The organism is Desemzia sp. FAM 23989 (assembly GCF_045528345.1).
Lineage (GTDB): Bacteria > Bacillota > Bacilli > Lactobacillales > Carnobacteriaceae > Desemzia.
The window spans coordinates 1-49,972 of sequence record NZ_JBGQQT010000020.1 but is presented as its reverse complement, the minus strand read 5'-3'; the positions used below and the strand labels follow the sequence as shown (position 1 = coordinate 49,972).

The following is a 49,972-nucleotide window of genomic DNA, read 5'->3' as shown; positions in this document are numbered from 1 at the left end:
AAAAGACCAGTTTTGATGCCTACAATGAAGCTTCTGTGTTGGTTCAAGCTGTCCGCCGTTTCTACGATCGAAACGGACGTTATCCTGAGCGGGTTCTTGCCGACAAGATCTATCGAAATCGAGAAAACAGGTCTTACTGCAAAATACGAGGCATTCGCCTAGCCGGACCATCACTTGGTCGTCCAAAGAAAGACCAAACCAGAGACAAAGAAATCGAATATCGCGATAATGCAGATCGTGTAGAAGTTGAGCGCGGCTTCAGTTTACTGAAGCGTTGTTTCGGTATGGAAAATATCCGCACCAAACTCCGCGAAACTACCTTGACTACGATTGCCTTATCCGTCATTGCGATGAATGTAGATAACATTAATCGCAATCGCTTGCGCTCTTTTTTTGGACAACCGAAAAATCGGAAAAAAAGCTGTTTAGTTCTATTGAACTTTTCTCCATTTCAAATTAGCCCAATTGTTCAGTAGGCATTATGTATGTAGTAATAATTTTGAACTTAATATTCGAATAAATGATAGAATAGAAATATAGAATGGGACAGAAAGGAGAATTGATGTGAATAAGAAGAACTTATCGGAACAAGACATATGCTTACGATACATAACGCCTGCTCTTGAAGAAGCAGGATGGGACAAAATGAAACAAATTAGGACAGAATACACCTTTACAGACGGAACGGTTATCGTTCGGGGAAACGTGACGACACGTGGAGAAAGAAAGCGTGCGAACTACTTTTTATCTTACAAACCCAACATTCCTCTTGCTATTGTTGAAGCGAAAGATAATAAACATCGTTTAGGAGATGGTATGCAGCAAGCGATGGACTATGCGGAAAGGCTGGACATTCCATTCGCCTACAGTTCGAATGGAGATGGATTCATCGAACACGACTTCACAACTGGGATGGAAACCGAGATTCGCTTGGACGAATTTCCGTCACCAGAACGTCTTTGGCAACGTTATAAAAAGTATAAAGGGATAGACACTCCTGAAAAAGAACAAATCGTTTCAGAACCGTTCTACTATATGACGGGGTACAATGCTCCACGTTACTACCAACGGGTAGCTGTTAACCGTGTCGTGGAAGCTGTTGCTCAAGGGAGGAACCGGATGTTGTTGCTGATGGCCACCGGAACTGGAAAAACCTATACCGCATTTCAGACTATCTGGAGGTTGTGGCAAAGTGGGAAAGTGAAACGGGTGCTGTATTTGGCAGACAGGAATATCCTTATTGACCAAACCATGATTAATGACTTCCGACCATTTGAAGGAGCCATTACCAAAGTACAGAATCGTCATTTAGATAGTTCTTATGAAATTTACATGGCACTGTACCAACAGTTGGTTGGAGAAAATGGTGATAGAATCTTTGAAGAGTTCCAACCAGACTTCTTTGATTTAATTATTATTGATGAAGCACATAGAGGGTCAGCAAAAGAAGACAGTCAATGGAGACAAATTCTGGACTACTTCCAATCCGCGATTCAAATCGGGATGACGGCTACCCCAAAAGAAACAAAAGAAGTAAGTAACATCGATTATTTTGGTGAACCTATTTATACTTATAGTTTGAAACAAGGAATACGAGATGGCTTCTTGGCTCCTTACAAGGTTCTTCGAGTAGGAATGAATGTTGACCTGGAGGGTTATCGTCCTACAAAAGGAATGACTGATATAAACGGTGAAATCGTAGAGGACAGAGAATACAATACGAAAGACTTTGACCGGAGCTTAGTGATTGATGAACGGACGAAGGAAGTCGCCAAACGAATTACGGAATTTTTGAAGACAAATGACCGATTTATGAAAACCATCATTTTCTGCGTAGATATTGACCATGCAAACCGGATGCGATTAGCCTTGATTCAGCAAAATGCGGACATTGTGAAAGAACACCCCAATTACATTATGAAAATAACTGGAGACGATAAGGAAGGGAAAGCCCAACTGTCTAACTTTATTGCTGTGAATTCTCCCTTTCCCACAATTGCCGTGACGAGCGAATTGCTCTCAACAGGTGTGGATGCCAAGATGTGTAAACTCATTGTGGTAGATAAGGAAATTCAGTCCCAAATCATGTTCAAACAAATATTAGGACGTGGAACGCGTATTCGGGAAGAAGATGGGAAAATGTATTTCACCTTCATGGATTTCCGAAATGTTTCCCGTATGTTTGCTGACCCCGAGTTTGACGGAGACCCAGTACAAATTAAAATTGTTGATGCAGGTGAAATTATCCCCCCAGACTCAGAAGATGAGACCAGTGAGGGTGAAGACACTGGAGTAGTTTACGGGCTGGGAGGTGCAGATATTCCGAATGGCGAAGAAGATGAACTCGAAGAACATCAACAAAAGTACCACATCAATGGTGTACTGGTTACAATTTTGAATGAACGAGTTCAGTATGTGGATGTAAACGGGAAACTCATTACAGAATCAATTCGTGATTATTCAAAGAAACACATTCTGGAGCATTACGAAACAATGGATACTTTTATCAAGCGATGGAATTCAGAAAATAAAAAACAAGCCATCATCGAAGAATTAAAAGAAGAAGGCGTGTTGTTGGATGCGTTGCAGGATGAAGTTGGAGTAGACCTTGACCCGTTTGACCTTATTTTACACATTGCTTATGATAAGAAACCATTGACTCGTTCTGAACGTGCGAATAATGTCAAAAAACAAGGGTATCTTTATCAGTATTCTGAAGTAGCCCAAAAGGTTCTTCAAGCATTGCTGGATAAGTATACAGATGCAGAAATCGTAGATTTTAATGATACTAAAATTTTGGAGCTGCAACCCTTCACTGAAATAGGGACGCCCATAAAATTAGTAAGAGCTTTTGGAAATAAGAAGAAATTTATGGCAGCAGTAAAAGATTTAGAAAAAATGTTGTATGCTTGATTGAATACTCATCAAAAAATAGGTATAATATTCATGAAATGACATGGATATTATACTTATTTTTGAATGAGGAGAAGTGATATGGATACACGATTAGCTTTACTGATAGATTATGTGCAAGTGAAAGGCTTTCCCAAAAGTACTGCACCGTTGTTGCATGAATTATTGAAGGTGACGAGCAGAGACGGAAAAATTGTGGTAAATGCTGCATTGAAGCGTGAAATCAGTGGAAAGATTCAGATTACCGTTGGAAGTATCGATAACCTGATATCTAAAATGAGTGAAGAGAGATTATTGCTTCGAATTGACAGAGGGATGTATGAACCGGTTAGCGAGCTCAAAAGCCTGTTTCAAGAATCAGATGTTTTGGAGATGACTATCATCTATTCTGATGATGAGAAGCAGATAACGATACAAGGAGGAAAAGGGAAATGGGTTTAGGGAATTTTATCAAGAGTATCCAAAATATCATGAGGAAGGACAAAGGTGTAGGAACCAACGATGTATTAATATTAGAACAATTGGTTTGGCTCTTGTTCCTGTATATATACGATTATAAAGAAGAAGAATGGGAACTCCACGAAGATAACTTCCAATCCATTATTCCAGAAGAGCTACGGTGGCGAAATTGGGCAGTTGACGAGAAAGATGGCAATGTTCTAACAGGCGATGCACTCTTATCTTTTATCGATTTACAACTATTGCCAACATTGAAAACACTTGAAATTGATGAAACAATCGAGAAGAGAAAAGCCATTGTGAAGAGTATCTTTGAAGACTCGAATAACTACATGAAAAACGGGACCTACTTGCGTCAATTGGTGAATCTCATCAATCAAATGAACTTTGATGAAATAGAGGAACGTCATGCCTTTAATGACATATATGAGGAACTTTTACGTGGCTTGCAAACTGCTGGGAACAATGGACAATATTTTACCCCACGGGCACTAACTGAGTTTACTGCAGAGATGATAGATATTAAAATCGGTGATACAGTTGCGGATTATGCCGCTGGAACCGGTGGTTTCTTAACCAGTGCCTATAAAATTTTAGAAAAACAAGCGAAGACAGTGGAAGACTATAAAATCATTAACGAAAGTATTTTCGGAGCAGAAAAATTCCATCTTCCTTTTTTGTTGGGCGTGACAAATTTAATGTTGCACGGAATTAATACTCCTAACCTGGAACATAAAAACTCGTTTTCTGAAAACGTACTGGAGTATAGAGAACAGGATAAAGTTTCTGTTATCTTGATGAATCCGCCGTTTGGCTCTAAATCAGAGGATAGCAGTATCCAAATGAATTTCCCAAAAGAATTCCAAACCTCAGAAACGGCTGACTTGTTCATGGCTTTAATAATGTATCGTTTAAAGAAGGACGGACGTTGTGGAGTGATTTTGCCAGATGGATTCATGTATGGGGACGGCGTGAAGCAAAGATTGAAAGAAAAGTTATTCAATGAATATAACCTGCACACAATTGTACGATTGCCAGGCTCCGTTTTTGCACCATATACAACCATTGCAACAAATATCCTGTTTTTTGAAAATAATCAAACAGGAACAAAAGAAACTTGGTACTATGAATTGCCGTTGCCAGATAGTTACAAAGCTTTTTCAAAAACAAAACCTTTACTTTCCAATCATTTCGATACCGTAAGAACATGGTGGGACAATAGGGAAGAGTCAGAGTATAGTTGGAAAGTAAGTAAAGAAGATATTATCAAAAGAAATTATGATTTAGACATGAAGAATCCAAATAAGCCCATAGAAAAAATATATAACCCAGGGGAATTGTTAGAAAAATATGATGAAGTAAATAAAAAAATATCAAAACTTCAAGATGCGCTACTTGAAGAGTTAGGAAAATTCTTATAGGAGGTGAATAATTTGAATATTTACCAAGAACATTTTAAAACAATATTTAGCACGAAAAAAAATATCCGAGCTTTAAAAAATGAGGTACTGAATTTAGCAATTCAGGGAAAGTTAGTAGAACAACGCACTGAGGATAAACCAGCCAGTGAATTAATTGAAATGATTCAACTTGAAAAGGAACAATTAATAAGGGATAAAAAAATAAAAAAAGAAACGTTATCCCGTAATATAGTAAGAAAAGAAATGCCATTTATAATTCCAAAAAAATGGGAATGGGTAAGGTTAGGCGATGTTGCGGTAATAAAAGGCGGAAAAAGAATCCCCAAAGGGTATCATTATTTTGAAGAGAAGACAGAACACGTGTACTTGCGTGTAACAGACATGAAAAAAGGAACTATCGATTTAAAAGGATTGAAATACATTGACGATGAAGTCTTTGAAAAAATAAAGAATTACACTATAAGTAAAGAAGAACTTTATATTACCGTTGCTGGAACTATTGGTGATATAGGGACAATACCAGAGGAAGTCCACAACATGAGCCTAACCGAAAATGCAAATAAAATCATGCCTATCAAAATTAATAAATTTTTCCTAAAATATTTCTTAGAATCTGGATTTGTGCAAAATCAGATGAAAGAAAAAACAACTCAGATGGCGCAACCAAAACTTTCTATTAGGAACATACAGGACATCATTTTCCCTATTGCATCTTTAGAAGAACAAGAAAAAATTGTGTGCAAAATTGATACATTGATGTCTGAAATCGACCAACTCGAATTATTACTTGATAAAAAAAATAGTTTGGAAAAAGCTATTCCGAAAGCCGTTGTTTCCGCAATAGCTAAATGTAAAGATGAAGATGAGCTAAGAACTAATCTGGTAAGGGTTATTAACCATTTTTCTGAAATTTATCACACCCCTGATTCCTTGCAAGAATTGCGTGATGTGATTATCCAGTTGGGAATACAAGGGAAATTACTCACTCAAGCCCCCGATGATGAGCCAGCAATTCATTTCTTATCACATATCCAAAAAGAGAAAGAACAATTGTTTAAAAAAAAGCAAAACAAAAATGAAAAAAGGTTGTCTGAACTTGAAGAAGTTGAAATACCTTGGATAATTCCAGATAAATGGGAATGGGAAATGCTTGGAAATGTTTTAACCTTGGTCTCTGGTAGAGACCTTAAACCGGCAGAATACAACAATCAGGAAAAAGGGGTTCCTTATCTTACTGGAGCAAGTAACTTTAGCAAGGGTAATTTGATTATCAATAGATGGACGGAAAAACCAAAAGTAATATCTCAAGCTGGAGATTTATTGATAACTGTAAAGGGTACTATTGGGGATATGGCTTTTCAAGATATAAAAGAAGCACATATTGCTCGGCAAATTATGGCTTTGAGAAATGATTATTATGTAGATATGAATTATGTGCATTACTTTTTACAATCATATGTACACCTTTTACAAGAAAATGCAAAAAGTATCATTCCAGGTATTTCTCGGGATGACTTATTAAAAGCGCCCATTCCTATTCCACCTATAGAGGAACAGCCTCGCATTGTAGCAAAAATCAACTCGTTAATGGTATTGATAGACCAGCTGGAAATTGAAATGGGGAAAAAAGAAGTATTGGTTGAAAATATGGCAACCATACAAGGAGCTGCAAAGGAATTACAAAGTGTTTGAATGATTAGTTTGTTTGATTGATATCTAAAACATCAATCAACTCTATTGTATCAACGTATTAAGTTGAACAGAATTTCTAATAACTGCAATGAAAGTAGTAATGAGGCTATATTAAAAAATCGGGAAGAAGTCATTTTAACTTTTTTAAATGTCAAAAAAAAAGAAATTATGGATAAGTTCTAACCTTTTAATGGTAAAGAAATAGAAGTAAGTTAAAAGATGCCATCATTAAAAAGAAAGGGAATGACTGAGATAACGTCCAATGCTGCTCACTTAATAATAGGACTGAGTGATATATTGTTAGGTCCGTTTCATTTATTTCGGTTATTCCAATGACTCATCTCCGTTCTATTAAGTATGATAATAATATTCATTATCAATAACAATATTATGTCTCTTTATGAGCTCAATATGATATAATAATAAAGCCACCTCTTGAAAAATGGTTCTTAACCGCAACCGGCTAAAGTGAGAGTGGCGGTTATTTTTTTGTGTTGGCAGCTGACCTTTTAAGGTTGGCTGCTTTTTATTTATTTTTGTTTTTTGGGGAGATAATTTTTGGAGAAACAGGTGGAATTTTCAAAAAATTGATATCTCTTTATCCTTTCTGGATTATAATAAGAAGAATAGCAGAAATCATCAAGGACCAAACACCTTCGCTATCAAATAGAAAGACGTTGCTGAAATAATTGCTCATTTAATAGTTATGAGAAAAATAAAAAAGGAGATTCCATTATGAATATGAAGCTTGTCATTGGATTAGTAATATTTGCTGCAATATTTTTGATATGGAAATTTTTTTTCAAAAAGAAAGAGGATAATCTTTCTGCGTACGTGACAGCATCAGGCGCAACTTTGATTTTTCAATCTTTTCCGGATTGGTCGGATACTTTATTTCAAACTTTGGTTAATAAAAATTATAGTAACGGAACAAATTATACCTCTCTAATTATTGGTATTTGTCTATTGCTTTTGGGAATTTACTTACAGTTTGAATTTAGAAAGAAAATTTACATATTAAATTTCTTTGGAAATGACAAGAAAAGAATTAGAGATAAAAAAGTACTGAAGAAATTAAAATATTCTGATTTGATTGTTAGAGAGCGAGAATTGGATGTTGTAAGAATACTCGGTACAGGAAATAATATGAATGAGCAAAAGGCAAAATATATTTGTGAGGAAATAAAAGAGAAGACTGAGACTTTTATTTATGAGAGTAGTGAATCCAAACGAGGTTTTACTGGAATGGCCTCTATTCCTCTGATTTGTCTGGCAGGAACTTATTTTGCGAGTAACGAAGTCGATGTTTATTTTGAATATGACCGATATAATAAAGTATATAACAAGTTGGAGAGTCGTAAATTTTCCAGACCTTTATATCCCAAAATAAATGTTAACAAGTCATACGCATCGAAATCTGAATTTGAAGAAGTTATTATTACGGTTTCGACAACGGCTGAAATAAACAAAAAAGATTTGGTTCAATTTGGGAAAATACCTGTCGTTGAAATTAAAGTAAATTCTGCAAAAGATAATACAATCAGCACATACAATCAACTTATGAAATATGCACTTGAAATATCGGAGGAAATTGAAAGAGTGAAACAACAAAATGGAGTTAATACAATTCATCTTGTAATGGCAACTCAAAGTTGTTTGGTATTGGAAATTGGGAGACACATTGCAATGAATAGGAATAGAATCCCAACAGTAATTGTGTATCATTACAATGCAGCGAATAAAATACGCTATCCATTCGGCATAATTGTAACAGAGCAAAATAAGGGAAAGCTCATTATGTCTAAAGAAAGGAGCTTTTAATGTACGATTTAAATAAAGAATTCAATACTTTTTACGATGAGCATGTCATCTTGGAACATGAGGCGATTAAGAGTCTGCATACCAAGAAAAACCTAAATATCGAGCGTTTGGAAAACGGGTTAGCTGAGTATAATGAAGAGAAAGGGACTAAATACAAGTTGGCAGAGCATATCGTGCAAGGAAGTGTAGCTATGTCAACTGTGACGCAGAACGAAAAAAATGAATATGATATTGATGTTGCTATAGTGTTTGATTCAGATAATCTTCCAGATGGGGACACAAGAGCTACCAAAAATATGGTATTAAATGCGTTAGAAAAGAAAACTTATTTATTCAAGCAAGCACCAGAATTTAAAACAAATTGCATTCGAGTTGTTTATTCAGAAGGGTATCACATAGATTTTGCGGTGTATAGAAGAACGAAAACTTTTAATGATGACTACTCTTATGAGCATGCAGGCAGTCAGTGGAGAAAAAGAAACCCAAAAGTTATTACCAATTGGTTCGCCGAGCAAGATGACGATAAGGATAATAATCTACGGAAGATAACCCGACTTATAAAGATGTTTAGCACATCTCGGAAACATTGGAATATGCCTGGAGGATTAATACTTTCAGTTTTATGCAACGAACAATATTCCAACAGCGAACGGTTAGATGAAATGTTTTACAAAACTATTGTAAACATACGTGACCGTTTGCAGAACTACACAGCTGTATATAACCCAACTGATATTGCTCAATCGTTGTTGTTAATAAAAGAAGATGACTCGAAGATGAGAAATCTAATGACCCGATTGAGTGACTACATATCCAAGCTGGATGTGCTTTTTGAAAGTGATTGTAGTCGTGATGAAGCTCTTTCAGTTTGGAGCGATTTTTTTAATCATGATTTTTGGAAAGAACAGTTAACAGAAGGAACTTCAGCAAGAGTGCTTACTGAAGATTATTCAGCCCCTGATGAAGCATATATTCAGAATGTTTTTCAGGTATCAAACGATAAGTTTGTCCGAATTGACTGCGAAGTCACGGATAATCTTCATAGAACAAAATCTTTAAGAGCGATGTTGGCAAACAATGAAACTATAGATGTAGGTAGTTCATTGAGATATTTTCTTACAGCAACAAAAGTAAGCACGCCTTATGATGTTTGGTGGAAGGTTAAAAACAGAGGGGAAGAAGCCAAGCGTAAAAATTGCTTACGGGGAGAGATAGCACCTGATGAAGATGGAGCAAAAGGAGTTAGAAAAGAAACCGCATCATTTATAGGAAATCATTATGTAGAATGCTATCTAATTAAAAACGGTGTTTGTGTTGCAACTTCAAGAATAGACGTTCCAATTAGATAAAGACCATTTAGTGTTCTTGGAATTGCACCTAAGAGAAATTTCCTTAATCGTTAACTTAACTTTTACAATAAAATAAGATGTTTATGTACAAAAAACACTTATATTTCTCATTAATTTGGTGATTTATAAGTGTTTTTTTATTTATTTATATTTATGCATGATATATTGACTATTGTCGATTTTTATACGTTTAGTTTGTATAATTTATTAAAAAGTAGTATATTTTATCGGTTGGGACTCTTGTTGAAATTGAGGCAGATGTTGCTACGAGATAGACGATATTTGGAGGTAATATAATTGACGGAAAATATATTTGAAAGACAAAAAAGAAAGAAGCATTTAGAGATTTTTTCTGCCATAAAATTAAAAAATAAAAGTATTGAAGATTATGAAGTGATTTTTGATTATACTTTAAATGTGCCACCTAAAATAATTTCTGTTGTCGCTAAAGATATAATAGACGACTGGTCGTGTAGTGATATACTCTTTTATATTGAATCAGATATTAGAGATGAAAGAATCTTATACTATAGACAAGCTTATATGAATGGAATGTCTTATACAGAGAGGAATTGGTTTATGTTTTATCATGCTACTTTTCCAATAAATGATGAATTATACGATATAACTCTTAACGCATTAGCAAACAAAGTACCTTTTGAAGTTGTCAGACGATTTTTGGTTGACCCAATATATGACCTTTATTATGAAAAGAATAATCAATTATTAAAAATATTTATGAGAAGAGAATTTACAATAGCTGAATCTTTGTATTTAACTTATATTTCCATAAAGTATAATGAAAAAATCAAAAATGAATGTGAGATATTAATTAAGAAGAAGTATGATATAAATATAATTGAGGAAGAAATTAAAGGAAAATATCCACGAGAAAATTATTGAAATTACTTTAGTTTCATTAAGTGAGGTCAGTAATAAACCTTAAATTATAAAACATGGTCGAAATTATTTCTTTAATTTTAAATTATAGTTGATAAAAATATTTATCGGAGTTTATAAACCTATATAACTCAAGATGGTCATAATTGCAGGCCAATAAAAATAGCAGAACATCTTCATTTATCTTAATGAAGATGTTCTGCTAATAATATAAATGTTTTTCTCAGCGTGGTCAAAATTCCTTAAAGTATTTATTTTGTATTATTCAGTCACAAATAAAAGTAAGAAGCGTTTGGTTATATTGTGACTGAACTCGTGACTGAAAGAATCCAATCATGTACCGCTTCATCCAATTCGTATTTGATAAAAAGCATTGATATATGCTTTTTACAAGTACATACAATCCTATACAACTCAGAAGACCAAAAACCAGGTCTTAAGAAAGCTCGTAAAGCTTCTCAATTCTCAAAACGTTAAGATCACAATTTGTATTATCAAAAGAGAATTGCTTATATGCAGTTCTCTTTTTTTTGTGCGTGAAAATTGGCGGTCTCAATTTGCTGCAGCCGTAAGAACGCAGTGATGTACGGATGTAGTATAAGGCGAATGGAAAGAGCGTTGCTCAAAATGTTAATATATCTTTATATATCAACATTTCAAGGCGCTTTCCAATTTTTGGAGAGTGTCTTTTTTTAGTGCGCCCGGCATGGGTGATAAATTAGCAACTGCTTTTTTTAAAACAAAATATAACTGTAATGATTGAAAATGAAAGAATCAACTCTCAGTATTAATACTGAGAGCTGATTCTTTTTTTAGACTAGAGAAATTTTTTGTTTGCTAATCATTAAAGCATTTTTTCTTTATTGAATATATAAGAAGCCAACAAATCGTATATATCACAATACCAATGATAATTTTCACAAAATTGTTATCAGTTGAAAAGGCATGACTGCTGAAAAATATTGAGACTAAAATAATAAATTTCAGTAAGCTCTCTTCCCAGGAAGTCTTTAAGTATTTTTTATTATTCATCAGTTTATCCCACACATATCAAAGTTTTATAATCTATATTGTATCTCTGAACTATATTTTTTTAATTAGAACAAATATTTATCATTAATTAGGACTATAATAAACTGTTTTTTGACCTAAAAGTTTTGTTCTGCTGCTATTTGAAAATTGTTTTATAATGACTCTTTCACCCTTTATAGTTGGAACAGGAGTAGAGTAGTCAAAAATTCTATACACCTCTTCAGAATTATAAACATATGTAAGGGTCATAGAATAAGCTAATGCTGCAACATCGATTAAATAAGCTGATATCTTAGCATATACGTTAGGAATATAGTCAATGACGCGCGAAATTGCTAATGCGATTGCACCAATAGATAATCCTTTGACGTAAGTACTTGTTTTAAAGGTTTTTAAGTATTCCCAGTTACTATTCATAAAAGGAGTAATATGATTATCGATTGATAATTCTTCGGTATTTTGTACAACTTCTTCCAATTCAATATTCTGAGTAAATTCTTCCCCATAAAAAGATCCTTCTTAGTAAAGAGAACACCACTTTACAAAAAAATTAGTCACTAGGTTTCTGTCTAACCCACCGGTTAAAAGCAGCTAAAAGTGGGAATGAATTTATCCTATCTTCGAGCGGAAGGACGAAGTTGTAGAAAAATAGTTCCTTAAGCTATGGATTGTGAATCCCTTTTGGTATAATGGGTTCATAACAAACAACTCCCTTTTTTGTTGGTTTTTTTGTCAAATCAATCATACAAAAAAGTCAGGGTTGTTTGTATTTTTATGTCCTCCATTACTTAAAAAGTTGTAAAGTGGTGTAATTAGCTACTTAAACGATAAAAATATGTTATAGGTTAAGAAAAAAGCTATTTATAACTTTCAACACACTATTTTATATAAAATCATGTATTGAGAATTTTATTAGTTTAAGGTTCTTTTTTTGTTTCAAAAGGGGAAACCCTAATAGAATCAGGAATACTCTCGTACATTACCCTACTCATATGATAGGATTCCAAATAAGTAATAATGAGAAGAACATACACCAGTATCAGATAGGTATGTTCTTCTCATAGTGAGACCATGCTGTCCATATTGTCACAGTCTTTTCCTTCTTATCAATTGTAAACACAACTCTATGCTGTCCATTGATTCTCATTGAATGGATTTTCTTGTGTTTTGGCTGAAGAACTTCATTTCTCCTGACCTGCTCAAAAGGATTCTTTCTTAGTATTTCAACTATTTCATCATAGTCACCTTTTAGACCAGCTTTTTCTAATAATGGAATGTGCTTCTTTTTGACTTCTTTATATTGTCTTATTTTCCAATCTGTCATTAAATTTCCTCGAAGTCGTCTTCAGTTGAATTTTCCATTGCATCTAACACATAACTCAATGTGCCAGTTCTTTCCAAGTACAATTCTTCTTGCATTTTATCATATTCTCTTTTAGAGAGTAAGACTACACCATCATTTGAACCATTCTTCGCATTTAAAGTGATTTCTAAAGTTGCGTTTTCAGTTGATATCTTGTTTAAAGTGTTGAACATGTCTTTTCTGAAGTTTGTTGGTGTGATTATATCCATCTTTTCTCAACTCCTTTTTCTCTATATGTACATTATAGTGTACATATAGAGAAAAATCAACTAATACTCTTAAATAAGTATCGACTTTGATACTATTAGTATAGTCGGTTAATAGGTATCAAATAGTGTTCTAATACTTACTCTCCCAATGGTTGCAGCTACTTTATAGAGTGAGAAATGAATACTTATTATTACTCTTGTTAGATACTTGGGGTAAGACTCGGTGCACTGTATGCTTTCTAGAGAGTATCATCAATCAGCCGCTGCTTTTTTTGAAATATTGTATTCTAAACTAGAACAGCCAAAAAATCAAACTAATTGCTAGAATAACTTGGAAGCAGCCAATCAGTAAGCCATATAACATGGTACGAGGCCCTTCTTTCAAGATATCAGAGAACTTGACCTGAAGACCAATTGCAGCTAAAGCGGTAATCTCAAATTGATTACTGATGACTTCGGAACTATGGATCATAAAGGAAGGTAAGGGTAGAAAACTTCTAAGCAAGAACAAAATGAAAAATCCTGCAATAAACCAGGGAATAGTCATTAGGCTTGCATTTTTTTCCAAATCAGCAGATATTGGATCAACTGCTGATTTAGAAAATAGCGGTTCTTCCTCTTTAGTGTTTAATTTACTGAAAGATAAGGCTACTCCGATGATAAGGAGGACTCTCATAAGTTTGAATACTATAGACAGATTAGTAACGTCCATACTTACCAATTTAGCTGAAGCAACGACTTGCCCTATGGATTGGACCGTTCCTCCAATCAAGGCTGATGTTTGAACGACTTCGTTGTGGTACAGAACAGAAGCGAGAATAGGCAGTAAGACCATCAATATGGTTCCTGTTACATTAACTATAGTGATGGACATGGCTTTATCTTTCTTGTCGGCATCAATCACCGGAGAGACAGTTCCAATAGCAGAAGAACCGCAGACTGCATTACCGGCACCCATCAGTAAAGACATTTTTTTATTGAACTTCATAGTTCGACCGACCCAATAAGCGAATAAAATCGTCAAAACCATTTGAAAAATAACGTAAATAAATCCAGTAAAACCAACTTGCTTGATGATTTGAAAATCTAAAATCATTCCATTTAACACGATCGACCATTCTAAGAGAGATTTTTCAGAAAACTTAGTTCCTCTTTTAAAATAAGGCTTGTTTAAAAAAGTATTTCCTAACAAAATTCCTAAAAAAATTGCGATCAGTGCTGCTCCTAGATTTGGCAGAAGGGCAGATAAATACTGGCTGATTAATGATATCAAAACACTGATTAGTAGCCCGGGCAAGATAGGATAGCTTTTTTTGAATTTTGCGAGCATGTTAAACCTCCTCCAAATATTTATGGTATTATGATATACCGAAGATTGTATAAAATAAAATAATCATTTATTATATAATTATAAGAAATTGTTATTGAGGAGTGGCATTAGATGTTAGATTACCGGTACCAAACATTCCTTACTTTGACAGAAGAAATGAATTACACGACCACAGCTAAAAGATTGCACATTACCCAGCCGGCTGTCACCCAGCATATTCAGTCTTTGCAACAGGAGTTAGGGGTTGAACTGATTCATTATGAAAAGAGACAATTATCATTAACCGCTAAAGGAAAACAGCTGCAAAAGGATCTTTATTTGCTCCAAAGAGAGATCGTTAAGGTGCAAGAGCAACTAACTTCTACTGTAGAGCACACTACCCTTTCATTTGGGGCTTCCTTGACGATTGGGGAATACATGATGCCTGGACTAATTGAGTCGTATTTGAACCAATATCCAGCGCACGATATCTCGATGGTAACGGACAATACCCAACATTTGATCGAATTGATGGAACATGGGAAAATTGATTTTGCGGTCGTAGAAGGAGAATTCAATCAGTCTGTATTTGAATTCCAGAAAATCGCTGAAGAACCGTTTATCGCTGTCTGTTCAGAAAAAAGTTCTTTATGGAAACAAGAACAGAGCATTAACGACTTATTTACTACACCTCTTCTAGTCCGTGAAGAAGGATCGGGATCACGCCTGATTTTCGAAACAGCTATAAAAAGCAAAGGGATCCACTTAGACAGCTTTTCGAAAGTTATGATGATTGGGAGCATTGGTGCAACTAAAAAATTAGTCGAAAAAAATTTAGGGATCAGTTTTATTTATCAGATGGCTGTTGAAGAGGAACTCAATAAAGGAATATTGAAAAAGATACCTTTAAGCGATTTTAATGTAATTCATTCATTTCATTTCATTTATCTAAAAAGAATTCAAGTGAGAGGGATGGAGACGATGAAGAACTTTTTAAAAGTCGCGGAATCAAACTAGACAGGCCTAATGTACAAGGCATGTTAAGTTTAACCGCTTTTTTGATTCTAAGCAGCAGAGTTGAAAAAATTCAGGTCTCAACAACTCTATGATCAAAGAGCATGAAATTAATCCAATAGGAATTGGGAGTGATGTAGATGTCAAAGGCTATATACATTATTCCTTTAATTCTGATTTAGGAAGCAAACACTTGTGAAAGAACTAGATTTGTATAAAAATGGCTTTCCAGAATCGCGGTAATTAAATTAATTGCTATAATTAAGCTTAGATATCTAAAGAATCCACCGTTTTTCTTCATTTCTTTGGTATAATGATTAAGATGATTTTTTATGAGAAGAGTAAGGTAAATAGAGTCAACTCGTAAAAGAAAAAGTATGCCGAAAAGAATACATAGGCTTACAGCAGAAAAGCCTGTGTATTTCTTTTTGTGTATTGCAGTAAATAGTTACACGGGGTGGTTTGTTGTAAGAGAGTAAGGAAAAGTATTTGTTATTAAGAAAATTATTTAGTTAAAAAAAGAAAAGAGGACATAGAATTGAACGAAAAAATATACGATAAGAACAGCATCAAAAAAATCAAAGGGTTAATGATTGGTCTTTTAGTCATTATCTTATTGGTAGGTGGATTTTTAGTGTTTTTTGAAAAAATCGAAAATGGTTATGTAGGGGTTCGTTATTCAATGAACGGCGGAGTGAGAGATCAAACGCTAAGCCAAGGGGTTAAATTTGTCGGATTGGATAAAGTAACTCAGTATCCTATTCGCTTACAGACGGTTAAAGCAGAGAAGTTGAATTTGGCTACGGAAGATGGAAAAGCTACCCATGTATCGATTACATATGCTTACAAAGTCGATTCGAAAAAAGTTTCCGATGTGTTTAAAGAATTTGGGAGCATCAGCGTAGAAGATATTGAAGCTAACTGGTTGAAGGCACAATTGCTGAAATCATCGCGTAGTGTCGTTGCTAGATATAGCTTGTTGGATGTAACGGGATCAAAATCAACAGAAGTTCAGCAATCGATTTTAGAAGATTTCACTAAAGCAGTTGAACCTAAAGGATTCTTGGTAGAAGACGTTGCTTTTGGAGTTCCAGATGTTGATGCGGAAACGCAAAAATCCATTGATGAGATCATCAAAGCGGGTCAAGAAAAAGAAAAAGCTCTCTTGGAAGCCGATACAGCCAAAACAAAAGCAGACAGTTTAGCTTACCAAAAAGTAAAAGCAGCAGAAGCAGAGGCGGAAGCCAATAAAAAATTATCTGAATCCATTTCTGAAGAATTGATCAAGTTAAAAGAAGTAGAAGCACGTTTAGAACATGGTTGGGTTGAAGTACAAACGGGTCAGGCAATTGTTGATACTAACGAGTAGGTGATAAAAATGATTTTCTTCTTAGGTAAACTTATTTTTGCAGCGATAGTGGTCATTTTAATAGGAAACTTATTGTCTTTGCTGTTTAAAAAAGATCCTAAACAGGAAGATGATGATTTGAATTTTTAAGGACTTGTTGCAAAAAGGGAAAAGGGATTCTTGTTTCACAACACAAGCTCTCTTTTTTTCCTTTCTTTTTTCTGCCACAGCTTTTATTACTTTATATTTCTTATCTTCATTCATCGTTAGTATTATCCTTTTCATGATTTTATTTTATCATTTTGGGACATTTTATGCTTCGACCTACTTAGGACATTATCACGTTCGAACGATAAATTCTAAAATAATAAAAATGTTTAGCTTGCCATCGATTTTCTTTTCAAGTATACTGAATTAACAAAATTAAATAGTTATTTAATCCGGAGAGCCTTTTAAAGGAGGCTGAGAGTGCTAGAAGCAGATTCGTGAACCTGATCAACTTTATTGTTGCGTAGGAAGATTATAATTTTTACTATACTCTTTTTCTGGATTATTAACTGGAAAAGGAGTTTTTATTTTGTCAAAAAAAGAATATGTCTCATACGGCAGTTGCGCAGTAGGTGTTCCTGGTTCAAAAGAAGGAATTGCGGGAATTAGATTCAACTTAGCCCCGATGTCTGATAACTTTGTCGACATTATCCTCTCTTCACTTGAAAATGTAGACACTTCTATGGTGTGGAGTGAAACTGATCCCACTTCAACGGTTTACCGTGGTAGAGAATCGGCTGTATTTGACGGCGTTCGAGCGGTATTTTCTCAAGCATATCATGATGATGTACATATGAGTCTTCATATGACTATCTCGAAAGGTTGCCCGGGAGATCACGATGCAGACTACACACTTGATTATGATGATAGACGTATCAATGACCGCAACAGCCGCAAAAGATCCTTCCCAGTTGTTGGTAAATTTTCGCTGTATCCAATGGGCACTGATAACTATATGTCACTTATTGAAGAAGTGGTTAACAATGGGATTGACCGAGGTGTTTATGCTGGAAGTGGCCATTACACGACTTACTTAAAAGGTGAAGTACATGATGTCTTTGATTATTTAGAATATGTCGCAGAAAGAACAGGCAAAGATGTTAGCCATTATATTATAGAAGCCTCTTTACTCTGTAACTTACCTGAGGGGGAATCATTATGAATAAAGAGCCATTGAAATTAAGAGACTTTATTTTTATGGGATTAATCTCTGTCGCATTTGGAATTGTTTATTTAATTGCATTGTATTTAGGAGCTGCTCTAACAACTGCTCTCACTCCAGCAGGTATTGGTATTTTAGGATATGAACCTTTTTACGGGATATGGTTTATGGCACCTGTTGTTGCTCTTTACGTTCTTAGACGGCCAAGCGTGGGTATTATTACTGAAATATTTGCTGCTGTTATAGAAGTTGTTTTGGGAAATGTTTTTGGTCCCATTGTTATAGTCAGTGCCTTTATTCAAGGTTTAGGTGTTGAATTGCCTTATATGTTTACGAAATACCGTCGCTATAATATGAGAAATTCAATGGTAGGTGCCGTTTTGGCTACCATTTTCAGTTTTATCTGGACTGCATTCAGAAACGATTATGCTTCACTTGAAATTTCTATCGTTATCGCTATCTTTGTTATTCGTTTAGTAAGTTCACTTATTTTTACTGGGTTTATTGCGCATAAAATTTGTATTGCTTTGGACAATACGGGGCTATTGAAATCTTATGGTGTCAGTCATGAAAAAGGGAAATAATCATGGACTTGTTGTTGAGCAATTAGAATTCAATCTAGAAGATAGCGTACACTTTTTGGATATAAGTTTTTCAATCAATCCTGGAGAAATTGTGCTTCTAGCGGGTGCAAGCGGATCAGGAAAAAGTACACTAGCAGGTGTTCTAACAGGATATTATCCTGAAAGTGGCGGCACATTAAAATCCGGCACAATTTCTGTTTCTGGACAAGACCTATTATCTATGGACAATCAGGAATCTATGAGGTATATATCTGCATCATTTCAGAATGCCCGACTAGCATTTGCTATGGAAAATCTCTATCAAGAATTAATTTTTTGCTTAGAGAACAAAGGTTTTGATCCTTCATTAATGGATGAAATGGTTAAAGAACACGCAAAGAAAACAGGTGTTACCGAATTGCTTGAACGTTCTTTTGATGCCATGTCTGGTGGAGAATTACAGCGATCAAACTTTTCATGTTTGGAAATCATTGATCCACTCGTCTATATATTAGATGAACCATTTTCTAACTTGGATGATCAAAAAGCAAACGAACTTCAAGAAACAATTTTAGAACTAAAAAAACAAAATAAAATCATTCTAGTCATCGATCACCGTCTTGATAGGTGGCAATTCGTTGACCGAATGATGGTATTAAGTCGAGTGGGGCAACTTCTAGAGACAAATATCTCACTTAATCCACTTTCTACTAACGATCAACTCCTACTTGAACAAGAAGGGTTATTATCAGAACTAGAAAAACCTCTGCAACGAGCAGAAGTATCAAATAACTTGGAGCCTATTTTTCAAATCGAAAATATAACGATTAAACTAGGAGAATATAAAACAAAGTGGCTGAAAAAAATGTGGCATCCTTACCGCATTTTAGTAAAAAACTGCAACATGAAGATTTATCCAGGAGAATTAATTGCATTACAAGGAAAAAGTGGATCCGGTAAATCAACTATTTTTCAGACGATTCTGGGGGAATATCCTTTTGACGGGACTATGCATATGAAAGATTTAAAGTTTGATTCTAAGAATAGGAAAGATTGGCTTTCTCAAATTGGAGTTGTTTTTCAAGATCCTTCTCTTCAATTTTTAACAACTTCATGTTTTGACGAATTGAATATTGGAGTGCAAGCTGTTTATCCTGAAAAGACTGAAGAAGAAACTACAAAATTAATCACTAATCTCTTGAAGCGACATAACTTAGAAGATCAAGCTTCTACTTCACCATGGCTTTTAAGTCAGGGTCAACAACGCCGATTAGCAGTACTTTGTATGTTAATTAAAGGACAGAGACTGCTACTAGTTGATGAACCAACCTACGGTCAAGATAAACAAAATGCACTCGAAATTATGAATAATTTAAATGAACTCAGGCAAAATGGAACGTCCATCATCTTCACCAGTCACGATCATGACTTAGTAAAGCACTATGCTGACCGTGGTTATTTACTAGAAAACCAAGAGTTAATTGAGGTGTCCTATGATTGATTGCATTAACCCATTTATAAAACTAATCACTGTTTTAGTCACCAGTTTACTCTTAATGTTCTCACCAGACTGGCGCCTCAATACTTTTATAATTGTGATTGTTCTCTTACTTCTATTTACTAGTAAAAGAGTTCAATTAAGGCAAGCATTAAAAATCATTCTTCCAGCTCTTTTCTTATCATTTGCTTTCTTCATTACAGGATGGCAGTTTAGTCATACTGGCGGTACTGACATTAGTCTATCCGCGCAGTCAACACGTTTTGTTGTGGAAGATGCTACATTTTTAAATGGGCTACGATTAGGGACACGTATCTTTTCTTTCGCAGTACTTGGTTTATTAACAGCATTGACTATCTATCCAAATGAGTTAATTGCTAGTATGGTTCAGCAAGGAAAGTTATCGAACAGTCTATCTTATGGTGTTTTGGCATCTGTTTATCTAATCCCTTCAATGAGGGAAAATTATTCACAAGCAAAACTAGCTTATCAAGTTAGACAAATTAAATTGAGGAAATTTGATTATAGACCCATGATTGGACTCCTCATTCGGTCTATACGTTGGTCTGATGCATTAGCAATGGCAATGCATGCAAAAGGTTTTTCTGAAGAACGGACCCATTACATTCAAACTAAAGTGAAGTGGTATGATGTTGTTTTTCTCATTACGCTTCCACTCATGACGTTAATCGGGTTGGTATACCTCAGACTCCTATAATTTAATTAAACCTGAATAATTCATAGTTTCTCAAAAATGAGTCAAAAACCTTGTTATAACAGTTTATTTTTTTTGGTTCTATAATAAATACGGTTGATGGATAATTTTTCCACCAACCGTATTTTTTCGTATGTAATGAAAAAAGAACGTATCTCCGATATAATTTAATCGCCAAACCAAATTAAAGGAGATACGTCCATATGCAACAGTTTATCGCAAATACACTGCAATTAAAAGACAAAAATATTTATTTTGATGGAGAAACCGTTGAAGAAAAGATGTATAAAGATCGACGCTCGTTGTTTTATCATGCTCAGTTATCCTATATCCCAGAAAGATATCCTGGATGTGGGACTAAAAACGAGCACTATTCTATTGTAAAAAATGGCACTAGAACATCGCGTCTAACGTTAATGCATGTGTCTGGCCTACCGGCCTACTTAATGTTAAAGAAACAACGTTTCTTCTGTAAAAAATGCCTCTCTGCTTATACTGCTCAAACAGCTATTGTCGATCAAGACTGCTTTGTCTCTACTCGTGTCAAGCAACACATCGCCGATCAAGCAACGAAAATAAAATCTGTGAAAATGATTGCTGAAGAACATTCGGTATCTTGGAATACGGTGCATCGCGTCATCACTCAAACGGCTGAAAAACTAAAAATTCGACCGGTTTCTTCTTTGCCGGATCACCTCAATTTTGATGAATTTAAAAGTGTCAACTCGGTTAAATTTTCGATGAGTTTTATTTATTGTGATGCGCTGACCCATAGGGTTGTAGATGTTGTAGCGAATAGACAAAAAGGTGAGTTATTGCGTTATTTCCAACGGTTCTCATTACCTGTCCGAAAAAAGGTAAAGACGGTAACAATTGATATGTACGAACCTTACATCCAATTAATTCCTGCTCTCTTTCCCAATGCAGCGACTATTTTTGATCGCTTTCTTATCGTTCAGGCTTTAAACAGAAAGCTAAATAAATGCAGAGTAACCCCCATGAATGAATACCGCTATAAAGACGGCCGTCTTTATAATAAATATAAAAGATACTGGAAACTGCCTTTAAAATCTGAAACCCTGTTAACTTCTTCCAAGTATGCTAAGTTTAAACTTTTCGATTACTTAACCAATACGCAATCTATTGTGGATTACTTAATGTCGTTAAATGAAACTTTAAAAGAAACATATACTGTCGTTCAAAATTTGCGTTACGCTTTAACAAATAATCAGAGGGAACTCTTTACATATGTTCTCAACCAAGCAAAAATCAAACCCATTTCAAGAGGATTGCAACGGGTACTCAGAACGTTGAGAAAATACCTCAGACTTGTCCAGAATACGTTTCAATACCCCCATTTAACAAATGGTCCTATTGAAGGAATCAATAATAAAATTAAAGACCTAAAACGAACGGCGTTCGGTTACCGAAATTACACAACTTCCGTAATCGGATTTTATTAATGACGCGCTTATATTTACCGGAGAAAGAAAAACAGACTAAGCAAGTTGCCTAGTCTGTGTAAAATTTTCTCATCAACCCTATTTGACGAAGAACCACTAAAGCAGTTGAGCCTAAAGGATTCTTAGTAGAAGACGTGGTTTTTGGAGTTTCGGATGTTGATGCGGAAATACAAAAATCAATTGATGAGATCATCAAAGCGGGTCAAGAAAAAGAAAAAGCTCTCTTAGAAGCTGATACAGCCAAAACAAAAGCTGCAGAAGCCGAGGCGGAAGCCAATAAAAAATTATCAGAATCCATTTCTGAAGAATTGATCAAATTAAAAGAAGTAGAAGCTCGCTTGGAACATGGCTGGGTTGAAGTACAAACTGGTCAAGCCATTGTAGATACTAACGAGTAGGTGATAACATGGTTTTCTTCTTAGCGAAGTTTATTTTTGCAGCGATAGTGGTCCTTTTGATAGGCAGTTTAGTATCGTTGCTGTTTAAAAAAGAACCTAAACAGGAAGATGATGATTTAGATTTCTAACGGGACTGGTTATCAAATAATTTCATTAACTTAAGAAACCAGCACCCATGCGTCTGATTAATCGCATGGGCGCTGGTTTAACGTTATTTAATTTTAGACTTAAGGATAAGAAAATGAAGGACGACTCCGATATTAGCAGACAAATAAATCATCTGATCGCTAAAAGAGATGTCGCTGAAGAAAAAGAAAAGCAGCACCGCTACAATGTACAACAGTTGGCTGGCAAACACTTTAGATCGAGCGACACGATTCCCTTTATCATCTTCACTTTTGATGCGGGATAAAAACCAAAATGGAATCAAAGACAAACAAGGCACTACTATCATGAGCAAGTTAAAAAGGTTAGAGTAGTCTATTTGATTTAGAGATAAAGCGTCCATCAAAGTACTTTGGATGGTAAACAATATGAGAGCAAGGAAACCAGCTATCGCTGGCATTTTCGTTTTTGCTCTCGTTTGTCGGATAAAAATCATAGCTAAAACAAAGAGAAGTAAATAGATACTGTTCTCATCATTTAAAGAGAGAAAAACAGTGAGACCCAATAAGGCGAGAACATCAAAAAGTGTCAGACTTTTGCCTGTGATGCCATTTACTGCTCTCATGTGAAGCACCAGCCACAAGGCATTAAGGAAGCCGATGCTTTCAAAATCAACTAGCATCGAAAGAGACAAAACAGCCGCTAAGTAGGCGGAATAGTCATGTGCCGGATCCAATTCTCTAGAGAATACCCAGGTCAAAAAGAATCCTCCGCCTAGTGAGATTCCTAAGGAGAACTCCCCAAACATTAGCCACCCTGCCGCAACTACTACCAATGCAGCGAGTACGATTATGAGATTAGGTTTATAACGCAAATCGATTTTTCTGCCTAATGTAAACATAACAACACTCCGTATAGTGAGAAAATGTACCAAACCAACAGTTAGTAAACAATAAAAAACTAGTGGCTCTTTTCCTTACTATAACAGAATGTACTCCCAATATCCTTAATGGCAGTTACAGGGATTACATTTGAAATATAAAAAGTGTATGCTGTTTTTGAGCGACATTACTGACATTTCTTAGACAATTTATCTGTTCTGTAAATGAAAATATGTTGTCACATCGCGGTTTATCCTGTATGATTTAGGGAAGAATGTAAACCGGATATTGTGAAGTTGGGCAAAGGATATGGGAAATCATGTTGAATGTAGAATAGTACAATTTTTAGAATGAGTTAGTCATTTTCAAAAATCTCCATTCATGTAGTTGCCGCTCCTCTTATCTCACTGAGAGTATTTAGTGTTACACCAATGAGGTGGTGGGAAAATGAATTCAAAAGAAAAAATGTTAGAGTTGATCAAAAAGAAACAAGCAGGCGGCGGGAAGTCTAAGCAAACGACCGATCCAAAGAATGATATGAAAAACATGCGCAAAGGTCCGAAGATTTTTAACAAATAATTTAGTCAAAAAAAGAATAGCTGTATACTGACCCCAAAATGCTAGATTTTTGCGGTCAGTATATAAGCTGTTCTTTTTTGTGTCTAAAAATCGAATCTATTGCCATGTCAATCAATGAAGCGCTTGAAATGGTATGTTAAACAAAATCGATGTAAAGGTGTAAGTTAAATGGAATTTGACATCAGATCGTTAAGGAAAAAATTAACGAAACGAGAAAATTTGCTGTGCAAGGTATGTGTCGTGATTGGTATACCAGAAAAATCCTGCTTCAGATGAATTTTATCATTTACACAAGATATTCTCCACTCTGTATTACATAGCTGTTCAGGTTAATTTGAAATACAATCAGTAATAAACTGTTCATCATATTTGGTCATATTTTGAACAACTACAAAATTTGAAGCATTTTTTATAAAAACTTTGTTCACATTGTCTACCATTGAGTCTTTCATAATAAAAGGAGCATAATGGAATTTAAAAGATTTATCACCTGGAATTTTTTTTAGAGCAATGGCATACTGAGGTGATAATGGCAAAAAGTAATCGATACTAGTGATGTCATTTATAATAACTGGATTATCAGATAAATATAATTTTTTATCTTCAGGGACCTCATATGTTTCTATATAATGATTATTTATTATATAATTCATTAGAGTTGTTATTGCTCCAGTATTATTGTCCTCATCAAATATTTTTTCTATTTGGTTTAGATCGTTATCTTCATAAAAAGATTTAGCTAAGTGTTTAGCTTCGTGATCACCCCAAATAAGTGCATTATAAAACACTTGTTGCATTTCAAAAGGAATATCACTTTTAAAAGCAATTTGCTTAATTTTAGGCAATCTAATTAAAACTAATATCAAATGTAACATTAACCATACTGTAAAGTTTTCATATTCTCCTGACGCAGTTGCTTCTTTAAGTATTTTATTTCTATCATTACTATCTAAAATAGAAATAAACTTATTAACCCATTTAGCAAGTTCAGATTCCATGTCAGCGAATTTATTCTCAGTATGATTTCGATTAATGTAATTACCACTCTTATCTTTTGTCTCATAAAAATCTTTTTCAGAAAAAACATTGTCAATTGAAGCCTGTATTCTTTTTGGAGAGGATTGTAGCAATACCGCATCTATTTTTTCATTTTGATTTAGAAACCTCTTTAGAATATACCTTGAAATATAGTGTTGTTTCTTCGTATAGTTCATATAGTTTAGCTCCTTGATTCTGTTTGTATTAAGTAACCAATAATTATATTACATTAAAATGAACTACTACTTCTTGTTATAAAGTCAATTCAGACTTTCTTGAACTGTTCTGCATGGGAAACTATACGAGACTTTATATTGTAAATCATAGTGAATAACTACAATTCAAGTATTAATTGAAAAATTAACATTAAAAGATTATCTTAAATAAAAGATAGTTTCACATTTTCCCACTAACCTAGACTTACTCCTGGCCAGCCTCCAAATACCGATAAAGATTCACATCAATCGGTTCTAAAAACTTTAAAAACATTTCTACCACTTTCTTCTTTTCGCCGTTTTGTAGAGGTTTTTCTAATTCAATGATGGAATCTTGTACAGGTTTTACTTCTCCGAGGTAATAAAATTCTGTTCCTTCGTTATCTGATTTTTTCGCAAATACACGAATGTGCCATTTTTCAGCTTCCATTAACTTTTGTACTTCAGGTGAAGACATGGTTCTGGGAGACTTCGTGAACCACTTCATCGTAGAATAATCAATCAACTCATCTTCGTAAGCCATTTGGGCACCTGAGAAGGTTTCTCCTTTTTTCAGAGTGACGAAAATAACAAATTCATCTTTGCTTGAGGTATACCCACCAACGTTTTGATCCACCATTTGTTTCTCCCAGTTCAACAAACGCAAAACATCTTTTCGTTTGTATTTTTGGTAACGCGTTAAGGGCTCGGTAGAAGAATACTCTTTTGACTTTAGCAATCCTGTTTCAAGAATGTCGGTCATTAAATGTGTAAAATAGTCGTTTTCCATCGCTTCTTTAAATGAAGGCGACAATGATACTTCAGTTTCTACTCGCTCAATAAAAGCTTGTTGTTTATATAGAGCAGCCGCTGAACCAGTGTAAAAGCTTAAATCTAGAGTGTTGAGGACAGAATGGACTGTTTCTTCATCTGCTAGAATTCCATGCTCTGTAAACAACTCTTTGATCCCTGTTAATGAGATGCTTTGTGTTGGGTCCCTCATCAATCGTTCTAACAAAACCAATTCTTGTCTTCTCTTTCCTGGCAATAATTCTCTTGATGCAATCATCAAGAATCGATTTTCTACGTCAGAAATAGTCACTTCGTTTTGTTTGATGTTGACTAGAAAATCGTAATAACTATTTTTCTTATTAGCAACTAGCAAAGGATCAATCGTATGTTGTTCTTCAAAATCTTTCAAGTACGGTACACGACCAAGGCGATTATAAAGCAGTTGGAATGATTTTTTTAACTCGTTCATACTGTCCATAGACGCTTGATTGATGGACAAGAAGATCTGTTGTTTGGCGATTTTTTCAAAGTTAATAGAAGAAACGCCTGAAATAAAATTCGTATCAAAGGTGTCTTTACGCAAATTGTTCTTATCTCTAGACACATCACCAGATAAAGCCATTGGAATCATGTAATTGTTTTTGTAGTTACCAATAAAATCAATCACTGTGACGAATTTTTTAGAAGGGTCTTTTCTTAGACCACGTCCCAGTTGTTGGACAAAGATAATACTTGATTGAGTGTTCCGAAGCATGACTACTTGGTTGATTTTCGGAATATCAATTCCCTCATTAAATACATCTACAGTAAAAATGTATTCAATCTCGCCATCTTCTAACCGTTCGACTTGTCTTTCTCGTTCTTCTAACAAGTGTTCTCCAGTTAAATAAGAACTAGGATGTCCTTTTTGCTGGAACAAAGCAGACAACGTTTTTGCTTCTTCTTTGCGGCTACAAAAAACCAATCCTTTAGGGATATTGCCAGAACATCCATAATAGTCAAGTTTTTCTAACAAATAAGTGACACGTTCTTCCTCAATCAAATACTTCAGATCTGTCGACTCAGAAATCAGTTCTCCATCTTTTACATAATCGGTTACTCCAAAATAGTGGAAAGGAGAGAGCATATCTTCTTCCAATGCTTCTTGAAGACGAATTTCATAAGCAATGTTGTAGTCGAACAATTCAAAAATATTGAATCCATCAGTTCGCTCAGGTGTTGCTGTCATGCCTAATAAGAAGTCTGGTTGAAAATAATTCATTACTCGATGATACGAAGGAGCGCCAGCTTTATGGACTTCATCAATTAAGATGTAATCAAAATGGTCCTTAGCAAATTGTTGCAAGACTAGATCTTTAGAAATGGTTTGGATTGTAGCAAATAAATAAGTAGCTTCAATTTCTTTCTTGTTTCCAGAAAGAATACCATAGTCTTCATTGTTACCACCAAGGATCTTTTGGAAATCACTTTTAGCTTTATTTAGGATTTGTTCCCTATGGACAATAAATAAAACCCGTTTAGGTTTAGCTTGTAAGACATCAAAAGCAGACAAATATGTCTTCCCAGTCCCTGTAGCAGAAATAACTAAGCCTTTTTTAGCGCCTGTAGCTCGTAGTTCTTTAAGATTCAATAGGGCTGTTTTTTGCATGGTATTTGGCACGATATAAGAATTCGGCTCATCAATAAGAGTCGGGTCTTGAATAGTGTTAACTTCTTTATAATAGGTTGCTGGTTGATAACTCTGTTTATAATTGCGAAGCCAATCATCATTTAATACTAGAGCCGCTTGCCATTCTTGTTCCATATGTAATTGAATCTCTTGGATCATTTGACCGTGGTCATAAGAAGTTAAGCGCACATTCCACTCATAGTTGACTTTTAAAGCGCTCATGGTCAAATTAGAACTCCCGATAATGAAAGAATGATATCCCGATTGCTTAAATAAATAGCCTTTGGAGTGAAAACCTTCCTTTTTGGAAATACGGACTTCTACATTAGGAATTTTCATTAAGTCTTCAAAGACAGCAGGTTGATTAAAGGCTAAGTAGATAGAAGTCAAAATTTTCCCTTTGATTCCACGGAGATGAAGGTCCGCTAATTGTGTTTTTAGTGCTGCAAGACCGCTTTGAGTTAAGAAAGCTACTGAGAAAAAGAATTCTTCGCATGTATCCAATTCGTTTTGTACCACATTTAGCATGTATTGCTTTTTCTTCGTATCATTGAGGATGATTTGAGGATCATATAAAGATCCTTCAGTTTTTTGATCTATAAAGGCTTTTTTTAATGAACGCTCTAACATATCTGTCATTCTACTATTCCCATTTCCATTAATTTCTCAACAGCTGGTATATCTGCTGGTGCCCATTCTAATTGGTTTAATTCTTTAGGTTCTAGCCATTTCACAGCAATGTGTTCAGTCAACTGTGGCGTACCTTTTTTCAAGAAGCAAACAAAAGTGGTCAAGTGGACTAAACCAAAGTCATATTGGTAACTGGTTTGTTCAAACACATCAGGTTGTACATCCATTTCAATAAGGAGTTCTTCTTGAAGTTCTCGTATCAAGGCCTCTTGAGGGGATTCCCCAGCTTCTATTTTCCCACCAGGAAATTCCCACAAATAAGCTAGCGATTTGCTTTCGCCTCTTTGTGCACATAGGATTTTCCCGTTTTCTATTAAAATAGCGCCTACAACAGTAATTTCTTTCAATGTGCTCACTTCCTTCTACATTGTTTAATACTTTTATCATATCACTTTTGAGCTTAGGTATAAATTTAATTAACGAGCCTAACCAGAATAGACGATTTCCACCACTTCAGGTTACAAATCGTCTGTTTTTTAATTAATATTTTTTGAAATAAAAATTCAGAAATTTGTAACGATATGTTAAGCTCATTCTTCTACTCGTTGATTGAACGTTCTTTAGGTAACTTGATGAGAACGGTTGTTCCAACATTTAGTTCAGATTTGTATGAAATGGCATTATTAATATCATAAAACAATGAAATCCTTTGCTGAACGTTTTGAATTCCATAATGCTTACTATGGTGTTTTAATATATTACTTACTTGATCAGAAGTCATGCCTGCTCCATTATCCGTTATTTCAAACTGAATAAAATCATCGACGAGACTTCCACGAATAGTCAATATTCCTCTACGATTTTCTTCTATATGATCAATACCGTGAAAAATAGCATTTTCTACAAAAGGTTGAATTAAGAGCGTAATAATTTCATATTCTTTAATATCATGATGCACATCGGTTATTAAATCAAAAGAATTATTATGCATCTTTAATTGAATTTTTGCATAAGTAAGGGTTAAGTCTAATTCTTTTTCTATAGACAAAGTATTTTTACCATTATTCAAACTAAGACGATAGAACCGAGAAAGAAGCTGCGTCATTTCGCTAATTTCTTCGTTTCCAATCATGATAGCTTTATTACTGATCAATGAAAGAGAATTATAAAAGAAATGAGGATTAATCTGTGCCTGCAGAGCGCGTAATTCATGCTTTTTCTGATTAATTTCTGATTTGTAAACTTGGTCAATCAGATTTTGGATTTGTTGAATCATTTGATAAAAACTACGGTATAAATAGCCGATTTCATCATCTAGCTGGTATGTGGGTTTTAGTTTTAAAGTGTTTTCTGGTGAACCCTTCATAGTTTCTGTAAGTTGTTGGATAGGTAATACGACTGTTTTGGATAACCCCCAAATGGATAAAGTTAACATTAATAAAACAAAAACAAAAATTAGAAATGCAACGAAAATCAGTATAAGAACCCCTGTATAGATAGAATAGAAAGGTCTGGAAAAAGTTAAACTCCATGAGTTTGCAAAAGTTTTTGTACCCTCTGAGCTGGATTGAGCAAAAGGTTGCAGTAGACGATGAATAAAACTTAACTGACTTTGTTTAGGTTGATTAGAAAAGTGGAACAGTGTTTCTTCTTTATCGGTTTGTATAGTTAAGGCATAAGGATCATTAGAAATGGTATCTAAATTTTGAAATATCACTTCAGGTGCTATTTCAAAAACTACAATATTAATATCTTCTCTAATATTAGAAAAAATTTGACTGTATAAAAATATTTTTTTACTTTTTGTATCAAAAAAATAAGAAACTTTTGTTGTATTGTTTAGTTTGAAATTAGTTGTAATGTCATCAGTAGCAATTTTTTTAACATAGTTTCCATGATCAAATAAATCAATAGTTGTGTATAAAGTAATATTAGATAGCATGTCTTGTTGTGAATGGATACTACTAAATAAAGGAACTAGTGTGTTCATATACAAATCATATTGTTCAAAGTTACTAGGTGATTCGATAGAGAGTCCATCAATCAAAAATCTTGAACTCGATAAAAATGAAAGTGCGTCTTCATAAGTTTTTAAACGTAGGTCAATTTGCTGGTAGACAGAGGTCAAATTATCTTCATTATTTGATTTTTCTTGAGATAATATAAAATGTTGTATAATAGCGATACTAAAAATTGTTAAAATAACTATAGGAAAAATGCCTGATATAAAGGAGATAGCAACAATTTTTTTTTGGAAAGAAAATCGCTGAAAAATTAATTTGATTTTATTCAAACTCATCAAGGCCCCCCTTTGTTTTACGGAAACGATCGGGAGTCATTCCAGTATATTTCTGAAAACTTTTTATAAAATAAGACTGACTATTGAAACCTATTAACCGGCCTATGTCACTCACTCTATAGTTGAAAGAAAGTAATAATTCTTTGGCTTTTTCTATACGAATTTCGTTAAGGAATTGATTAATACCAACGTTCTCTTCGCTTTTAAATAGTTTACTTAAATATTTTGGAGCAAGATGAACGTTCTTTGCTAGAGTATCTAGACTTAATTCTTCTTGATAGTGGTTCATCATATAATTTTTGGTTTCTCTAATATAATAGTTGGTTGTGTCATTCAAGTTAATAAAGCGTAGATTAATTTGAGATAATAGATGCTCAAAAGAAATAGGAATTTGTTTGAATTCTTGTGATTCTAAAATAACTTTAATATCACTTCTAAGTTCTGCCGGATTTATTTCAGAAACTTCTACTAAAATGCGGTAAAGGTTTCCAAAGAAAAAACGAACTATACTTGGAGATTCAATTGAAGCGCTATCAAATTGATTAAATAGAGAATAAAGAATATGTTTTAATCGTTTCAGGTCTTGATGGTAAATGGTTTCTTTCAATTGATTAATTAATTGTTGTTCAGTTTCTCTATTATGAGTAGGAAGCTCTAAAAGCAACAGAGGATTTGCCTCTTTCTGATAAAATTTTTGATTTAGCTTTTCAATAAGCTGTTGATAAGCAGTATAGATATTCTCTTGATTTTCAATTTGTTCAGAAAGTTCAATTGTTACCTCAGATTGAATTTCAGATTGGATTTGATTATAAATCAATTCTTTTTTTTCTAATGCTGACTTACGATCTTTTACTTGTAAGAAACAAACTACTTGCGAGAGACTTGTTCTTACAAAAGTAATTGAATTGTTTGTATGAAGTCTTAGAAAGTGTTCTAATCTTTCAGTTTTGGGCTCATTAAAATCAATAACTAATAAATACGTTATCTTAGTTAGAAGGGGTAAAATCAGTTTTTGCTGTATTTCTGATAATTTATTCATGGGGGTTCCCTTAAGTATTTTAATCAAAACGTCTTGTTTTTCCATGTATAAATGAGTTTTTTCTATAAATTTATTTTTTATAATAAGTTGTTCCAACTTATCAAGTTGGTCATGAAATTCTTTGGGATTAATAGGTTTTAACAAATAATTTACGGCTTGTAAATCTATAGCTTTTTTTGCATAGCTAAAATCTTCGTATCCACTAATAAAAAGAGTGGGGATAGAGAGATCATTTTTTCGAATTTGCTCAACAAGTTCTATTCCTGAAACAAATGGCATCTGAATATCAGTAATAAGTAGATCAAATTTATGTTTAGAAAAAACTGCTAAAGCTTCTTTTCCATTTGATGCTTCATGAACTTGCCATGAAATTCTATGCTTTTCCATCAAATAATTAATAAGTTCCCGCTGATCAAGATGATCATCAACGATTAAAACCTTGAACATAATAAACCCTCCTAAAATAATAACGTTGAACAACCAAAGTATAATCTAAATACATTTATTTACCAATAACATATTTTTGAAAACGGTTTACAAAGTGGAAATTTTACCTTAATAGTGGAAATTGTTTCATATATTTTTTGAAAGCGATTTCGTATACTGTGTATATCAAGTATTGGAGGGGAAAAAATGAAAAAAATAAAAAACAAAGTATTGCTTTCTCTTTTGGCTGTAACACCATTCGTACTGGCTGCGTGTGGAGGAGATCAAACTGAAGAAACAGCAACAAATGCTGATGGGGATATCATTATGACTGTTGGACAGCAGACTGCGCCCAACTCTAAACTGCCAGAAGGTGATTCATTCAGTGATAATGCGTATCGAAGACTATTGAAAGAAAAACTAGGCATTGAATTAGAAAGTGCGTTTGAAGCTAACGGTGAAGATTACGATCGACAAGTATCATTGGCAATTGCTTCAGGAGATATTCCAGACATGATGGTAGTGTCTAGAGATGATTTGCAAGAATTGGTGGATAACGATTTAGTGGCAGATTTAACTGAGGTCTATGAAGAATATGCCAGCGACCAAATCAAAGAAATTTATGGTTCTTATGATGGAACTACGCTAGATGCGGCAACCATTGATGATCAATTAATGGCCATACCTGGAACAACAAATGATTTTGGTCCTAACATGGTTTGGATTCGACAAGATTGGGTAGAACAATTAGACATCAAATTGGATGAAGACGGAAATCATGCAATCACTTTAGATGAATTAGAATCAACAGCGAAAGCCTTTCAAGAAGGAGATCCGGAAGGAAATGGAAGAACACAGGGATTAGCAATTGCTAACTGGTTAACGTCAGGAGACCATGGTGGTTCTGGATATACTGCAACAGCCATCACGAATGCATTTGGAGCCTATCCGAAAGTGTATTTGCAAGATGATAATAATGATGTTTACTATGGATCAAATACAGAAGAAATGAAAGAATCTTTAGCGTATATGAATGAATTATTTGAAGAGGGTATTTTAGATCCGCAATTTGGAACAAGAACGTATGATGATATAAATGCAATGATGGTCAATGGTGAGCTGGGGATTGTGCCTGGACCTTGGCATATTTCAGACTGGGGATTGGTACAAGCTAAAACTGCTAATCCAGATGCAGAATTCATCCCATATGCTATTGAAAATGAAAATGGCGATGGCAACGTAAATGCCGTCAATAAATCTGCAACAGGTGGATTTGTGGTTATAAGAAAGGGTTTTGAAAAACCAGAAGCATTGATTGAAATGCTGAATGTCGTTTTTGATGATGTAGCCAACTCTAAAGACATGGAAAATGAATATCCGGAATTATATGAATACGCTCAGTTAGCTGTAGATGGATCCGTAAAACCATTTAATATTGAGTTATTCCCTAATGAAAGTGAAATTATCGATGCAAAAGAAGCCACTCAAGCAGCGAAAGGAGAAATCAGTATCGAGGAAATTTCTAAATTTGTGATTCAAAACAATGCACGCAAAATTAAAGCGTACTTAGATAATCCAAGTGATTCTGATCCAAGTGATTGGGCGGTACATGCGTCTAGAACATTAGCCGTCAATGATGTAATGGGCAGTACTCGTGAAGCAAATATCTTAAATGAGATTAAACCAATTGTTATCTTTCAAACACTAGACTCTCAACAACGTAGTGGTGCACAAGTAGGGAAACTTGAAGAAGAAATGTTTATCAAATTTGTTACAGGAGAAGAATCGTTAGATAATTTTGACAATTATGTATCAGATTGGAATAGCCAAGGTGGGACAGTTATCTTGGATGAAATGCAAGAGGTTGTAGACGAAAGAGAGTAATTAATGGAGTGATAGGTCATTTGTATTGCGAACAGATGACCTATTTTCTAGATAGGAGTAAATGAAAGATGGAACAGATAAAAAAAACTAAAAAGAAGTCAATGTTTAAGAAAGATCAACATTTCTATTTAGCAATGATGCTTCCTGGAATAATTTTTTTATTGATTTTTGCATATGGGCCTATGTTTGGGCTGTTTATGGCATTTCAAGACTTTGTTCCTGCTAGAGGAGTTTTTGGATCTGAATTTGTAGGTCTAGACAACTTTAAATACTTATTTACTTTACCGGATATTTGGCGTGTTACTTACAACACCATTTTTATTGCTGTAGGAAAAATTGTATTAAACACCATTATTCCAATTATCTTTGCTATTTTATTAAATGAAATTCGCGTCAAGTGGATGAAGAAATATATGCAAACGATTGTTTATCTTCCGCATTTTCTTTCGTGGGTAATTTTAGGGTCAGTCGTTGTGAATCTATTTAATTTAGATGGAACAGTGAATCAACTTCTTGAAGCAATTGGTTTAGATGCCATTAATTTTTTAGGAAGCAATAAAGTATTCCCGCATTTACTCATTTGGACTGATGTTTGGAAAGGGTTTGGATACAATTCCATTATCTTTTTAGCAGCCATTACTTCTATTGATCCAGGAACTTATGAAGCAGCTACGATGGATGGAGCGAGCTGGTGGCAGAAAGTACGACATGTTACTTTACCAGGAATGATGCCGTTTATCATTTTAATGACCATACTAGCTCTACCAGGCATTCTAAGCGCAGGCTTTGACCAAGTATACAACTTGTATTCACCACCGGTCTATGCCAGCGGAGATGTTTTAGACACTTATATTTACCGTATCGGTTTAATAGGACGTGACTACAGCTTAGGTACTGCGGTTGGATTAATTCGTTCAATTGTTGGATTAATTTTGATTTATGTATCAAACAAAATAGCTGAAAAATCGACAAATCGTGTGATGTTCTAAAAAAGGGGCAAACAAAAAATGAAAGAAAAATTTGGCATTCGTCAGTTTATTATTTATACAATCGTCATCTTACTAACTTTATCTTGTTTGATTCCAATGTTGAATGTCGTCTCGTTGTCATTGAGCAGTTCAGCAGCGGTAGCAGGAAATAAAGTAGGATTATGGCCAGTAGAGTTAACTACGGCAGCTTACGAACGCATTGTTAGTGACACACAATTTTGGCGTTCGTTCGGTATCTCGGTCTTTCGAGTATTTGCTTCACTAATTATTAATTTGTTCATGATTGTTACGTTGGCTTATCCATTATCAAAATCAAAAAGATTTTTTCGTGCCAGAGGTTTTTTTATGAGTCTCATCCTCTTTGCCATGCTATTTAATGGAGGAATGATTCCAACGTATTTAATCATAAAAAACTTAGGTATGATCAACAGCATATGGTCATTGATTTTACCTGGAGCTGTTCCAATAGGCAGTGTTATTTTGGTAATGAATTTTTTCCGTGGCGTTCCCAAATCATTGGAGGAATCTGCGTGGTTAGATGGTGCCAATCCGTGGCATATTTTGACTAAAATCTATATTCCTATCTCATTGCCATCTTTAGCTACAGTTTCACTATTCAGTATTGTTGGAAGTTGGAATGATTTTATGAGTGGTTTGATCTATATGACTAAGATTGAAAACTATCCATTAATGACTTACATTCAATCGCTATCAGTAAACATTGCTGAAACACTGCAAAACTCAGCTGGAATGAGCTCGGAACAACTACAGAGTTTATTAGCTGTGTCTGACCGGAATTTGAATGCTGCAAAAATCGTTGTGGCGATTATCCCTTTATTAGTGATTTATCCATTTTTACAAAAGTATTTCGTGCACGGCATTGTTGTCGGCGCAGTAAAGGAGTAAAAAAGTATGCAAGATTTCTTTCGTGTAGAAGGTCCATTTTATCGAGTTACTCTGAAGATATGGGGACTATTTGTTTTAAATCTTTTAATGTTGATCACTAGTTTACCAATTCTCACTATGGGGGCTTCTCAGACCGCTGGATTCACAGTAACTATACGGATGATTTCTTCAGGTGAAACGAGAATTGTATCAACTTATTTTCAATCTTTTAAAGAAAATTTAAAGCAAAGTACGATCATTTGGTCAGGAATTTTAGTTTTGTCAGGAATATTGATCATTAATTGGAACTATTTGAGTTCATTCAATCAATTAAACAGTTGGGTAACGATAGGAGTGGCAATTGTTACCTTGATAGTAGTTCATTTTTTTCAAGTTGTATTTTTTTATATTTCTCGCTTTGAAGATTCGACTAAACAAGCTGTCATAAATATCATAAAGCTGCCGTTTTATTATCCTGTTAAGACGTTATTGTTATTACTGATCTCAATACTACCTATTGTAATAACTTTATTGTCACCGTACTTAGTAGTCTTTGGACTGTATATTAGTATTTTTATAGGAATCAGCTTTATTCATTTTTTGAGAACCTATTTGCTGCTCGATCTGTTTAAAAAAGTATAGAGAAAGAAAAGAATTTTGTGTGAGCTAATGGAACGTCTCAGTGTAATAGAAAAACAAATGAAGAGATAGAGAGGAAGTAATAAATATGATTAGAATTGGGATAATAGGTTGTGGGGGAATTGCAAACGGAAAACATCTTCCTTCGCTAGCAACAGTAGAGAATGCAGAGATTGTAGCTTTTTGTGACATTATTGAAGAACGAGCGAGTAAAGCGCGTGAAGATTATGGTTCGGATGCAGCAAATGTCTATACCGACTATAGAGAATTATTAAAGGATGAAAGTATTGACGTTGTTCATGTATGTACACCAAATATATCTCACGCAGAAATCTCCATTGCAGCAATGGAAGCTGAAAAGCATGTAATGTGTGAAAAACCAATGGCTAAAACGTCTATTGAAGCAAAAGCAATGATTGAAACGATGAAGAAGACTGGTAAAAAATTAACGATTGGTTACCAAAATCGTTTTAGAAAAGATTCCCAACATTTACATATGCTATGTCAAGAAGGAGAGCTAGGGGAAATATATAATGCGAAGGCACATGCCATTCGTAGAAGAGCAGTTCCAACTTGGGGAGTATTTTTAGATGAAGAGGCACAAGGCGGAGGACCATTGATTGATATAGGAACTCATGCATTAGATTTAACTCTATGGATGATGGATAATTATAAACCAAAATATGTGGTAGGGAGCGCTCATCATAAATTATCACAAACCAAAAATGCTGCAAATGCATGGGGATCTTGGAATCCTAATGAATTTAACGTAGAAGATTCAGCTTTTGGTTTTGTCACGATGGAAAATGGAGCTACGATTTATTTGGAAGCGAGTTGGGCTTTAAATTCCTTAGAAATAGGAGAAGCTAAAACTACTTTGCACGGAACAAAGGGCGGAGCAGATATGAAAGATGGGTTATGCATCAATGGAGAAGAGCATGGTTTACTTTTCAGTAAAAATGTTGAGCTGGAAACAGGAGGTGTTGATTTCTATGATGGGGCAGGTGTTAATCCGGCTGACATAGAAGCGAAACAATGGATTGATTGTATTATAAACGATACAGAACCTGTTGTGAAACCGGAAGAGGCTTTAGTAGTCACACAAATACTAGAAGCTATTTATAAATCCTCCCAAACGGGCGCGCCAGTTTACTTGAATAAAGTAGAAGAAGCTGAGACTGTTTTACAAACTATTTAAAAAGAGGGATAGAAAATGAAGGTAACCATTTGGAATGAATTTCGGCATGAAAAGACAAGTGAAAAAGTAAAGGAAATATATCCTGAAGGCATCCACAAACAACTGGAAGTTGTGCTCAAATCTGCTGGGTTCGATACAAAAACAGCAGTATTAGATCAACCTGAACATGGTTTAACTGAAGAAGTATTAAACGAGACAGATGTATTAGTGTGGTGGGGACATATGGCTCATGACGAAGTTGCAGATGAAATTGTGAGTCGTGTTCATAAGCGAGTTCTAAACGGAATGGGGCTAGTTGTGCTGCACTCTGCGCACATGTCTAAAATTTTTATGAAATTAATGGGCACCAGCTGTGATTTGAAATGGCGAGAAGCAGAAGAAAAAGAGCGGTTGTGGGTTATTGATCCAAGTCATCCTATTGCTGAAGGAATTGGGGAATTCATTGAATTAGAGAAGGAAGAAATGTACGGCGAACATTTTGATGTGCCGACGCCTGATGAACTGATTTTTGTTGGATGGTACGAAGGAGGAAATGTTTTCCGCAGCGGGATGACTTACAAAAGAGGAAATGGAAAAATATTCTATTTCCAACCGGGTCATGAATCGTATCCTACCTATTACAATAAGGAGATTCAGCAAGTAATCATAAATGGAGTAAATTGGTGTAAACCAACAGAACGTATGTATCCAGTTTACGGAAACAGCGCATCTTTAGAAGAAATAAAAAATAACTAGCAGAAAAGATGCAACAGATTATTTTTAAAAATAATAGAATGAGGAGTGGAAGTCAGTATGAAATTAGGTGTATTCACGCCATTATTTGCAAATTTAAGTTTTGAAGAAATGTTGGATAAAGTTCAAAGTGCGGGATTGGATGCCGTCGAAATTGGAACAGGTGGAAATCCAGGTAATCATCACTGTCCTACTGATGAATTGTTAGAAAGCGAAGAAAAAAGAGAAGCTTATTTAGCAGAGTTAGAAAAACGGAATTTAACCATTAGTGCATTTAGTTGCCATAATAACCCCATTTCTCCTGATGCTTCTGAAGCCAAAGCTGCAGATGAAACATTAAGAAAAACGATCCAATTAGCTTCTTTAATGGGGGTTCCAGTGGTAAATACTTTTTCTGGGGTTGCAGGCGACAGTGATGACGCTAAAACACCAAACTGGCCTGTTAGTCCTTGGCCTGAAGTTTATAGTGATATTTATAACTGGCAATGGGAAAATAAATTAATTCCTTATTGGAAAGAAATTGGCGAAATGGCTACTGAATACGGAGTTAAAATCGGTATTGAACTGCATGGGGGATTTTTATGCCATACTCCATATACCATTTTGAAACTGAGAGAACAGACATCTGATTCAATTGGCGCGAATCTTGATCCCAGTCACTTATGGTGGCAAGGTATTGATCCGGTTGGAGCTATAAAAATACTAGGTGAAGCAGGAGCAATCCATCATTTCCACGCCAAAGACACCTACCTTGATCAAGACAACATCAATATGTATGGTTTAACAGATATGCAACCATATGGTGACGTAAAATCCAGAGCATGGACTTTCCGATCTGTTGGATGTGGACATGACATACAAGTATGGTCAGATATGATGAGTGCTTTGAGACTGTATGATTATGACTATGTAGTCAGTATTGAACACGAAGATCCATTAATGTCGATTAATGAAGGATTTAGCAGAGCTGTAACGAATTTACAATCTATTTTAATTAAAGAAACACCGCAATCTATGTGGTGGGCGTAAGAAAGGTTGAGTAATTTGGAGAAATTAAAAGTTATTATTGTTGGCTATGGAGGAATGGGAAGTTTTCATGCTCAACTAATTAGAGACAATGAAGAAGTAGAACTGCACGGTATATTCGACACATCGGAAACGCGTCAGCAGAATGCCGTCGAGAATGGTTTAACAGTTTATGGCAGTCTAGAACAAGTATTAGCCGATGAAGTTGTTGATGTGGTATTAATCTCAACACCAAACGATATCCATAAATCAATCGCCATTCAAGCCTTGCAAGCTGGGAAGCATGTTATTTGCGAAAAACCAGTTACACTTAATAGTATTGATTTCGCGGAAATAATGGAAATTGCAAAACAAGAAAACCGAGTTTTTATGGTGCATCAAAATCGTCGTTGGGACAGCGATTTTCAAATGATTAAAGATTTATATGAGACTCGTAAGCTGGGAGATGTTTTCCAAATAGAGTCCCGAGTTCAAGGAGCCAATGGAATACCGGGTGATTGGCGCCATTTAAAAGAACAAGGTGGAGGAATGTTGCTAGATTGGGGTGTACATTTGTTAGATCAATTGTTGGATCTAGTTGATAGCCCTTTAGTTAAAATAGCAGCTGATCTAAGCTATGTCTTAGGCGATGAAGTAGATGATGGATTTATCAGCTATCTCACTTTTGAAAATGGCGTTAAAGCTATTGTAGAGGTTGGGACAACCAACTACGTGAAACTTCCACGCTGGTATGTAAAAGGCACTACTGGAACTGCTGTTATTCACGATTGGGATCTTAAAGGTGAAATTGTAAAGCAAAGTAATGTGGAATTTGTAGTTGCACCAAAACCGATAAAAGCAGGACAAGGATTAACGAAAACAATGGCTCCACCTTCAGAGGAATCCGTAATTAGGGAAACATTTGAAGAAGTTCAAGTAACTGCGGATTCTTTCTATACGAATTTTGCTAAAGTCGTTGTTGGGGAAGCTGAACCTATTGTTAAAAATGAAGAAGTGTATCGTGTAATGAAAGTGATTGAAGCTATTTTTAAAGCGGCGGAAAATGGAAATAGCATTGACTTAATGGAGTTACAACTGCATTAAAAAATGAATTAAGCATAAAATATAAAAAAAGCATTACAACAAGCACAAAGGTTACTCCCTTTCAATATAGTAAGGGATGACTTTTGTGCTTGAATCATTTTGATTGTTGGACGAAATTTTTTGTCTTTTATTTGTTTAATTGAGTTGTATCGTGTTATAACGAGTAGGTTAATGTAACTACGGATGTCACGAAAAGCCTCTTTTATCAATATAGTATGGAAGTGGTAGAGAAAAGACGATAGATTATTGATGAAATAAAAAATTTGTTGAGAATAATTCTGAAAATAAATTGCTAACGGCAGAATATCGCACTTCTTTCGGCAGATTTCTTGCTAAAAAGTGTCTTTTTCATTACCCTAAGCTTATAGACTCGTGAACTGAAAGGAAGTTTTTCTATGAAACTTGCGGAAGCATTACTCTTGAGGCGGGATCTTGAAGCAAAGTTAACTTCGCTGAAACAGGAGATTTTAGCGAACGCCTTGATTCAAGAAGGAGACTCATTGGATATAAGTATGGACGAATTGATCCAGGATTATCAAAAAACGAATGAGGAATTCTCTCAGTTAGTCGTAAAAATCAATCAGCGGAATTCTTCGGCTAATCTGTATGATACTGATAAATTGATTGTCGAAGCGTTGGAAGAAAGAGAATCATTAAGAAGGCAGCACGGACTGCTTAATAATACTATCGAAACAGCCAATGATATCAGACGATTTGGACGAAATGAAATCCGAATGGTACGAACCGTTGATACGAAGGAATTAACTAAAAAAATGAATGTAGTTTCTAAAAAATTACGAGAACTAGACGGACAGATTCAACAAACAAATTGGCTGGTGGATTTATAAGCTAAGCTGTTGGGTGGGAAATCAAAGGCGAGCACACAGCCCGTACAGGCTCAAATGTACACCCTATGAGGTTTGGCAGGATCCTTTAATCATCAATGACTGCTCAACAATGACATCAGAAATAATAACAAATGAATAATTAATGACCATGTGCTGATTTGATTATGGTAGGGAAACACCCCTTGATCTAAGATCAAGGGGTGTTTAAGTTGAACAGGATTTCCAAAAAAATGCGAAAAGGTCCGAAGTTTTTAATAAGATACTTCGTCAAATTAATGTAGTCAATTTTAAGACAACAAAGGGAGGAGACGGTTAATTCTCTGTTGCCATTTTTTCCAACCCTAATTTAATCAATCCATTTAAATAGTTCTGTGAAAAATCCTGTGAAAGAGTTATGTTCGGGAAAACATTGTAAGGAAATAATTCAGCTAGGTTTTTGATGATCAAATCTATTTTGATGTGATCCAGCCAATTATCGGGTACATATAGGATGATTTCATGCGGATCATACATAGCTATTATAGATTGAAGTGTTTCTGACAATATGGAATTTAATTCTGATTTTTTCAACGGAAAGTGTCTGTGTTTTAGATTTGGCAAATGCTTAATTTCACCACTTAAATTATTGTAACCTCTAAAAATGTGCTGATTAATAATTAGTGAAGCACCTGGAGGAAAACTTTCCGGAAAATAAACTCCAGCAGTAATGTGGTTATTTTCTGTGGAATACCCAAAAGTTGCTGCATTAACGTCGTTTTCGATAAATGAATCGACAGCGATTTTTTTTGTTATTTCATCATTGAGATTCAAATGTCTAAAAGGTTTAAAATCCATGATTTTTAAGTTGTTGTCTACTTCTACTCCTGGTATTCCAGAAAGTGCAATGGATATTTCCGGAAACTTTGACTTCATATTTGAAATAGTTTCAAGAAACGTGGTTAACTTTATTGACGATAAGTACTCTCGCTCGATAATATTGCCTAATAAATCAACAACGTAAAAATTAACAACCATTTTTTTTTCTTGCTCAAGGAATTGATGAATTAAAAATAATTTACGACGTTCATTAAATTTATAAGCAATGGCACGACGCCCACCAGTTTCAAAAGGAGTGTCCAGCTCGACGAAGGTGTTGCTTTGGACAAGATCTGGAATGAGCTTATTGATTGTAACAACGCTTAAATGAGATTGTTCTGACAATTGTCTTTTAGTCATTGGAGCAGCGTTTTGTTTAAGCAGCTCTATTAATAAATCTTGATTATGTTTTTTAATGTTTTTTTGGTTGTATGCTTTCATTTGTGAGCCCTCCTTTGAACTTAATAATAGCAGAAAAAAATAAAGAAGACATTTTTATTAATTATGTTAATAAAGGTATAATGCGTATAGATAATTAACTTTGTTAATAAATGGAGAACGAAATAAATGACAAAAGACTTTGATTACCAACAAATGTTAGCAGGAGAATTATATTTTGCATCAGATATATTTCCAGAGAATAGCTCGTTAGAAGGCAAAAAACTAGCACAAAAAATTAATAGCCTGCCGATAGAAAATAAGGAAGAAATTGTAGCGTTAGAGAAAAAATTGTTTGGTAAGACAGGAAATTCTGTATATGTTAATCCACCATTATATGTCGACTATGGCCGACACGTAGAGATAGGCAATAATTTTTATGCAAATATGGATTGTATTTTTTTAGATGTGAATAAGATTATCATCGGAGACAACGTAATGGTTGGCCCTCGGGTAAGTTTCTACACAGCCGGTCACCCAACTGATGCGGAAATTAGAATAAAGGATCTTGAATTTGGTCTGCCTATTGTAATTGAAGATAACGTTTGGATAGGAGGAAGTGCTTCGATTCTTCCTGGAGTGACAGTTGGAAAAAATTCAATTGTAGCCGCAGGAGCAGTGGTAACCAAAGATGTTCCCCATGATACGATTGTAGGAGGAAATCCAGCTAGAGTGATCAGAAACATAGGGGAAAAGGATAAGGAAAAATGGGGAAAAGCGATGCGAGAGTATCATGCAGCAAAGAATGGTCAATAAATTTTTGATAATTTAAAGGAGGTTTTTAAATGGTTTATGCGGATTATCATGTCCATAGTGATTACAGTGACGATTCCTGGTATTTAATGGAAGATGTCGTAAAAGATGCTATTCAGATGGGTTTAAAGGGAATTTGTTTTACCGATCATGTAGACTACGGGGTTAAACCAGATTGGAAACCAGATGAAGAATTCCAGGCAGGCAAGAATACAGAAGTTAAAAATGTTCACTACGAATTTTATTTTTCAGAGCTGGATAAACTTTCTAGAAAATACGCAAACAAAATAACCATAAAAAAAGGGTTAGAGTTTGGAATGCAAACTCATACGATTCCTCAATTTGAAAAACTTTATCAGACTCATGACTTTGACTTTATTTTGTTATCGGTGCACCAGATTGGAAATAAAGAGTTTTGGACGGGAGAGTTTCAAAAGGGGCACACACATCAGGAAAGCTATGATAAATACTATGATGAGATGTATCAGTTAGTCACTTCTTATAAAGATTATAGCGTTTTGGCGCATATGGATTTGGTACGGCGGTATCTAGATAAAGAAGTTGATATGTTTGAATATAGTAAAGATAAAGTTGAACAAATCCTAAGAATGGTTATTGAGGATAATAAAGGAATCGAAATAAATACTTCTTCTTTTCGATACGGAATAAATGGACTGACACCTTCGATTGAAATTTTAAAGTTGTATCATGATCTTGGAGGAACCATTATTACAATAGGAAGTGACAGCCACAAACCTGAGCATTTAGGCTTTCATATTAACGAGTCAAAGAAACTATTGAAAGACATAGGTTTTAAACACTTCTGTACGTTTGACAGAATGAATCCAATTTTTCATGAGTTATAATTGATGAGAAAGCTTTATGAATTGTATGGATATAGATTTCTCAATGCTGCCTTAAGAAATTTCTAGAAGTTTACTGTTACAATAAAGAGCTTAAGATTATGATAACTACTGCTCAGAACGGATGCCAAAAAAGTCTCCAAATATGTATCAATAAAATATGGTGGTGTGTCAACTACCAAAAGCGTCACGCTAAACAGATAACGAATAAATGAAATGCTGATTTCTCGTGAAGAGGAGTTAGCATTGTTTTTTTTGATATCAATATTGCTGTGCAGGATAAAAATTAGGATACAATTTAACTTTTTGGTAAATTGTAATCAAACTAAACTATTAGCAAAGAAAGTTTAGTTGTTCGTGAAAAGGAGTGAACACAAATGAGTCTAAATTATCAAGATATTGAACAGGCTGTAAATGCAGAAGAAAACGCTGGCGGCTTCGCTCAGTTAATGTCTGAAATAAAAAAATTAGGTGTGAAGCGTTATGATTACTTAGTTGCTGAAGGGGTGTATCGTTATTATGATGAAAAAAGCTTTGTTGAGTTAAAAATGAACGGAGTCCCAAAAGTAGTGGCTGATCGAAGCGATATTGCAGCCCTCAAGTCGGCTGTGAAAACCGCACAATCAGGAGCAATTGATTTTGAACGGTTTTGTGAGCTAGCTGGAAAAGCGGGGGTTCCATTTTGGACGAGCAATTTAGTAACGAAAGAAGTAACGTATTTCGACAACCAACATCATGTACTACATCTAGAACCAATCCCAGGAGTGTAAGATAAAAGGAATAAGTTTTATTAATTTGTGAACTGAATAAAAATAGTTAAATATTATTTCGAATTCGATATATTCGGTGTTGACTTACTTCTTTTTATTTGTTAAACTTACAATTAATAAGTGCTAAAAAGCAAATAAACCTTAAAAGGAGATTTACACATGACACAATTTACAGACTTAATCAAAGAACGCCGTACAGCTTACGCTATCGGAACGAACACTGAGTTATCAAACAAAGAAATCGCTGACCGCATTCGCGAGGTAGCTCAACAAATCCCAACGGCTTTCAACAGCCAAACAACTCGTTTAGTAGTTGTATTTGGAGAAGACAACGTTAAATTATGGGACCACATCTTAGACGTTCAAAAAGACGTTATGCAAGGCGACATGTGGGAAATGATGTCAGGCGTAATGCAAGGCGCTAAAGCTGGCGTTGGTACTGTATTATTCTTCGAAGATCGCGATGCTGTTAAAGGTGCATTAGGCGAAAACGAACGTGCAACTGTATACAAACAACACCACAGTGCAAATGCACAATACGGTATCTGGTTGGCATTGACTGACTTAGGTTTAGGCGGAAGCTTACAACATATGAACATTGGCTTTGAACAAGGATTCGACAAATCAGTAAAAGACATGTTCAACTTACCAGCATCATACGAAATGATCGCTCAAATGCCATTTGGTTCAATCGAAGCAGAACCAAATCCAAAAGAATTCATCGACAGCAGCGAACAAGTTCGCGTAGTTGGAGAGTAATCAAACGATTCGCTCTTTGATACTTAAAGCATCTGGCTCCTTTAAAAAGGGGTTCAGGTGCTTTTTTTCGTAGTCATTTAGTTAAATCACCCAGAGTTATTCGTTGACAGCACATAAGACTGCGCCTACAATCCGTGTAAGAGTTGCTTACATAGTAAGCATTCATCTGATTCATTGAGGAGGAAAGATAATGGACTTCAACGATGTAAAAGGCGTGGTCAGACAAGGCGAGCTTCCGATTGAGAGTGTTGAAAATCCTTATGGTGATTACTATATCGTCAAGATCAAAAATGATGCCGGATTAACATGGGTTCCGGGTGAACACGGTATTAATACATTGCCGAACAAGCAGGTTGAAGGTAGGAAGTACCGTTTGTTTTCAGTAGCTTCGATACCAGAAGAGGGATTCTTACTGATTGGGACACGAACGGGAAAGGAGATTAGCAGTTTCAAGCAAGTGTTAGTGAATATGCAGCCAGGTGAAAAAATCACGATACGAGGTCCATTTGGCTGGATGAAAGTGAAAGACGAAACGTCTCCCATCGTGATGTTCGCCAATGGGGTGGGGATAACGCCGTTTCGTGCACTGCTGAAGCAGTTGGAATTGGATACTCGCCGTCCAATTGAAGTCGTCTACTCATCTTCGAAGTATTATCTCTTTGGGGAGGAGATTGAAAGCATCGCGCAGAACAACCCGATGATTCATTTGCACAAAATGACTTCACGAGAAGAAACGACTGCAAAATTGGATGAACTCGCTTTAAAATACGGGGATACCGCCTATTATTTCAATTCAGGATCACCTGCTGTATTGAAGTTCGTCAAAAAACGCTATCGAGAAAAAGGAATCTCTAAAAGGTGTATTGTTTCGGATACATTTTTTGGAGCGAAGTAACGAAACTTTCACTAGTTCTTTCTCTAAAAAAGATTATAATAACAGAGTAAGTACCGAAAGCAAATCAGCGATCAAGGAGATGGATTTCAGGATGGGACTAGAAGACAAAGACTTTATTTTGCGCCAAGTGCAAGAGTTAGCAGAAGGGATCGGCAAATTTCTTGGAAAAGAGTCGATCAAGGAACTGATCAATTACGATCAGTCACAAGAAGGCGCCTTGTCAGATGAGGATATCGAAGCGATTTTACTGATTACGACTATTAGGGATATCCAAGAGAGTGAAGGGCTGTCGGACGAAGACCTGTCAAATGAATTAGGTATGCCGGAAAACGGCTTAGAGAAGTTGTACAATAATGAGCGGTCCGTCACACCAGATGAACTTAACGCATTGCGAGATTTTGTGGAAGAGAAGGAAAGCTGATAGTAAGAAGACGCAGACGCAAGAGTAAAAGCACCATTCTATTGTGGTGCTTTTGATGATCCCGCTGGTAAAGTAAAACTAATACAAAGAAATGAAAGCGGTATCTTGTCCGAGGGCGCAACAAATGTTTCAAAAAGAATAGAGCACCCGACAATTTTTGAGCAAGTATTGTCGGGAGAAAAAGTTCTGTATCCTATAGTATGTATACGAGAGGAGAAGAAAATGGACTGGCTGGAGAGAATAAATAGAGCAATGGACTATATAGAGCAGAATTTATCCGATGAAATTGATGGGAGAGAGGCAGCCCGACTAGCCTGTTGCCCTGAATATCATTTTCCCAGGATGTTTTCTGCTCTGACCGGAATATCACTGTCAGAATACATTAGAAGGAGGCGATTGTCACAAGCCGCATTTGAGTTGCAAAATGTTCCTGATGTTCGGATCATTGATCTTGCTCTCAAGTACGGGTACGACTCCCCAGATTCTTTTACTCGGGCTTTTAAAAGCCTTCATGGAGTTACTCCAACGACAGCCCGCAGCAAAGGGGTCGAATTAAAAGCTTTTCCAAGACTTTTCTTTCAAATGACGATCAAGGGAGAGAGTGAAATGGATTATAGGATAGAAGTGCTAGATGCTGATATTGAGATTGTCGGGGTCAAGCAAGAAGTCGTTACACAAGAGGCTTTTCATACTATTCCTAAATTATGGGAAGAAGCGACTGCTAGTGGATTGGTACCGCGTATCATTGAGATGTCTTGGGAAAATCCGCAATGCAAAATGGAAGGAATCTTAGGAGTATGCGGAAAACAAGCCGCAATAACAGACGAAAAATTTGATTATCTTATAGGGTGCTGCTATACTGCTGAATACCCTGGTGACATGGAAAAAACAGTAATCCCTAAAAGTACTTGGGTTGTCTTTCCTAATATCACTGAAGCTTGGAAACGCCTATATACGGAATGGATGCCGACTTCCGGTTACGAATTAGCAGATTTGCCGTGTATTGAGAATTACTTGGCTCCTGACAGAGTTCCAAATAATGAGCTTTGGGTCCCTGTAATAGCAAAGTAATCCATGATTTCAAAAACTATGTTCACAAAGTTGCGAACAACTTTTCCATCATCTGTTTAAATCCATCAAAACATGCTATAATGAGTAGCTTAAGATCACTACGATAGTAATAAAGAACGGATGCCGAAAAGCCTCCGCTAGTGATATATATGGAGGTGTAAGAGAATGCAAAAACGATGGACGATCGGTGAAATCAAAAAGTTTGTTGAAACCAATTCAGACAGCAAACTATTGACGACAGAATACCAAGGTTTTTCTCAAAAGTTGGAATTTGAATGTGCATGCGGCAATACATTTGAAAAAACATTCAAGAAATTTAAAACCAATCATCAACGCAAATGTGATGTTTGCCAACCGCCAAAAACTTCACGCTAAATCATAAACAAAAAGCCGATTTCTCTTTAAGAGAAGTCGGCTTTTTTAGCATCATTAACTGGTCCTGAATAATTCATACTTTTTATAAACTACCAAATTTTATAATTATCTGTTTAGTTTTATGCTCAATGGCTCTTTTTCTCAAAAATATTTTTCTAAAGGGTTTAATTTATTTTTGCTAACTGATTAAGTTCAAGAAAGACCTCATTTTGAGCGCACTCATCCTATCGGATGGTTAACGAATTTTTTTGAATGGCGCAATAAACGCAACTAACACTGCAGTACCTGAATGTTTTGTAGAATCCGATAAAATAGCTTTTGGTAAACATCGTAACTACTTAATTTCAAGTATTGTCTTCTTCCGGAATGAACTATCTTTCCAGCAATTTTAAAGAGAAATAAGCGAATAGTAGAAACCTGATACCCTTTCGTTTCATTGGTAAAACACAATGTTCGCATGAAGTTCACGATATTGTAAGCCAATAGGCTTACGATCATACGAGCATGATTTTCTATAAAACGTGGGCTATCTGTTTTATCCAAGTAAAAGCCGTTTTTTGCTTCCTTAATGTAATTTTCCATCGTTCCTCTTTTTGAATACGTTTGGAAAACCATTTTTGGAGAGACGTCTTTTGAAAAATTGGTAATGATGAATTCATGTCTAAAAAGCAATTCACTAGCTTCTCTGGTTGATTTTATGCAGGTCCTTCTGGATTTTCCCCACGACTTTGCTTGATAAGTGGCGTTATAGTAATGAACTTCTTTCTTACCCCAATCGTGATGATCCTTAATGGTAACGAATTGCTCAGCGATTCTGTACAGATTACGATTGGATTTCAAACGGATAGTATACAAACTATCGTACTCTTCACAAAGTTCATACAAATCAGGCATTGCGAATCCACTATCTGCACGTACCATAATAGTGCTTACTGGTGTCACAGAGTGATAATGCTCAAATAATGGACGAGTAAATGCTGCGACGCCTTTTGAGGTGTAGACATTTCCAGAACGAAGTTCTGCTTTAAGAACGTCTCCGGTAAGACCATCAAAGGCAACGAGTGGATGATAACCGGTTGTCTGGTAATGCGCATTATAATCGGTCATTTCTTGGTTTCCAAAGGTATCACTGTGAGTAGAATCTAAATCGAAAATCATT

At 35.2% G+C, this 49,972-nt stretch carries 47 protein-coding genes, 1 pseudogene and 1 riboswitch; of the genes and pseudogenes, 34 read left to right on the top strand and 14 right to left on the bottom strand.

The window, feature by feature from the left end; all coding sequences use genetic code 11:
• The 8 genes from ACEN36_RS10715 to ACEN36_RS10680 all read left to right on the top strand — a co-directional run.
• Positions 1–476: transposase (locus tag ACEN36_RS10715; protein ID WP_407126570.1), on the top strand; the 476-nt coding region annotated here is incomplete at its 5' end.
• A gap of 88 nt (positions 477–564) precedes the next feature.
• Entirely contained in the window at positions 565–2,913 is a 2,349-nt protein-coding gene (hsdR, locus tag ACEN36_RS10710) for an EcoAI/FtnUII family type I restriction enzme subunit R (RefSeq protein ID WP_407126569.1), read from the top strand.
• An 81-nt stretch (positions 2,914–2,994) separates the two neighbouring features.
• Complete coding sequence (locus ACEN36_RS10705) at positions 2,995–3,354, top strand: hypothetical protein (RefSeq protein ID WP_407095963.1); 360 nt, start codon at positions 2,995–2,997, stop codon at positions 3,352–3,354.
• Positions 3,345–4,793 carry an N-6 DNA methylase gene (locus ACEN36_RS10700; protein WP_407095962.1) on the top strand — a complete coding sequence of 483 codons (1,449 nt, stop codon included), beginning with the start codon at positions 3,345–3,347 and terminating at the stop codon, positions 4,791–4,793. The genes ACEN36_RS10705 and ACEN36_RS10700 overlap by 10 nt, the downstream gene beginning before the upstream one ends.
• Before the next feature lie 12 nt (positions 4,794–4,805).
• Positions 4,806–6,485, top strand: coding sequence for a restriction endonuclease subunit S (locus tag ACEN36_RS10695; RefSeq protein ID WP_407095961.1), 1,680 nt, complete (start codon positions 4,806–4,808; stop codon positions 6,483–6,485).
• 735 nt (positions 6,486–7,220) lie between these two features.
• Entirely contained in the window at positions 7,221–8,306 is a 1,086-nt protein-coding gene (locus tag ACEN36_RS10690; protein WP_407095960.1) for an SAVED domain-containing protein, read from the top strand.
• Positions 8,306–9,655, top strand: a complete 1,350-nt coding sequence (locus ACEN36_RS10685; protein ID WP_407095959.1) for a nucleotide-binding domain-containing protein — start codon at positions 8,306–8,308, stop codon at positions 9,653–9,655. The genes ACEN36_RS10690 and ACEN36_RS10685 overlap by 1 nt, the downstream gene beginning before the upstream one ends.
• A gap of 297 nt (positions 9,656–9,952) precedes the next feature.
• On the top strand, positions 9,953–10,558 hold the full coding sequence (locus ACEN36_RS10680; protein ID WP_407095958.1) for a hypothetical protein: 606 nt from the start codon (positions 9,953–9,955) through the stop codon (positions 10,556–10,558).
• Positions 10,559–11,671: 1,113 nt separating this feature from the next.
• Here the strand turns inward: ACEN36_RS10680 and ACEN36_RS10675 are convergent.
• The 4 genes from ACEN36_RS10675 to ACEN36_RS10660 form a co-directional block, all read right to left on the bottom strand.
• Complete coding sequence (locus tag ACEN36_RS10675) at positions 11,672–12,064, bottom strand: hypothetical protein (protein ID WP_207558087.1); 393 nt, start codon at positions 12,062–12,064, stop codon at positions 11,672–11,674.
• Positions 12,065–12,626: 562 nt separating this feature from the next.
• Positions 12,627–12,911 carry a type II toxin-antitoxin system YoeB family toxin gene (locus ACEN36_RS10670; protein ID WP_188205484.1) on the bottom strand — a complete coding sequence of 95 codons (285 nt, stop codon included), beginning with the start codon at positions 12,909–12,911 and terminating at the stop codon, positions 12,627–12,629.
• Positions 12,911–13,159, bottom strand: coding sequence for a type II toxin-antitoxin system Phd/YefM family antitoxin (locus ACEN36_RS10665; protein WP_188205485.1), 249 nt, complete (start codon positions 13,157–13,159; stop codon positions 12,911–12,913). Before ACEN36_RS10665 ends, ACEN36_RS10670 begins: the two co-directional genes overlap by 1 nt.
• 292 nt (positions 13,160–13,451) lie before the next feature.
• Complete coding sequence (locus tag ACEN36_RS10660) at positions 13,452–14,489, bottom strand: YeiH family protein (protein WP_407095957.1); 1,038 nt, start codon at positions 14,487–14,489, stop codon at positions 13,452–13,454.
• Positions 14,490–14,600: 111 nt separating this feature from the next.
• Between ACEN36_RS10660 and ACEN36_RS10655 the strand changes: the two genes are divergently transcribed.
• Together ACEN36_RS10655 and ACEN36_RS10650 are read left to right on the top strand one after the other, a co-directional pair.
• Positions 14,601–15,485, top strand: a complete 885-nt coding sequence (locus tag ACEN36_RS10655; protein ID WP_407095956.1) for a LysR substrate-binding domain-containing protein — start codon at positions 14,601–14,603, stop codon at positions 15,483–15,485.
• 586 nt (positions 15,486–16,071) lie between these two features.
• Positions 16,072–16,851 carry an SPFH domain-containing protein gene (locus tag ACEN36_RS10650; protein WP_407096087.1) on the top strand — a complete coding sequence of 260 codons (780 nt, stop codon included), beginning with the start codon at positions 16,072–16,074 and terminating at the stop codon, positions 16,849–16,851.
• 69 nt (positions 16,852–16,920) lie between these two features.
• Here ACEN36_RS10650 and ACEN36_RS10645 read toward each other — a convergent pair whose 3' ends face one another.
• Both ACEN36_RS10645 and ACEN36_RS10640 read right to left on the bottom strand, forming a co-directional pair.
• Positions 16,921–17,094 carry a hypothetical protein gene (locus tag ACEN36_RS10645; RefSeq protein ID WP_407095955.1) on the bottom strand — a complete coding sequence of 58 codons (174 nt, stop codon included), beginning with the start codon at positions 17,092–17,094 and terminating at the stop codon, positions 16,921–16,923.
• Positions 17,095–17,261: 167 nt separating this feature from the next.
• A riboswitch (TPP riboswitch) is annotated at positions 17,262–17,365 on the top strand.
• The gene (locus ACEN36_RS10640; protein WP_407126572.1) at positions 17,332–17,526 is read right to left on the bottom strand and encodes a hypothetical protein; all 195 of its coding nucleotides are present in this window, start codon (positions 17,524–17,526) and stop codon (positions 17,332–17,334) included. Its footprint overlaps the riboswitch before it by 34 nt.
• Here ACEN36_RS10640 and ACEN36_RS10635 point away from each other — a divergent pair.
• The 6 genes and pseudogenes from ACEN36_RS10635 to ACEN36_RS10610 all read left to right on the top strand — a co-directional run bounded on the left by ACEN36_RS10635 (position 17,504) and on the right by ACEN36_RS10610 (position 22,677).
• Positions 17,504–18,040, top strand: coding sequence for a YkoF family thiamine/hydroxymethylpyrimidine-binding protein (locus ACEN36_RS10635; protein WP_407126571.1), 537 nt, complete (start codon positions 17,504–17,506; stop codon positions 18,038–18,040). The genes ACEN36_RS10640 and ACEN36_RS10635 overlap by 23 nt on opposite strands.
• Positions 18,037–18,624 carry an ECF transporter S component gene (locus ACEN36_RS10630; protein ID WP_188205490.1) on the top strand — a complete coding sequence of 196 codons (588 nt, stop codon included), beginning with the start codon at positions 18,037–18,039 and terminating at the stop codon, positions 18,622–18,624. The genes ACEN36_RS10635 and ACEN36_RS10630 overlap by 4 nt, the downstream gene beginning before the upstream one ends.
• A complete protein-coding gene (locus ACEN36_RS10625) occupies positions 18,608–20,104 on the top strand; it encodes an ABC transporter ATP-binding protein (RefSeq protein ID WP_407095953.1) in 1,497 nt (498 codons plus the stop codon). The genes ACEN36_RS10630 and ACEN36_RS10625 overlap by 17 nt, the downstream gene beginning before the upstream one ends.
• Entirely contained in the window at positions 20,097–20,819 is a 723-nt protein-coding gene (locus ACEN36_RS10620) for an energy-coupling factor transporter transmembrane component T family protein (RefSeq protein WP_407095952.1), read from the top strand. Before ACEN36_RS10625 ends, ACEN36_RS10620 begins: the two co-directional genes overlap by 8 nt.
• A gap of 200 nt (positions 20,820–21,019) precedes the next feature.
• Positions 21,020–22,332: pseudogene (locus ACEN36_RS10615) on the top strand (ISL3 family transposase).
• Positions 22,333–22,413: 81 nt separating this feature from the next.
• A complete protein-coding gene (locus tag ACEN36_RS10610) occupies positions 22,414–22,677 on the top strand; it encodes a hypothetical protein (RefSeq protein ID WP_188205278.1) in 264 nt (87 codons plus the stop codon).
• Positions 22,678–22,888: 211 nt separating this feature from the next.
• Here ACEN36_RS10610 and ACEN36_RS10605 read toward each other — a convergent pair whose 3' ends face one another.
• The gene (locus ACEN36_RS10605) at positions 22,889–23,683 is read right to left on the bottom strand and encodes a hypothetical protein (RefSeq protein ID WP_407095951.1); all 795 of its coding nucleotides are present in this window, start codon (positions 23,681–23,683) and stop codon (positions 22,889–22,891) included.
• Positions 23,684–24,110: 427 nt separating this feature from the next.
• Here ACEN36_RS10605 and ACEN36_RS10600 point away from each other — a divergent pair, with 427 nt between their 5' ends.
• Complete coding sequence (locus tag ACEN36_RS10600) at positions 24,111–24,242, top strand: hypothetical protein (protein WP_262926741.1); 132 nt, start codon at positions 24,111–24,113, stop codon at positions 24,240–24,242.
• A 329-nt stretch (positions 24,243–24,571) separates the two neighbouring features.
• On the opposite strand, the gene ACEN36_RS10595 is transcribed toward ACEN36_RS10600, so the two are convergent.
• The 5 genes from ACEN36_RS10595 to ACEN36_RS10575 all read right to left on the bottom strand — a co-directional run bounded on the left by ACEN36_RS10595 (position 24,572) and on the right by ACEN36_RS10575 (position 32,350).
• Complete coding sequence (locus tag ACEN36_RS10595) at positions 24,572–25,456, bottom strand: DUF4238 domain-containing protein (protein ID WP_407095950.1); 885 nt, start codon at positions 25,454–25,456, stop codon at positions 24,572–24,574.
• Positions 25,457–25,700: 244 nt separating this feature from the next.
• Positions 25,701–28,574, bottom strand: coding sequence for a DUF3427 domain-containing protein (locus tag ACEN36_RS10590; protein WP_407095949.1), 2,874 nt, complete (start codon positions 28,572–28,574; stop codon positions 25,701–25,703).
• Positions 28,571–28,972: a (deoxy)nucleoside triphosphate pyrophosphohydrolase gene (locus ACEN36_RS10585; protein ID WP_407095948.1), complete on the bottom strand. Its 402-nt coding sequence runs from the start codon at positions 28,970–28,972 to the stop codon at positions 28,571–28,573. Before ACEN36_RS10585 ends, ACEN36_RS10590 begins: the two co-directional genes overlap by 4 nt.
• Before the next feature lie 191 nt (positions 28,973–29,163).
• Positions 29,164–30,864, bottom strand: coding sequence for a sensor histidine kinase (locus ACEN36_RS10580; RefSeq protein ID WP_407126568.1), 1,701 nt, complete (start codon positions 30,862–30,864; stop codon positions 29,164–29,166).
• A complete protein-coding gene (locus tag ACEN36_RS10575; RefSeq protein ID WP_407097590.1) occupies positions 30,851–32,350 on the bottom strand; it encodes a response regulator in 1,500 nt (499 codons plus the stop codon). The genes ACEN36_RS10580 and ACEN36_RS10575 overlap by 14 nt, the downstream gene beginning before the upstream one ends.
• Positions 32,351–32,536: 186 nt before the next feature.
• Between ACEN36_RS10575 and ACEN36_RS10570 the strand changes: the two genes are divergently transcribed.
• The 9 genes from ACEN36_RS10570 to ACEN36_RS10530 all read left to right on the top strand — a co-directional run bounded on the left by ACEN36_RS10570 (position 32,537) and on the right by ACEN36_RS10530 (position 41,613).
• Positions 32,537–34,213: an extracellular solute-binding protein gene (locus ACEN36_RS10570; RefSeq protein ID WP_407126566.1), complete on the top strand. Its 1,677-nt coding sequence runs from the start codon at positions 32,537–32,539 to the stop codon at positions 34,211–34,213.
• A 68-nt stretch (positions 34,214–34,281) separates the two neighbouring features.
• A complete protein-coding gene (locus ACEN36_RS10565) occupies positions 34,282–35,202 on the top strand; it encodes an ABC transporter permease (protein ID WP_407102656.1) in 921 nt (306 codons plus the stop codon).
• A gap of 18 nt (positions 35,203–35,220) precedes the next feature.
• Positions 35,221–36,108: a carbohydrate ABC transporter permease gene (locus ACEN36_RS10560; RefSeq protein WP_407102657.1), complete on the top strand. Its 888-nt coding sequence runs from the start codon at positions 35,221–35,223 to the stop codon at positions 36,106–36,108.
• Between the two features lie 6 nt (positions 36,109–36,114).
• Entirely contained in the window at positions 36,115–36,729 is a 615-nt protein-coding gene (locus ACEN36_RS10555; RefSeq protein ID WP_407097593.1) for a DUF624 domain-containing protein, read from the top strand.
• An 85-nt stretch (positions 36,730–36,814) separates the two neighbouring features.
• Positions 36,815–37,924 carry a Gfo/Idh/MocA family protein gene (locus ACEN36_RS10550; protein WP_407097594.1) on the top strand — a complete coding sequence of 370 codons (1,110 nt, stop codon included), beginning with the start codon at positions 36,815–36,817 and terminating at the stop codon, positions 37,922–37,924.
• Between the two features lie 15 nt (positions 37,925–37,939).
• Positions 37,940–38,659: a ThuA domain-containing protein gene (locus ACEN36_RS10545; RefSeq protein ID WP_407097595.1), complete on the top strand. Its 720-nt coding sequence runs from the start codon at positions 37,940–37,942 to the stop codon at positions 38,657–38,659.
• Between the two features lie 57 nt (positions 38,660–38,716).
• Positions 38,717–39,685 carry a sugar phosphate isomerase/epimerase family protein gene (locus tag ACEN36_RS10540; RefSeq protein WP_407097596.1) on the top strand — a complete coding sequence of 323 codons (969 nt, stop codon included), beginning with the start codon at positions 38,717–38,719 and terminating at the stop codon, positions 39,683–39,685.
• A gap of 15 nt (positions 39,686–39,700) precedes the next feature.
• Positions 39,701–40,765, top strand: coding sequence for a Gfo/Idh/MocA family protein (locus tag ACEN36_RS10535; protein ID WP_407097597.1), 1,065 nt, complete (start codon positions 39,701–39,703; stop codon positions 40,763–40,765).
• A gap of 395 nt (positions 40,766–41,160) precedes the next feature.
• Complete coding sequence (locus ACEN36_RS10530; RefSeq protein ID WP_407097598.1) at positions 41,161–41,613, top strand: DIP1984 family protein; 453 nt, start codon at positions 41,161–41,163, stop codon at positions 41,611–41,613.
• A 312-nt stretch (positions 41,614–41,925) separates the two neighbouring features.
• Here the strand turns inward: ACEN36_RS10530 and ACEN36_RS10525 are convergent, their stop codons facing one another.
• Positions 41,926–42,909, bottom strand: a complete 984-nt coding sequence (locus ACEN36_RS10525) for an ROK family protein (RefSeq protein ID WP_407097599.1) — start codon at positions 42,907–42,909, stop codon at positions 41,926–41,928.
• A 126-nt stretch (positions 42,910–43,035) separates the two neighbouring features.
• Between ACEN36_RS10525 and ACEN36_RS10520 the strand changes: the two genes are divergently transcribed.
• The 8 genes from ACEN36_RS10520 to ACEN36_RS10485 all read left to right on the top strand — a co-directional run bounded on the left by ACEN36_RS10520 (position 43,036) and on the right by ACEN36_RS10485 (position 48,813).
• Positions 43,036–43,662: a sugar O-acetyltransferase gene (locus ACEN36_RS10520; RefSeq protein WP_407097600.1), complete on the top strand. Its 627-nt coding sequence runs from the start codon at positions 43,036–43,038 to the stop codon at positions 43,660–43,662.
• 29 nt (positions 43,663–43,691) lie between these two features.
• Positions 43,692–44,525 carry a histidinol-phosphatase HisJ family protein gene (locus ACEN36_RS10515; protein WP_407097601.1) on the top strand — a complete coding sequence of 278 codons (834 nt, stop codon included), beginning with the start codon at positions 43,692–43,694 and terminating at the stop codon, positions 44,523–44,525.
• Between the two features lie 374 nt (positions 44,526–44,899).
• Entirely contained in the window at positions 44,900–45,292 is a 393-nt protein-coding gene (locus tag ACEN36_RS10510) for a DUF1398 family protein (protein ID WP_407097602.1), read from the top strand.
• A 159-nt stretch (positions 45,293–45,451) separates the two neighbouring features.
• Entirely contained in the window at positions 45,452–46,051 is a 600-nt protein-coding gene (locus tag ACEN36_RS10505) for a nitroreductase family protein (protein WP_092480958.1), read from the top strand.
• A gap of 190 nt (positions 46,052–46,241) precedes the next feature.
• A complete protein-coding gene (locus ACEN36_RS10500; protein ID WP_407097603.1) occupies positions 46,242–46,946 on the top strand; it encodes an FAD-dependent oxidoreductase in 705 nt (234 codons plus the stop codon).
• A gap of 91 nt (positions 46,947–47,037) precedes the next feature.
• Positions 47,038–47,367, top strand: a complete 330-nt coding sequence (locus ACEN36_RS10495; protein WP_092480960.1) for a hypothetical protein — start codon at positions 47,038–47,040, stop codon at positions 47,365–47,367.
• A 222-nt stretch (positions 47,368–47,589) separates the two neighbouring features.
• On the top strand, positions 47,590–48,438 hold the full coding sequence (locus ACEN36_RS10490) for a GyrI-like domain-containing protein (RefSeq protein WP_407097604.1): 849 nt from the start codon (positions 47,590–47,592) through the stop codon (positions 48,436–48,438).
• 165 nt (positions 48,439–48,603) lie between these two features.
• On the top strand, positions 48,604–48,813 hold the full coding sequence (locus ACEN36_RS10485; protein WP_079650692.1) for a hypothetical protein: 210 nt from the start codon (positions 48,604–48,606) through the stop codon (positions 48,811–48,813).
• Between the two features lie 270 nt (positions 48,814–49,083).
• Here ACEN36_RS10485 and ACEN36_RS10480 read toward each other — a convergent pair.
• The coding region (locus ACEN36_RS10480; RefSeq protein WP_407126565.1) for an IS1380 family transposase at positions 49,084–49,972 on the bottom strand (889 nt) is incomplete at its 5' end.

Bases quoted from the DNA above. Each gene is read 5' to 3' on its own strand.
- ACEN36_RS10705 (WP_407095963.1), top strand. From the start codon at position 2,995: ATGGATACACGATTAGCTTTACTGATAGATTATGTGCAAGTGAAAGGC.
- ACEN36_RS10700 (WP_407095962.1), top strand. From the start codon at position 3,345: ATGGGTTTAGGGAATTTTATCAAGAGTATCCAAAATATCATGAGGAAG.
- ACEN36_RS10690 (WP_407095960.1), top strand. From the start codon at position 7,221: ATGAATATGAAGCTTGTCATTGGATTAGTAATATTTGCTGCAATATTT.
- ACEN36_RS10685 (WP_407095959.1), top strand. From the start codon at position 8,306: ATGTACGATTTAAATAAAGAATTCAATACTTTTTACGATGAGCATGTC.
- ACEN36_RS10670 (WP_188205484.1), bottom strand. From the start codon at position 12,911: ATGACAGATTGGAAAATAAGACAATATAAAGAAGTCAAAAAGAAGCAC.
- ACEN36_RS10665 (WP_188205485.1), bottom strand. From the start codon at position 13,159: ATGGATATAATCACACCAACAAACTTCAGAAAAGACATGTTCAACACT.
- ACEN36_RS10660 (WP_407095957.1), bottom strand. From the start codon at position 14,489: ATGCTCGCAAAATTCAAAAAAAGCTATCCTATCTTGCCCGGGCTACTA.
- ACEN36_RS10655 (WP_407095956.1), top strand. From the start codon at position 14,601: ATGTTAGATTACCGGTACCAAACATTCCTTACTTTGACAGAAGAAATG.
- ACEN36_RS10650 (WP_407096087.1), top strand. From the start codon at position 16,072: ATGATTGGTCTTTTAGTCATTATCTTATTGGTAGGTGGATTTTTAGTG.
- ACEN36_RS10645 (WP_407095955.1), bottom strand. From the start codon at position 17,094: ATGAATGAAGATAAGAAATATAAAGTAATAAAAGCTGTGGCAGAAAAA.
- ACEN36_RS10635 (WP_407126571.1), top strand. From the start codon at position 17,504: ATGTCTGATAACTTTGTCGACATTATCCTCTCTTCACTTGAAAATGTA.
- ACEN36_RS10640 (WP_407126572.1), bottom strand. From the start codon at position 17,526: ATGTCGACAAAGTTATCAGACATCGGGGCTAAGTTGAATCTAATTCCC.
- ACEN36_RS10630 (WP_188205490.1), top strand. From the start codon at position 18,037: ATGAATAAAGAGCCATTGAAATTAAGAGACTTTATTTTTATGGGATTA.
- ACEN36_RS10625 (WP_407095953.1), top strand. From the start codon at position 18,608: ATGAAAAAGGGAAATAATCATGGACTTGTTGTTGAGCAATTAGAATTC.
- ACEN36_RS10620 (WP_407095952.1), top strand. From the start codon at position 20,097: ATGATTGATTGCATTAACCCATTTATAAAACTAATCACTGTTTTAGTC.
- ACEN36_RS10605 (WP_407095951.1), bottom strand. From the start codon at position 23,683: ATGTTTACATTAGGCAGAAAAATCGATTTGCGTTATAAACCTAATCTC.
- ACEN36_RS10600 (WP_262926741.1), top strand. From the start codon at position 24,111: ATGAATTCAAAAGAAAAAATGTTAGAGTTGATCAAAAAGAAACAAGCA.
- ACEN36_RS10595 (WP_407095950.1), bottom strand. From the start codon at position 25,456: ATGAACTATACGAAGAAACAACACTATATTTCAAGGTATATTCTAAAG.
- ACEN36_RS10590 (WP_407095949.1), bottom strand. From the start codon at position 28,574: ATGACAGATATGTTAGAGCGTTCATTAAAAAAAGCCTTTATAGATCAA.
- ACEN36_RS10580 (WP_407126568.1), bottom strand. From the start codon at position 30,864: ATGAGTTTGAATAAAATCAAATTAATTTTTCAGCGATTTTCTTTCCAA.
- ACEN36_RS10575 (WP_407097590.1), bottom strand. From the start codon at position 32,350: ATGTTCAAGGTTTTAATCGTTGATGATCATCTTGATCAGCGGGAACTT.
- ACEN36_RS10570 (WP_407126566.1), top strand. From the start codon at position 32,537: ATGAAAAAAATAAAAAACAAAGTATTGCTTTCTCTTTTGGCTGTAACA.
- ACEN36_RS10565 (WP_407102656.1), top strand. From the start codon at position 34,282: ATGGAACAGATAAAAAAAACTAAAAAGAAGTCAATGTTTAAGAAAGAT.
- ACEN36_RS10560 (WP_407102657.1), top strand. From the start codon at position 35,221: ATGAAAGAAAAATTTGGCATTCGTCAGTTTATTATTTATACAATCGTC.
- ACEN36_RS10555 (WP_407097593.1), top strand. From the start codon at position 36,115: ATGCAAGATTTCTTTCGTGTAGAAGGTCCATTTTATCGAGTTACTCTG.
- ACEN36_RS10550 (WP_407097594.1), top strand. From the start codon at position 36,815: ATGATTAGAATTGGGATAATAGGTTGTGGGGGAATTGCAAACGGAAAA.
- ACEN36_RS10545 (WP_407097595.1), top strand. From the start codon at position 37,940: ATGAAGGTAACCATTTGGAATGAATTTCGGCATGAAAAGACAAGTGAA.
- ACEN36_RS10540 (WP_407097596.1), top strand. From the start codon at position 38,717: ATGAAATTAGGTGTATTCACGCCATTATTTGCAAATTTAAGTTTTGAA.
- ACEN36_RS10530 (WP_407097598.1), top strand. From the start codon at position 41,161: ATGAAACTTGCGGAAGCATTACTCTTGAGGCGGGATCTTGAAGCAAAG.
- ACEN36_RS10525 (WP_407097599.1), bottom strand. From the start codon at position 42,909: ATGAAAGCATACAACCAAAAAAACATTAAAAAACATAATCAAGATTTA.
- ACEN36_RS10520 (WP_407097600.1), top strand. From the start codon at position 43,036: ATGACAAAAGACTTTGATTACCAACAAATGTTAGCAGGAGAATTATAT.
- ACEN36_RS10515 (WP_407097601.1), top strand. From the start codon at position 43,692: ATGGTTTATGCGGATTATCATGTCCATAGTGATTACAGTGACGATTCC.
- ACEN36_RS10510 (WP_407097602.1), top strand. From the start codon at position 44,900: ATGAGTCTAAATTATCAAGATATTGAACAGGCTGTAAATGCAGAAGAA.
- ACEN36_RS10505 (WP_092480958.1), top strand. From the start codon at position 45,452: ATGACACAATTTACAGACTTAATCAAAGAACGCCGTACAGCTTACGCT.
- ACEN36_RS10500 (WP_407097603.1), top strand. From the start codon at position 46,242: ATGGACTTCAACGATGTAAAAGGCGTGGTCAGACAAGGCGAGCTTCCG.
- ACEN36_RS10495 (WP_092480960.1), top strand. From the start codon at position 47,038: ATGGGACTAGAAGACAAAGACTTTATTTTGCGCCAAGTGCAAGAGTTA.
- ACEN36_RS10490 (WP_407097604.1), top strand. From the start codon at position 47,590: ATGGACTGGCTGGAGAGAATAAATAGAGCAATGGACTATATAGAGCAG.
- ACEN36_RS10485 (WP_079650692.1), top strand. From the start codon at position 48,604: ATGCAAAAACGATGGACGATCGGTGAAATCAAAAAGTTTGTTGAAACC.